The organism is Paenibacillus sp. FSL K6-3182 (genome assembly GCF_037976325.1).
Classification (GTDB): domain Bacteria; phylum Bacillota; class Bacilli; order Paenibacillales; family Paenibacillaceae; genus Pristimantibacillus.
Genome location: NZ_CP150265.1, coordinates 72,672 through 130,342 on the forward strand (window position 1 = coordinate 72,672; position 57,671 = coordinate 130,342).

The 57,671-nt window shown below is 46.1% G+C and carries 52 protein-coding genes, 4 tRNA genes, 3 rRNA genes, 2 pseudogenes and 2 riboswitches (2 of these 63 cut by a window edge); of the genes and pseudogenes, 49 read left to right on the top strand and 12 right to left on the bottom strand.

From position 1 onward, the window contains the following. From MHH56_RS00350 to MHH56_RS00535, 38 genes and pseudogenes are all read left to right on the top strand, one after another. Positions 1-891: the 3' portion of a BMP family protein gene (locus MHH56_RS00350; RefSeq protein WP_339205904.1), read on the top strand. 165 nt of this gene lie to the left of the window's left edge; only the last 891 of its 1,056 coding nucleotides appear in the window; its start codon lies beyond the left edge, outside the window; its stop codon occupies positions 889-891. 162 nt (positions 892-1,053) lie between these two features. Continuing rightward, positions 1,054-2,598: an ABC transporter ATP-binding protein gene (locus tag MHH56_RS00355; protein WP_076271306.1), complete on the top strand. Its 1,545-nt coding sequence runs from the start codon at positions 1,054-1,056 to the stop codon at positions 2,596-2,598. A 5-nt stretch (positions 2,599-2,603) separates the two neighbouring features. Beyond that, positions 2,604-3,686 carry an ABC transporter permease gene (locus tag MHH56_RS00360; protein WP_076271307.1) on the top strand — a complete coding sequence of 361 codons (1,083 nt, stop codon included), beginning with the start codon at positions 2,604-2,606 and terminating at the stop codon, positions 3,684-3,686. A gap of 1 nt (position 3,687) precedes the next feature. Beyond that, the gene (locus tag MHH56_RS00365; protein ID WP_339205905.1) at positions 3,688-4,650 is read left to right on the top strand and encodes an ABC transporter permease; all 963 of its coding nucleotides are present in this window, start codon (positions 3,688-3,690) and stop codon (positions 4,648-4,650) included. 350 nt (positions 4,651-5,000) lie between these two features. Then, positions 5,001-5,939, top strand: a complete 939-nt coding sequence (gene nadA, locus MHH56_RS00370; protein WP_054025832.1) for a quinolinate synthase NadA — start codon at positions 5,001-5,003, stop codon at positions 5,937-5,939. Positions 5,940-5,972: 33 nt separating this feature from the next. Further along, positions 5,973-7,586: an L-aspartate oxidase gene (gene nadB, locus MHH56_RS00375; RefSeq protein WP_339209446.1), complete on the top strand. Its 1,614-nt coding sequence runs from the start codon at positions 5,973-5,975 to the stop codon at positions 7,584-7,586. Continuing rightward, positions 7,579-8,463, top strand: a complete 885-nt coding sequence (gene nadC / locus MHH56_RS00380) for a carboxylating nicotinate-nucleotide diphosphorylase (protein WP_339205906.1) — start codon at positions 7,579-7,581, stop codon at positions 8,461-8,463. Before nadB ends, nadC begins: the two co-directional genes overlap by 8 nt. Next, positions 8,460-9,233 carry a type III pantothenate kinase gene (locus MHH56_RS00385; protein ID WP_076271311.1) on the top strand — a complete coding sequence of 258 codons (774 nt, stop codon included), beginning with the start codon at positions 8,460-8,462 and terminating at the stop codon, positions 9,231-9,233. Before nadC ends, MHH56_RS00385 begins: the two co-directional genes overlap by 4 nt. Next, positions 9,233-10,141, top strand: a complete 909-nt coding sequence (gene hslO, locus MHH56_RS00390; protein ID WP_339205908.1) for an Hsp33 family molecular chaperone HslO — start codon at positions 9,233-9,235, stop codon at positions 10,139-10,141. The genes MHH56_RS00385 and hslO overlap by 1 nt, the downstream gene beginning before the upstream one ends. Positions 10,142-10,158: 17 nt before the next feature. Then, on the top strand, positions 10,159-11,151 hold the full coding sequence (locus tag MHH56_RS00395; RefSeq protein WP_339205909.1) for a peptidylprolyl isomerase: 993 nt from the start codon (positions 10,159-10,161) through the stop codon (positions 11,149-11,151). A gap of 127 nt (positions 11,152-11,278) precedes the next feature. After that, positions 11,279-12,217: a cysteine synthase A gene (gene cysK / locus MHH56_RS00400; RefSeq protein ID WP_054025838.1), complete on the top strand. Its 939-nt coding sequence runs from the start codon at positions 11,279-11,281 to the stop codon at positions 12,215-12,217. A gap of 113 nt (positions 12,218-12,330) precedes the next feature. Then, positions 12,331-13,935 (top strand): anthranilate synthase component I family protein, encoded by a 1,605-nt coding sequence (locus tag MHH56_RS00405; protein ID WP_339205910.1) that lies wholly within the window; start codon positions 12,331-12,333, stop codon positions 13,933-13,935. Next, a complete protein-coding gene (pabA, locus tag MHH56_RS00410; RefSeq protein ID WP_339205911.1) occupies positions 13,932-14,513 on the top strand; it encodes an aminodeoxychorismate/anthranilate synthase component II in 582 nt (193 codons plus the stop codon). Before MHH56_RS00405 ends, pabA begins: the two co-directional genes overlap by 4 nt. Then, positions 14,510-15,400, top strand: coding sequence for an aminodeoxychorismate lyase (gene pabC / locus MHH56_RS00415; RefSeq protein ID WP_339205912.1), 891 nt, complete (start codon positions 14,510-14,512; stop codon positions 15,398-15,400). The genes pabA and pabC overlap by 4 nt, the downstream gene beginning before the upstream one ends. Before the next feature lie 45 nt (positions 15,401-15,445). After that, positions 15,446-16,294, top strand: coding sequence for a dihydropteroate synthase (gene folP / locus MHH56_RS00420; RefSeq protein WP_339205913.1), 849 nt, complete (start codon positions 15,446-15,448; stop codon positions 16,292-16,294). A gap of 61 nt (positions 16,295-16,355) precedes the next feature. After that, a complete protein-coding gene (gene folB / locus MHH56_RS00425; protein ID WP_339205914.1) occupies positions 16,356-16,742 on the top strand; it encodes a dihydroneopterin aldolase in 387 nt (128 codons plus the stop codon). Further along, complete coding sequence (gene folK / locus MHH56_RS00430; RefSeq protein ID WP_339205915.1) at positions 16,717-17,274, top strand: 2-amino-4-hydroxy-6-hydroxymethyldihydropteridine diphosphokinase; 558 nt, start codon at positions 16,717-16,719, stop codon at positions 17,272-17,274. Before folB ends, folK begins: the two co-directional genes overlap by 26 nt. Next, positions 17,226-17,438, top strand: coding sequence for a helix-turn-helix transcriptional regulator (locus tag MHH56_RS00435; RefSeq protein WP_054025845.1), 213 nt, complete (start codon positions 17,226-17,228; stop codon positions 17,436-17,438). The genes folK and MHH56_RS00435 overlap by 49 nt, the downstream gene beginning before the upstream one ends. Positions 17,439-17,496: 58 nt before the next feature. Further along, positions 17,497-17,669, top strand: a pseudogene (locus MHH56_RS00440) (tRNA-dihydrouridine synthase); the annotation flags it as partial. A 529-nt stretch (positions 17,670-18,198) separates the two neighbouring features. Further along, positions 18,199-18,675, top strand: coding sequence for a transcription elongation factor GreA (gene greA, locus MHH56_RS00445; RefSeq protein ID WP_076271320.1), 477 nt, complete (start codon positions 18,199-18,201; stop codon positions 18,673-18,675). 156 nt (positions 18,676-18,831) lie between these two features. Next, entirely contained in the window at positions 18,832-20,364 is a 1,533-nt protein-coding gene (gene lysS / locus MHH56_RS00450) for a lysine--tRNA ligase (protein ID WP_339209447.1), read from the top strand. 169 nt (positions 20,365-20,533) lie between these two features. Continuing rightward, positions 20,534-20,612, top strand: a riboswitch (cyclic di-GMP riboswitch). Between the two features lie 51 nt (positions 20,613-20,663). After that, positions 20,664-20,742: riboswitch (cyclic di-GMP riboswitch) on the top strand. Between the two features lie 12 nt (positions 20,743-20,754). Further along, positions 20,755-21,564, top strand: a complete 810-nt coding sequence (locus tag MHH56_RS00455) for a transglutaminase-like domain-containing protein (protein ID WP_339205916.1) — start codon at positions 20,755-20,757, stop codon at positions 21,562-21,564. 317 nt (positions 21,565-21,881) lie between these two features. Further along, positions 21,882-23,437, top strand: a 16S ribosomal RNA gene (locus tag MHH56_RS00460). Between the two features lie 116 nt (positions 23,438-23,553). Beyond that, a tRNA-Ile gene (locus MHH56_RS00465) sits at positions 23,554-23,630 on the top strand. Positions 23,631-23,667: 37 nt separating this feature from the next. Further along, a tRNA-Ala gene (locus tag MHH56_RS00470) sits at positions 23,668-23,743 on the top strand. Positions 23,744-23,903: 160 nt separating this feature from the next. Further along, positions 23,904-26,836: ribosomal RNA gene (locus tag MHH56_RS00475) — 23S ribosomal RNA — on the top strand. A gap of 100 nt (positions 26,837-26,936) precedes the next feature. Next, a 5S ribosomal RNA gene (gene rrf, locus MHH56_RS00480) occupies positions 26,937-27,053 on the top strand. The 16S, 23S and 5S rRNA genes sit together here with 2 tRNA genes alongside, the layout of an rRNA operon. A gap of 88 nt (positions 27,054-27,141) precedes the next feature. Beyond that, the gene (locus MHH56_RS00485; protein WP_339205918.1) at positions 27,142-28,335 is read left to right on the top strand and encodes a GNAT family N-acetyltransferase; all 1,194 of its coding nucleotides are present in this window, start codon (positions 27,142-27,144) and stop codon (positions 28,333-28,335) included. A gap of 145 nt (positions 28,336-28,480) precedes the next feature. After that, positions 28,481-29,938 (top strand): IMP dehydrogenase, encoded by a 1,458-nt coding sequence (gene guaB / locus MHH56_RS00490; protein WP_339205919.1) that lies wholly within the window; start codon positions 28,481-28,483, stop codon positions 29,936-29,938. Positions 29,939-30,117: 179 nt separating this feature from the next. Then, entirely contained in the window at positions 30,118-31,416 is a 1,299-nt protein-coding gene (locus MHH56_RS00495) for a D-alanyl-D-alanine carboxypeptidase family protein (RefSeq protein WP_339205920.1), read from the top strand. A gap of 127 nt (positions 31,417-31,543) precedes the next feature. Next, positions 31,544-32,425: a pyridoxal 5'-phosphate synthase lyase subunit PdxS gene (gene pdxS, locus MHH56_RS00500; protein WP_076271759.1), complete on the top strand. Its 882-nt coding sequence runs from the start codon at positions 31,544-31,546 to the stop codon at positions 32,423-32,425. A gap of 77 nt (positions 32,426-32,502) precedes the next feature. After that, positions 32,503-33,087, top strand: coding sequence for a pyridoxal 5'-phosphate synthase glutaminase subunit PdxT (gene pdxT, locus MHH56_RS00505; RefSeq protein WP_339205921.1), 585 nt, complete (start codon positions 32,503-32,505; stop codon positions 33,085-33,087). Positions 33,088-33,135: 48 nt separating this feature from the next. Beyond that, complete coding sequence (gene serS, locus MHH56_RS00510) at positions 33,136-34,422, top strand: serine--tRNA ligase (protein ID WP_339205922.1); 1,287 nt, start codon at positions 33,136-33,138, stop codon at positions 34,420-34,422. A gap of 85 nt (positions 34,423-34,507) precedes the next feature. Further along, positions 34,508-34,596: transfer RNA gene (locus MHH56_RS00515), tRNA-Ser, on the top strand. A gap of 123 nt (positions 34,597-34,719) precedes the next feature. Then, positions 34,720-35,067 carry a hypothetical protein gene (locus MHH56_RS00520; RefSeq protein ID WP_083682741.1) on the top strand — a complete coding sequence of 116 codons (348 nt, stop codon included), beginning with the start codon at positions 34,720-34,722 and terminating at the stop codon, positions 35,065-35,067. A gap of 15 nt (positions 35,068-35,082) precedes the next feature. Further along, positions 35,083-35,259 (top strand): hypothetical protein, encoded by a 177-nt coding sequence (locus tag MHH56_RS00525; protein ID WP_339205924.1) that lies wholly within the window; start codon positions 35,083-35,085, stop codon positions 35,257-35,259. A 43-nt stretch (positions 35,260-35,302) separates the two neighbouring features. Continuing rightward, positions 35,303-35,452: a small acid-soluble spore protein P gene (locus MHH56_RS00530; RefSeq protein WP_076271763.1), complete on the top strand. Its 150-nt coding sequence runs from the start codon at positions 35,303-35,305 to the stop codon at positions 35,450-35,452. Between the two features lie 138 nt (positions 35,453-35,590). Beyond that, the gene (locus MHH56_RS00535) at positions 35,591-36,649 is read left to right on the top strand and encodes a hypothetical protein (protein ID WP_339205926.1); all 1,059 of its coding nucleotides are present in this window, start codon (positions 35,591-35,593) and stop codon (positions 36,647-36,649) included. A gap of 49 nt (positions 36,650-36,698) precedes the next feature. On the opposite strand, the gene MHH56_RS00540 is transcribed toward MHH56_RS00535, so the two are convergent. From MHH56_RS00540 to MHH56_RS00555, 4 genes are read right to left on the bottom strand one after another with little or no spacing between them, the layout of a single operon-like run. Then, positions 36,699-37,460 (bottom strand): PHP-associated domain-containing protein, encoded by a 762-nt coding sequence (locus tag MHH56_RS00540; RefSeq protein ID WP_339205927.1) that lies wholly within the window; start codon positions 37,458-37,460, stop codon positions 36,699-36,701. Between the two features lie 31 nt (positions 37,461-37,491). Beyond that, positions 37,492-38,319, bottom strand: coding sequence for an energy-coupling factor transporter transmembrane component T (locus MHH56_RS00545; RefSeq protein WP_339205928.1), 828 nt, complete (start codon positions 38,317-38,319; stop codon positions 37,492-37,494). After that, on the bottom strand, positions 38,306-40,129 hold the full coding sequence (locus MHH56_RS00550) for an ATP-binding cassette domain-containing protein (protein ID WP_339205930.1): 1,824 nt from the start codon (positions 40,127-40,129) through the stop codon (positions 38,306-38,308). Before MHH56_RS00550 ends, MHH56_RS00545 begins: the two co-directional genes overlap by 14 nt. Then, positions 40,126-41,007: a cell division protein FtsQ gene (locus MHH56_RS00555; protein WP_339205931.1), complete on the bottom strand. Its 882-nt coding sequence runs from the start codon at positions 41,005-41,007 to the stop codon at positions 40,126-40,128. The genes MHH56_RS00550 and MHH56_RS00555 overlap by 4 nt, the downstream gene beginning before the upstream one ends. 237 nt (positions 41,008-41,244) lie before the next feature. Here MHH56_RS00555 and MHH56_RS00560 point away from each other — a divergent pair, with 237 nt between their 5' ends. Then, on the top strand, positions 41,245-42,090 hold the full coding sequence (locus MHH56_RS00560) for a MurR/RpiR family transcriptional regulator (RefSeq protein ID WP_339205933.1): 846 nt from the start codon (positions 41,245-41,247) through the stop codon (positions 42,088-42,090). A gap of 41 nt (positions 42,091-42,131) precedes the next feature. Here MHH56_RS00560 and MHH56_RS00565 read toward each other — a convergent pair whose 3' ends face one another. Further along, the gene (locus MHH56_RS00565) at positions 42,132-42,488 is read right to left on the bottom strand and encodes a DUF4870 domain-containing protein (RefSeq protein ID WP_339205934.1); all 357 of its coding nucleotides are present in this window, start codon (positions 42,486-42,488) and stop codon (positions 42,132-42,134) included. Positions 42,489-42,700: 212 nt separating this feature from the next. On the opposite strand from MHH56_RS00565, the gene MHH56_RS00570 reads away from it, so the two are divergent. After that, a complete protein-coding gene (locus tag MHH56_RS00570) occupies positions 42,701-43,033 on the top strand; it encodes a PadR family transcriptional regulator (RefSeq protein WP_339205935.1) in 333 nt (110 codons plus the stop codon). Next, positions 43,030-44,397 carry an FtsW/RodA/SpoVE family cell cycle protein gene (locus tag MHH56_RS00575; protein WP_339205936.1) on the top strand — a complete coding sequence of 456 codons (1,368 nt, stop codon included), beginning with the start codon at positions 43,030-43,032 and terminating at the stop codon, positions 44,395-44,397. The genes MHH56_RS00570 and MHH56_RS00575 overlap by 4 nt, the downstream gene beginning before the upstream one ends. A gap of 50 nt (positions 44,398-44,447) precedes the next feature. On the opposite strand, the gene MHH56_RS00580 is transcribed toward MHH56_RS00575, so the two are convergent. From MHH56_RS00580 to MHH56_RS00600, 5 genes are all read right to left on the bottom strand, one after another. Then, a complete protein-coding gene (locus tag MHH56_RS00580; protein WP_076271770.1) occupies positions 44,448-44,777 on the bottom strand; it encodes a hypothetical protein in 330 nt (109 codons plus the stop codon). 197 nt (positions 44,778-44,974) lie between these two features. Continuing rightward, on the bottom strand, positions 44,975-45,769 hold the full coding sequence (locus MHH56_RS00585) for an AIM24 family protein (RefSeq protein WP_076271771.1): 795 nt from the start codon (positions 45,767-45,769) through the stop codon (positions 44,975-44,977). 63 nt (positions 45,770-45,832) lie between these two features. Continuing rightward, on the bottom strand, positions 45,833-46,396 hold the full coding sequence (locus MHH56_RS00590; protein ID WP_256711106.1) for a TerD family protein: 564 nt from the start codon (positions 46,394-46,396) through the stop codon (positions 45,833-45,835). 410 nt (positions 46,397-46,806) lie between these two features. Further along, the gene (locus MHH56_RS00595; protein WP_339205937.1) at positions 46,807-47,208 is read right to left on the bottom strand and encodes a hypothetical protein; all 402 of its coding nucleotides are present in this window, start codon (positions 47,206-47,208) and stop codon (positions 46,807-46,809) included. Positions 47,209-47,381: 173 nt separating this feature from the next. Next, a tRNA-Arg gene (locus MHH56_RS00600) sits at positions 47,382-47,458 on the bottom strand. A gap of 181 nt (positions 47,459-47,639) precedes the next feature. Between MHH56_RS00600 and MHH56_RS00605 the strand changes: the two genes are divergently transcribed. Next, positions 47,640-48,791: an HD domain-containing phosphohydrolase gene (locus MHH56_RS00605; protein ID WP_339205938.1), complete on the top strand. Its 1,152-nt coding sequence runs from the start codon at positions 47,640-47,642 to the stop codon at positions 48,789-48,791. A gap of 323 nt (positions 48,792-49,114) precedes the next feature. Here the strand turns inward: MHH56_RS00605 and MHH56_RS00610 are convergent, their stop codons facing one another. Then, positions 49,115-49,708 (bottom strand): CGNR zinc finger domain-containing protein, encoded by a 594-nt coding sequence (locus MHH56_RS00610; RefSeq protein WP_327204934.1) that lies wholly within the window; start codon positions 49,706-49,708, stop codon positions 49,115-49,117. Positions 49,709-49,834: 126 nt separating this feature from the next. Between MHH56_RS00610 and MHH56_RS00615 the strand changes: the two genes are divergently transcribed. Together MHH56_RS00615 and MHH56_RS00620 are read left to right on the top strand one after the other, a co-directional pair. Continuing rightward, positions 49,835-50,272, top strand: coding sequence for a VOC family protein (locus MHH56_RS00615; protein WP_339205939.1), 438 nt, complete (start codon positions 49,835-49,837; stop codon positions 50,270-50,272). A gap of 326 nt (positions 50,273-50,598) precedes the next feature. Continuing rightward, positions 50,599-51,183 (top strand): pyridoxamine 5'-phosphate oxidase family protein, encoded by a 585-nt coding sequence (locus tag MHH56_RS00620; RefSeq protein ID WP_339205940.1) that lies wholly within the window; start codon positions 50,599-50,601, stop codon positions 51,181-51,183. Between the two features lie 278 nt (positions 51,184-51,461). Here the strand turns inward: MHH56_RS00620 and MHH56_RS00625 are convergent, their stop codons facing one another. Next, positions 51,462-51,659 (bottom strand): hypothetical protein, encoded by a 198-nt coding sequence (locus MHH56_RS00625; RefSeq protein WP_339205942.1) that lies wholly within the window; start codon positions 51,657-51,659, stop codon positions 51,462-51,464. Positions 51,660-51,752: 93 nt separating this feature from the next. Here MHH56_RS00625 and MHH56_RS00630 point away from each other — a divergent pair, with 93 nt between their 5' ends. From MHH56_RS00630 to MHH56_RS00650, 5 genes and pseudogenes are all read left to right on the top strand, one after another. Further along, entirely contained in the window at positions 51,753-52,622 is an 870-nt protein-coding gene (locus MHH56_RS00630; RefSeq protein ID WP_339205943.1) for a DMT family transporter, read from the top strand. Between the two features lie 188 nt (positions 52,623-52,810). Further along, entirely contained in the window at positions 52,811-53,269 is a 459-nt protein-coding gene (locus MHH56_RS00635) for a RidA family protein (protein WP_339205944.1), read from the top strand. 257 nt (positions 53,270-53,526) lie between these two features. After that, positions 53,527-54,953: pseudogene (locus tag MHH56_RS00640) on the top strand (IS4 family transposase). Between the two features lie 349 nt (positions 54,954-55,302). Beyond that, complete coding sequence (locus MHH56_RS00645) at positions 55,303-55,494, top strand: hypothetical protein (protein ID WP_339205946.1); 192 nt, start codon at positions 55,303-55,305, stop codon at positions 55,492-55,494. Between the two features lie 2 nt (positions 55,495-55,496). Further along, on the top strand, positions 55,497-57,671 hold the 5' portion of the coding sequence (locus MHH56_RS00650) for a collagen-like protein (RefSeq protein WP_339205947.1). It continues 1,953 nt past the right edge of the window; only the first 2,175 of its 4,128 coding nucleotides appear in the window; its start codon is at positions 55,497-55,499; the stop codon falls past the right edge of the window.

The following is a 57,671-nucleotide window of genomic DNA, read 5'->3' on the forward strand; positions in this document are numbered from 1 at the left end:
GTTACTGATGTTGGCGGCGTACACGATAAATCCTTTAACCAAAGCGCATGGGAAGCTCTTCAGAAAGTAACTGCTGAGACTGGTGCGGAAACGAAGTTCTTGGAAAGTAAAGGCGAAGCAGACATGGAGCCGAACCTAAACAGCTTCGTTAAAGAAGGATATGACCTTACTTGGGGTATCGGTTTCTTGTTTAATGATGCACTAAGCAAAGTGGCTAAAGAAAATCCAGATGCTAAGCTAGCAGTAATTGACAGCGTAGTTGAAGCGCCAAACGTTGCTTCTATTACTTTCGCTGAAAACGAAGGATCTTTCCTTGTTGGTGTCGTTGCAGGTTTGATGACAAAAACAAATAAAGTTGGATTCGTTGGCGGTATGGAGATTCCGGTTATCAAGAAATTTGAAGCAGGCTTCAAAGCTGGTGTTGCTGCGGTTAAACCGGATGTTAAAGTTGAAGTTAACTATGCAGGTGACTTTGGTAAACCTGACCTTGGTAAATTGGCTGCATCAACAATGTACGATGGCGGTGCTGATATTATTTTCCACGCTGCTGGCGCTACTGGCAATGGTGTGTTCAATGAAGGTAAAGCGCGTAAAGACAATGGTGAAAACGTTTGGGTTATTGGTGTAGATAAAGACCAATCACTTGAGTTCGGTGATGAAATTACACTAACGTCCATGATGAAGGGCGTTGAAACTGCGGTTCATAAAGTATCCAAAGATCTACTCGCTGGAACATGGGCTGGCGGAACTGTACAAGAGCTAGGTTTGAAAGACGATGCAGTAGGCTTGCCAGAAACATCTAAGAAAAACGTTCCAGCTGATGTTCTTGCTGAAGTAGAGAAATACAAAGCAAAAATCGTTAGCGGCGAAATTAAAGTACCTACTGAATAGTTTTCTCCATTCAATGGTATCCTTTGATTGAGGATCGTTTGTTGATGAATCAGACAAGACCGGCTTCGGCCGGTCTTTGTTCTTTGTTGGGATAAGTAAGTGCTTTTAATGTCAAATTTTTTATGCATATTCAAGCAGTAAAAACCGGGGAGATGATGAGGAATGGACCGGAGCAAGGCGGCTGTACAGTTAAAGGGAATTACAAAGCGGTTTCCCGGATTGGTAGCTAACGATTCCATAAATTTTGAATTGAAGAAAGGTCAGATTCATGCGCTGCTTGGCGAGAATGGCGCAGGGAAATCGACCCTAATGAACATTGTGTTCGGACTATATCAACCGGACGAGGGCGAGATTTGGGTTAATGGTGAGAAGACAGTCATTGAGGGTGCTTCTAAAGCAATTGACCTTGGCATCGGCATGGTTCATCAACATTTTAAACTCGTACAGCCTTTTACCGTTGCAGAAAATATTGTGCTTGGCAATGAGCCTGTTAAAGGTATGAAAATCGACTACAAGCTCGCTAATGAGAAGGTTCGGGCGATATCCGAACGTTATGGTCTGAATGTAGACCCTCAGGCGCGAATTAAAGATATTACAGTAGGCATGCAGCAGCGTGTTGAAATTCTGAAAACGTTGTATCGCGGCGCCGAAATCGTTATTTTTGATGAGCCGACAGCTGTTTTGACGGTGCAGGAAATTGAGGAGCTAATCGAAATCATTCGCAACCTGGCTGCTGAAGGAAAGTCGATTATTATCATTACGCATAAATTGAAAGAAGTAATGGCTCTTGCAGATGCTGTAACCGTTATTCGACGCGGCAAGGTTATCAAGACAGTAACTACAGATGAGACGAATGAGCAGCAGCTTGCGGAATTAATGGTCGGCAGGGACGTATCCTTCGAGGTGAAGAAGACGAAGAACGAGCCTGGCGAAGTTATTTTATCTGTGGATGGATTGCAGATGAAAGGTGATCAAGGCAAGAATGTATTGGATGGTACCAGCTTCAACATTCGTGCAGGAGAGATTTTTGGCATAGCCGGTGTTGATGGCAATGGGCAAAGCGAACTCATTTACGCTATAACAGGTATGCGCAAGCTGGACGGCGGCAGCGTTAAGCTGAATGGCAAGGATATGACGAATCATTCTCCGCGCCAAATATCGGTTGCGGGAGTAGGGCATATACCAGAGGATCGGCATAAGCATGGGCTGGTGCTAGATTTCTCGGTTAGTGAAAATATGATTTTGAATACGTATTTTGAGCCGGAATTCGGCCGTTCTATGTTTATTGATTACAACAGCATGGACAAGCTGTCTGAAAAGCTTGTTAACGAATTTGATGTTCGCTCATCAGGTATTCATACGCATGCTCGTCAGTTGTCTGGAGGAAACCAGCAGAAGGCTATTATCGCACGGGAGCTTCATAAAGATCCTGATTTGTTAATTGCGGTTCAGCCTACACGCGGTCTCGACATCGGTGCGATTGAATTTGTGCACAAGCGGTTGGTACAAGCTCGTAACGAAGGAAAAGCGATTTTACTCGTATCATTTGAGCTTGATGAGCTGTATGCACTGTCCGATCGAATTGCGGTCATGTATGAAGGCAAGCTAATGGGTGAGGTTGATGCTGAGCAAAGAGATGATCAGCAGCTTGGACTTATGATGGCTGGTAACAAAATAGCTGTACCTGCATCAGAGGGGAGAGGATAGCGTATATGGAAACCTTGAAAAAAATATTTAATAAATCGTCTATCCTTATTCCAATTGTGTCAATCATTCTTGGATTTGTGGTTGGCGCCATTGCCATGCTTGCTGGAGGGTACGATCCGATTCTAGCGTATACTTCTTTAATCAATAAGCTGTTTAGCACTCCTTACAATATGGGAGAAGCGGTTCGAGCAATTACACCATTGATCTTTACAGGTTTAGCCGTTTCCTTCGCTTTCCGTACAGGTCTATTCAATATCGGTGTTGAGGGACAATTTGTAATGGGCATGACTGGCGCAACAATCGTAGGCGTGCTGCTCGACCTGCCATGGTATATACATGCGCCTCTAGCTGTAATTACGGGTGCTGTATTCGGCGGCCTATGGGCGGGTATTGCTGGTTACTTGAAAGCGAAGCGTGGAGTAAATGAAGTGATTTCATCCATCATGCTGAATTGGATCGCATTGTTCCTCTCCAATTTTATCATTGCGAAGTTTCTTGTTGAGAAAGGCCAGCAGAAGTCGATGCCGGTTCATGAATCAGCTATGGTGAAAATTGATTGGCTTATTAAATTGACAGACAACGCTCGTATGCACTGGGGTACGGTAGTTGCTCTCATTTGTATCGTTGTGTTTTATTTCGTATTATGGCGTACGAAACAAGGCTACGAGCTTCGTGCTGTTGGACATAATCCGGATGCTGCGTTATATGCAGGTATGAACGTTAACGTAACGATGGTTAAGTCGATGTTTATAAGCGGAGTATTCGCTGGTCTGGGCGGCGTGTTTGAAATTTTAGGCGTGTTCGGCAACCAGACCGTTATGGCCGCTTCTCCAGGCTATGGATTTGATGGTATTGCGGTAGCGCTCCTTGGCGGCAATACGCCGATAGGTGTATTCCTTGGCGCAATTTTATTCGGTGGACTCAGCTACGGTTCAGCAGGCATGAGCTTTGGTGCGGGTGTTCCTCCTGAGGTCGTGCGTATCGTAATCGGCGCCGTTATTTTCTTCGTTGCTTCGCATGGATTGGTGAAGTGGTTCTTAAAGCCTTTTCTAAATAAACGTGCAAGCAAGCGGAAGGAGGCGGTGTAGGATGAACGTGCTAGACATCATTGGACAACTTATTAATACAACGCTCGTGTTCTCCACCGCACTCATTTTTACAGCGCTTGGCGGTATGTACTCAGAGCGCTCAGGTGTTGTGAACATCGGACTAGAGGGCTTGATGGTTTCAGGAGCGTTCGCCGCGGCAGTTGCAACGGAGTATGCGATACAAGCTGGGTTAGGCAGTGCTTCACCGTGGATTGGATTTATAGCTGCAGCTATTTATGGTACGTTATTCGCTTTATTGCATGCGATATCAACGATCACATTCCGTGCGGATCAAACCGTCGTCGGTGTCGTTATTAACATTCTATCGCTTGGCTTAGCGCTTTACCTAACCAAAAGCCTTTATGATGGATCAGGTCAAACGCCGCTTTTGGCTAATGTGTTCCACAAAGTGAAAATACCTTTTTTATCTGATATTCCGTTGCTCGGGAAAGCTATTTTCACCGCGTATCCGACGACGTATATTGTCCTAGCTATCGCAGTAGTCAGTTATTTCGTCTTGTTCCATACGCCGTTTGGCTTGCGTCTACGTGCGGTGGGCGAACATCCGAGCTCTGCGGATACCGTTGGTATCAGCGTAACGAAATACCGTTATATCGGCGTATTGCTTAGCGGCGCGCTTGCAGGTCTTGGCGGTGCGACAATTACGTTGACGACGACAAGCAGCTTTGCGCATAATACGATTTCTGGGCAAGGATTTATTGCGCTCGCAGCACTGATTTTCGGCAAATGGAATCCGCTTGGCGTTGTAGGAGCAGCAATGTTCTTCGGTCTAGCTCAGGCGCTTAGAAGCTTTGCACAGCGCTTTGAATTCTCGCAGCATATTCCAGTTGAATTTTTCTACATGCTGCCATACGTTTTGACATTGATCGTTTTGGCAGGAGCTGTTGGTCGTTCAAATGCGCCATCAGCACTTGGTCAACCTTACGATCCAGCAAAAAGATAATTCAAAATGGTCTCTCTCCATCGCGGAGAGAGACTTTTTTTATTTCGTTGCTAATATAAGTGATGACGGAGGTCGCGATTATATAGTAAAAAAGGTTCATTTACGAAGAATGTGAGTGAGATACAGCGATCAAAATAATTTATTTTAAATTGCTGCCTTAAAAAGGCCTTTAACGCATTGACAGTAGCATCTACCGCGTGTAAATTAAAACTTAATCAAATGAATTTATCCCTTTTGGTTTAAACTATAGGTAAGCGACTTTCTAAGTTTGTGCATCAATTCACAAAGTTCAGCTTGCCGTATAACGGAATGGGTTATCGCCCATCCCTCATAAGAGGAGAGGATCTACTGTGGAAGCACTGGCACTGGAACGCAAGGCGGAGCAAAACCGAGAGCTGCGTGAACGGTTGTTACAGTTGAAGAAAGAACGGAATGCTATCATTTTAGCTCATTATTATCAACGTGATGAAATTCAAGAGGTAGCTGATTTCCGTGGAGATTCCTTCCTGCTTGCGCAGAAGGCTGCACAAACGGATGCTGAAGTTATTGTTTTTTGCGGCGTTCACTTTATGGGTGAGAGCGCAAAAATTTTGGCTCCTAATAAAACCGTTATCATTCCCGACGAGCGTGCGGGCTGTCCGATGGCCGACATGGTAAGTGTTGATGGCTTGCGTAAGCTGAAAGCGCAGCACCCGAATGCAAAAGTCGTTACTTACATTAACTCGTCTGCTGAGATCAAAGCTGAGACTGATATTTGCTGCACATCGGCAAATGCGGTTAAAGTTGTCAATTCGGTTGAAGGCGACGAGATCATCTGGGTACCAGATAAGAACCTAGGCCACTATGTGCAGCAGAATACCGATAAGAAAATGATTATCTGGGAAGGTTACTGCAATACGCACGATATGCTGACGGTTAAAGACGTAGAAGAAATGAAAGCGAAATATCCTAATGCGCAATTCGTTGTGCATCCGGAATGTCGTCCTGAAGTCGTTGAGCTAGGCGACTTTGTAGGCAGTACAACCGCTATTATTAAATATTGTAAAGAATCAGATTGCCAAGAATTTATCGTGGGAACAGAAGATGGCACTGGCTATCAGCTTCGTTTAGACAGCCCAGGTAAAACTTTTCATTTTGCATCTAAATATTTGGTGTGCCCTAACATGAAAGTAAATAATTTGAAGAAGCTAGTGAAATGCTTGGAAACGATGCAGCCTCAAATCTACGTACCGCCACATGTTGCAGATCAAGCCCGTTTATCCTTGGAGCGCATGCTACTCGTGAAGTAGTATGCGCTGCTTCTACGCTTGGAGGAGCCAATGATGATTCCTAGATATTTAGTCGATGTGCAGTTAAGTGAGCTGCCTGTTATAGAAAAAGATGTGATCGTAATTGGGGCCGGCATTGCCGGTCTTTTTACCGCTATACGAGCAAGTGAAAACAATTCTGTCCTCATGATTACGAAAAAATCGCTGCTCGACAGCAATACGCGTTATGCACAGGGCGGTATCGCTGCGGTTATTTCGGATGAGGATTCACCGGCTTACCATAGACAAGATACACTCGTAGCGGGTGCAGGCTTATGTTCTAATGAAGCGGTTGATGTACTCGTTCACGAGGGACCCAAAGGTGTTCGCAGCTTAATAAAGATGGGAACGCAATTCGATCTGGAGAATGGCGAGTTTGCGCTTACGAAGGAAGGAGCGCATAGCCAGCGGCGTATTTTGCATGCTAACGGGGATGCTACGGGTTTCGAGATCGTACGAGCATTGTCCGAAACGGCTATTGCCAATCCTAAGATCGAAGTTTGGGACGACCATTTTGTTATTGATTTGGTTACTCAGGACGGCGAATGCTGTGGTGTCATTGTACAGAAGCCGAGCGGTGCGCGTTTGTTTGTAAGAGGCAAAGCCGTCATCTTAAGCTCAGGCGGGGCTGGGCAGTTGTACCGTTACACGACAAATCCTGAGGTTGCCACAGGAGACGGCATTGCGATGGCTTATCGAGCAGGGGCATACATACAGGATGTCGAGTTTATTCAGTTCCACCCTACCTCTCTATGTTATCCAGGCGCGCCAAGGTTTTTGATATCAGAGGCTGTGCGCGGCGAAGGGGCGTATCTTCGTAATATTAAGGGAGAGCGCTTCATGGAACGCTACCATGAACAGCTGGAGCTGGCACCGCGTGATGTTGTGGCGAGAGCCATCGTCAGTGAAATGGAAGAGACGAAATCGACTTTCGTTTATATTGATATTACACATGAATCACCGGAAATGGTGAAGCACCGTTTTCCTACTATATATGAATATTGCTTAAAATACGGCCTCGACCTGACGTCGGACTGGATTCCGGTTGCGCCAGCTATGCATTATATGATGGGCGGAGTGAAAACCGACCTAAATGGGGAAACGAATATAAAGCGTTTATTCGCTTGCGGCGAAGTATCCTCAACAGGTGTACACGGCGCTAATCGATTAGCGAGCAATTCGCTATCCGAGGCCATTGTATTTGGCAGAAGAATTGTAAAACGAATCGATGAGCTTCCAAGTCTTACGGTTCAGCCTATTATTAGTAATGAGATAGAACGGAGCAGTACATCAATCCAAGCTGTCGTAGAAAGACGGCTTAAGCTGCAAAAGATTATGGTCCGTTACGCTGGCTTGCGCCGCGATGCAAGTGGTCTTATGAAGGGTCTTGAGGAATTGAAACGGCAGTTGCCTATCTATCAATCCGTTCTGACGGGGCGTGAGGAATACGAATTTGCTAATCTGCTCACCTGTGCCCTGCTGACTACGGAAGCTGCACTCTCTCGGGAGGAAAGCCGTGGAGCTCATTTCCGTGAGGATTTCCCGGTACGCGATGATGCAATGTGGAGAAAGCATACGGTGTTACACCGTCTATATGGATTGACGGAGGAGCGAATAGAGGATGTTTGAATGGATGGCAGGCGGTTATAATGCAGCAGTGCGCGAGCAAATTCGCGGATGGCTTGCAGAGGATATAGGCAGTGGGGATATTACGACCGAAACGACGATTCCAAGGGACTCGCGTTCCAAAGCGGTTATCCATGTAAAGGAAAGCGGTATAATTGCAGGGCTTCCGATTGCGAAGCTCGTATTTGAGGTTGTTGATTCGTCACTTGTCTTTGATTCCAAAGTACAGGATGGCGAGTATGTAAACAAGGGTACAATTATCGCCACCGTAGAGGGCAGTACGCATAGCCTATTAACCGGAGAGCGACTTGCGCTTAACTTAATGCAACGGCTGTCGGGCATTGCGACTAAGACACGTTCTTTCATCGATGCGCTTGAAGGATTGCCGGTTCGGCTTGTCGATACTCGCAAGACAACCCCAGGCCATCGGATGCTGGAGAAGTATGCAGTGCGTGTGGGGGGCGGCGCTAACCACCGATTCGGTTTATATGATGCAGTTATGATTAAAGATAACCATATTAAAGGCTCTGGCGGCATTCGTGCTGCGGTTGAAGCTGCGCGCAGTAAAATTCCACACACAATGAAAATTGAAGTAGAGACAGAATCGTTAGTGCAAGTGGACGAAGCGCTTGCTTGTGGCGCAGACATTATTATGCTGGACAATATGTCTACAGATTTGATGAAGGAATGTGTAGCTCGAATTAAAGCAGCTTCTCCTCACGTTATCGTAGAAGCATCTGGCGGTGTCTCTTTAGAAACCGTTAAAGGTATCGCAGCTAGCGGCGTTGATGTCATTTCGGTAGGCGGATTGACTTATTCCTTCCATGCGCTCGATATTAGCTTGGATTTGAATGAGAAGAAGGGTGTGGAGTCGCTTTGATCCTCGTCATTGATGTTGGAAATACGAATATTGTGCTAGGCATCTATAAAGGAAAAGAACTTTTGCACCATTGGCGGCTGAGCACCAATCGTTCTGCTACAGTAGATGAATACGGCATTAACATTCATAATCTGTTTCATTATGCGGGCGTGAAGCTGGAACAAATGGAAGGCGTCATTATTTCATCGGTTGTTCCACCGTTGATGCGGACACTCGAGCAGCTTTGTCTCAAATATTTGCGTAAAGTTCCCCTAGTCGTAGGGCCTGGCGTCAAAACCGGATTAAACATCCGCTATGAGAATCCACGTGAGGTTGGGGCTGATCGGATCGTCAATTCGGTGGCGGGCATCGTAAAATACGGCTCACCGCTTATTGTTGTTGATTTCGGTACAGCAACGACCTTTGACTATATTGATGAAGGCGGCAATTACTTGGGCGGTGCCATTGTTCCGGGGATCGGCATTTCTACCGAAGCGCTTTATCAGCGCGCCGCTAAGCTGCCGCGTATTGAGCTTGTGAAGCCGAAGAGTGTCATTGGACGCAATCCTGTGACATCGATGCAGGCTGGCATTATTTTTGGATACGCAGGACAGGTTGACGGTATTGTTAAACGGATACGCACAGAATTCGGTGTCACACCACGTGTAATCGCAACCGGCGGCTTAGCTGAGTTAATCGCTGCTGAATCGGAAACGATAGAAGAGGTTGATCCGCTGCTCACACTTGAAGGATTGAGAATTATATATGAACGCAATCAGGAGGGATTTTGATGGAAAATCAGCTGAAGGACGTGCTGGTGCGAGGGACGGCATGGAATGGCAAGATTCGAGTGTTCGCGGCTCGCACGACTCAGCTTGTTGAAGAGCTTCGCCAAAGGCATGGTACATATCCAACGGCTACAGCAGCGTTAGGGCGTACATTAACAGCAGGTGCTATTATGGGCGCTATGCTGAAAGGGCAAGAAAAACTGACGATTCAAGTAAAGGGCGACGGTCCAATCGGCCAGATCGTTGTTGATGCCAATGCAGACGGAGAGGTTCGCGGATACGTTGATCATCCTGAAGTGCATTTGGCAAGCAACGCACTGGGTAAGCTTGACGTAGCCGGAGCTGTTGGACGCACTGGTTATCTTCATATTACAAAGGATTTAGGGATGAAGGAACCATACCGTGGCAGTATTCCGATTGTATCGGGTGAACTCGGCGAGGATTTCACATACTATTTCGCGGTCTCCGAACAAACGCCTTCGGCGGTTGGTCTTGGCGTCTTGGTGGATACAGATAACTCGGTGCTGCATGCTGGTGGGTTTATCGTTCAGCTTATGCCTGGTTTGACGGACGATGAGATTACAAAACTGGAGCAAGCGGTTGGATCGATGCCCCCTGTAACGACCTTGCTTGATCAAGGAGAGTCACCGGAGGGGCTGCTGCGCAGGATTGTAGGGGAAGATGGCGACCTTCACATTCACGATACGATGGACTTGAAGTTTCAATGCTTCTGTTCCTCCGAGCGTGTAGAGCAGACACTTCTCAGTTTAGGTGAGCATGAGCTGCAACAAATTATTGATGAAGATGGAAAAGCGGAAGTCGTTTGCCAATTTTGCAACGAAGCGTATACATTTGAACGGGCTCAGCTAAAGCTGCTGCTTGAACAAGCGAAACCAAAGCCGATCCAATAATCGGAGGCATTAGGGCAATGAGGAAATACGAGGTGCTGAAGGCCGTTGTCATCCTTCAAGCCGTATGCATGGTGGTATTATCGGTAGTCGTCGTAATTAGAGTGTGGCCGGGTCATGATCGACAGCTGGATAATCAGCAGCCAACGAATGTCGGCAGTGGGGAAGAAACGGCTGAACCGAGCAAGCCAGGCCAAACACCAACGAATCAATCGGATGGTAGTCGTGTTATCGCTAAAGTGGGCAAGGAAAACATTACGCTTGCAGATTTGGAAGGTGAGCTTCATTCGCAATATGGAGCTGCCGTTCTGCGCACGTTAATGGTTCATAAAGCGATTGATTTAGAAGCTGCAGCCTCTGAGCTTAGCATACTTGCTGAAGAGCAAAGCCGTGAGCTTGATAAAATGATTGAAGGCTACGATAGTGAAGAACGTTTTTTTGAAGTCATGCAAGAGCAATTAGGCATGAGCCGGGAACAGGTGTTGGAGGACTTGCATTACCGCTTGCTTCTGGAGAAAATCGTCGTGCGAAGCATTCATGTTTCAGATGAAGAGGTTGAACGCTATATAACCGATCATCCTGAGGAATTTGATGAGAAAATGCAGCTGCATCTGCAATGGATTATAACGGAGACGATGAAGGAAGCTAACTCCGTGATGGGGCTTTTATCGGATGGCGAGGATTTCGCTGAGATGGCACATTCCTATTCCATTGATTCATTTACGGCAGATACAGGCGGCGATCTCGGCTTGATTGATAAAGATGACCCATTTTATAACCGCGAAATGATGGAAACAGCCAGTCGTTTGCGGGTAGCTGAAATTGCCGGTCCGATTAAGATAGACGGGGGTTATGCGGTTATTCGTCTTATCGAGCGCCAAATGACAACGAATATGTCGGGAGGCAGGCTGCAAGATACTGTACGCAAGCAGCTGGCGCTTGAACGTGCTGACTCATTGACCAAAATTGAGGATAAGCTGCTAGAGAAATATGATGCTGTGAAAACAGAATAGCTTTGCCCGGTGCTGCGTTTTCAGTGGAGCGTTAAAGTCACTATTGACAACGGATGCAAGAGATTGTTAAGATGTAATTAGTGAAAATACCAACTGAATTAGTCGGAATAAGGAGGCAGTTATTTCCATGGCCAAAATTGTACAAAGTGTTCTAGATCTTATCGGTGACACTCCGCTTGTTCGTTTAAACCGTCTCGTGCCTGAGGGCAGTGCAGAAGTTTATGTGAAACTTGAATATCAAAATCCAGGTGCAAGTGTAAAAGACCGTATTGCAATCAGTATGATTGAGGTAGCTGAGCAAGAGGGAATCATAAAACCAGGCGATACTATTATTGAGCCTACTAGCGGAAATACAGGAATTGGACTAGCACTTGTAGCAGCTGCAAAAGGCTATAAGGCTATTCTTGTTATGCCTGAAACGATGAGTATTGAGCGTCGCAACCTGCTTCGCGCTTACGGTGCAGAGCTTGTATTGACGCCAGGTTCTGAAGGTATGAACGGTGCTGTTCGCAAAGCGGAAGAACTAGCTGCTGAGAACACGAACTACTTCCTGCCGCAACAATTCAAAAACCAAGCAAACGTTAAGGTTCACCGCGAAACGACAGGTCCTGAGATCGTCGAAGCGATCAACTCCCTTGATGGTAAGCTTGATGCGTTCGTTGCCGGTATCGGAACTGGCGGAACGATTTCAGGTACTGGTGAAGTGCTTAAGAAAAACTTCGACGGTATTAAAATTTACGCGGTAGAGCCTGCTGCTTCACCTATCCTCTCTGGCGGCAAACCAGGTGCTCACAAAATTCAAGGTATCGGCGCAAACTTTGTTCCTGATATTTTGAACCGTGATATCTACGATGCTGTCATTACAATTGAGAACGAAGATGCGTTTGAATACGCTCGTCGTGCAGCGAAAGAAGAAGGCATTCTTTGCGGAATTTCCTCTGGCGCAGCGATCTATGCGGCATTGCAAGTTGCGAAAGAGCTTGGCGAAGGAAAACGTGTTGTTGCGATTGTTCCAAGCAACGGCGAACGCTACCTTTCCACACCGCTGTTCAACTTCGAAAACTAATTTTTACTGCCTATATCGAACAGCCTTTCATTCCTCGGAATGGAAGGCTTTCTTTTTACTTAGCTATTCTGTATACTGAGCAAAATAAGTCAAGTATTCGGGGGTTGAAGGTGATGATCACCGCGATAGAGCAATGGACTCGGTGGCACGCCGAACAGAAATATACGACGCTGCCATTCGTTAAAGAATTACCCTTTGAGTTCGGTAATCGGGCGAACGTAACGTCATGGGAAGAAGTATGGCAGGACGCTTCGCCGCATGCTTTTGTATTAGAAAGCGGCAAGGACGGACGATATACGTATTTGGGATTGCATCCTGACGGGGTTATCCGTGGAAAAGGGCTGCAAGCAGAGTCTATACAATTCCATTCGCTAGAGGATCAGAGCAAGCGCCGCTGGGAAGGTAAGCCGCTTGAGGTTGTGAGAGAATGGATGAGCGGCTTACTGGGGCCGAAGCTTGAGAATGGGCCTAAGTGGGTTGGCGGCTGTATCGGATTCTGGGGTTACGATGTCATCCGTTCGATCGAACGATTGCCGGTGCTAGCCGAGGATAATCAGGATATTCCCGATTATTTATTCATGCAAATGAATGAGATATGGATAATCGACCACGAGCAATCAAAAGTGTATTGTGCTGTCCATTCAAAAATAGATCAAAATGCGGATCAAGAGGAGCTGCGTGCTGCTTATGATCGTGCTTCATCTAGAGCGGAAGGGATGACCGACTACTGGTTAACCTGGTTTGATGAAGAGCGTGCCCAGGCGAAGGCGATATCGCTTCGAGCAGAACGTCAGCGCTTGTTGACAGATGATTTATTGCAATTGGATGTGGATTCGATTACTGGCATCACATCGCCTTTCTCGAAGCAAGCATACATGGACGCTGTTCGCAGCATTCAGCGATATATTGAGCAGGGTGACGTTTTTCAAGTGAATTTGTCCGTTCGTCAGATCAAGGCGATTGCGGCTGCTCCGGAAGAACTTTATGAATGGATTCGACTAGTTAACCCATCGCCATATATGGGGTTTCTGCGTTGCCCTGATTTTCAGATTGTATCTGCATCCCCTGAGCTTCTCGTTGAGCTCAATGACAACAAGCTGATCACAAGACCGATTGCTGGAACGCGTAGACGCGGGCGAACGGAGGAAGAGGATCGGCGCCTAGCTGACGAACTTCTCACGAATGAGAAGGAGCGGGCGGAGCATATTATGCTCGTTGACTTGGAGCGGAACGATCTTGGGCGGATTTCTACTTATGGTACGGTTAAGGTCGAAGAGTTTATGGTTATTGAACAATACTCACATGTTATGCATCTTGTTTCTCAGGTAGTAGGACAGCTTGCAAACGGCAAAGATGCTTACGATGTTATATCGGCTACCTTCCCCGGAGGAACGATTACAGGTGCTCCAAAAATTCGCACAATGGAAATCATAGAAGAGCTTGAACCGACACGCAGAGGACCGTATACCGGCTCGCTTGGATGGATTGACTACAGCGGGGATATGGAATTTAATATTATTATTAGAACAATGGTGCTTCAGGAAGGCGTTGTTCATATTCAAGCGGGAGCAGGCATCGTTATTGATTCTGAGCCGGAGCGGGAATATAAAGAATCGCTAAACAAGGCGAAGGCATTATGGAAGGCCATTCAGTACAGCGAACGGTTTGCAGCAGTCGATTTGGCAGCGGAAACGGAAAAAGGGGGAGCCTTAACATGATACTTGTCATCGATAATTATGATTCCTTTACGTACAATTTAGTACAGTATTTGGGTGAGCTTGGGGAAGATATTACGGTAAAAAGAAACGACGAAATAGATTTAGCCGGAATCGAAGAATTAGCGCCCGATCATATTCTAATATCACCAGGTCCGTGTTCACCGAATGAAGCGGGCATTAGTTTATCTCTAATCGAGCATTTTAAAGGTAAAATCCCGATTTTTGGCGTATGTCTTGGTCATCAATCGATCGGACAAGCATTTGGCGGGGAAGTGGTACGTGCGGAGAAGCTGATGCACGGCAAAACGTCTGCCATTTATCATCAAGGAAAATCTGTGTTTGAAGGTTTGCCATCACCTTTTACCGCTACTCGCTATCATTCTCTTATCGTACGCCGTGAAACGCTGCCTGATTGCTTGGAAATAACAGCGGAAACCGATGAAGGAGAAATTATGGGTTTGCGTCATAAGGAATATGCGATTGAAGGGGTGCAATTTCACCCTGAGTCCATTATAACGGAGCATGGCTTGACGATGCTTCGTAATTTCTTGCAAAATCGGACGGGCGCAGTGCGATGAAGGTCGAACTGAACGGCTCCGTAATGGATGCGAGCGAAGCCGTGATCTCAGTTTATGATCACGGCTTTTTGTACGGTATAGGTTTGTTCGAGACTTTCCGCACGTATGAGGGGAAACCTTACTTACTAGACAGGCATATGAAGCGATTATGCTCAGGTTGTGATCAGCTAGGAATTCAGTACACGCCTAATATGGAGGAGCTGCGCAGCTCTGTTAACGAGCTTCTTGAGGCGAATGAATTAAAAGATGGCTATATAAGACTAACCGTCAGTGCAGGCGAAGCTGAGCTAGGGTTGCCGACAGGAGATTATGAACAGCCGAATGTGTTAATGCTTGTAAAGGCTTTGCCGCCGGTTAATGATGCGGTTCATATGCGCGGACGGGAGCTGCGGCTTTTGCAGACAAGGAGGAATACGCCTGAGGGCGAGGTTCGCTTTAAGTCTCTCCATTATATGAACAATATTATTGCTAAGCGAGAGCTGCTTGCCAGTGGTGCTGCGCCTGGGGCCGAGGGTCTTATGCTCAGCCGAGAAGGATGGTTGGCGGAGGGAATCGTGAGCAACTTGTTTTTTGCTAAGGACAATGTTGTATATACGCCTGAACTGGCCACCGGCATATTGCCGGGCATAACGCGCGAGCGAGTTCTGGAGCTGGCTGGCAGTGCAGGGTATGAAACCGAAGAGGGCCTTTATAGCTTGGAGAAGCTGCAAACGGCCGACGAGATATGGCTCACTAATTCCATTCAGGAGCTCGTTCCCGTTACTCTGTTATCAGAAGCCGGCGGGGTGAGTAGAGTTATCGGCAACGGTCAAGCAGGGACTATTACGAAGCAATTGCTTACCCTTTACCGACAGACGACAATTGACGGTGATGCTGGAGCTATCTAAGCTCTGTAATCATGTAACATTAAGAAGAAGGATGGCGGTCTAACAATGGATCAACAACCAAATTTCTATAAAAGAGCATATGAGTTTGGCAGCGGAACGAGGCTGGAGCTAGGCGGGCGTACGTTGATTATGGGCATTTTGAATGCGACACCTGATTCTTTCTCGGACGGCGGGAGCTACACGAGTGTGGATGCGGCTCTTGCCCGTGCGAAAGCGATGGTGGAGGAAGGCGCTGATATTATTGATATTGGCGGTGAATCGACACGTCCAGGATTTGAGCCGGTGGGAGTGGAGGAAGAGCTGCGGCGTATCCTCCCTGTTATTCAGGTTTTGCGTAAGGCGCTGCCGCACATTCCTTTATCCATCGATACATACAAAGCTGAGACTGCGCGGCACGCGCTAGAGGCGGGCGCTCATATCATTAATGACATTTGGGGGCTTAAGGGTGACCCTAATATGGCCGCAGTTGCAGCTGAATATGCTTGTCCTGTCATCATCAATCATAACCGCCATGCGAGAGACTATAATGATTTTGTTCCCGATGTACTTACAGATTTGCAGGGCAGTGTAAGCATTGCGCGAACGGCTGGCATCGCTGAAGATCAAATCTGGCTAGATCCGGGTATTGGTTTTGCCAAAACCTATGAGGATAATCTGGAGCTGCTTGGCCGTCTATCCGAGCTGCATGCACTTGGATATCCGGTGCTGCTTGGCACCTCGCGTAAACGTTTCATTAAGCAGACGCTGAATCTGCCTGTTGATGAGCTTGTTGAGGGAACAGCTGCGACGGTTGCTCTTGGCATTGCGCACGGCTGCCAAATCGTACGTGTGCATGATGTGCGTGCAATTAAGCGTACTGCGCTTATGACGGACGCTATTTTATATCGACGTTAATTGTGTTGTTAAATGCCGTTTCTTATTTTGAATAAGGTACATCGTTAGGAGAGTGACTATAATGGATAAAATGCTGATCAAAGGGATGAGGTTTTACGGCTACCACGGCGTATTTCCTGAAGAAAACAAGCTAGGCCAGAAATATTATGTGGATGTTGAACTCAATATGGATTTGGAGCAAGCGGCGTTAACTGATGATTTGAACAGTACGGTGAATTATGCAGAAATCCACGCTCTCACGAAAACGATTGTAGAGGGCCCTCCGTTTAAGCTTATCGAAGCTTTAACAGGTCACATTGCATCGCAAGTACTGGAAGTTTATACTATGGTAAATGAAGTGACGGTTCGAGTAACGAAGCCTAACCCGCCGTTTGATATCCATTTTGACGGAGTAACGGTAGAACTGCGCAGAAAGCGGGACAATGATGGACGAACAATTCCCGCTTGATGGCGCACAGGCAGAGGCATATATCGCTTTAGGATCAAACATGGGAAACCGTGAGCAATTGCTGCTGGAAGCGATTAGCCTCATCGATGCGCACCCAAACATCGTGGTTAGCAGAGTATCGGGCATGTATGAGACTGATCCGGTAGGCTACACAGAGCAACCGCCCTTTATCAATATGGCATTAGCTGTACGAACGACACTATCTCCATTAATGCTTTTGCGTCAGCTTTTGGAGTACGAGCAGCAGCTCGGTAGAGTTCGACAAATTCGTTGGGGACCGAGAACCATTGACCTTGATCTGCTCCTATACGATAATGTCAGAATGGATCAAGAGGAATTAACTTTGCCGCATCCGCGTATGATGGAGCGGTCGTTCGTTCTCGTTCCGCTGCATGATGTTTTGGATCAAACACATCGGCTGCAGTCCGAGGTAAGCGCAGTATCTGAAGCAGCGCTTCTGGATGGAAAGGAAGGCATTACGTTATGGAAAACAATCAATTGGCGCAGCGCGTCAGAGCCTTTCGAAAGCTGAAGGGCTATACTCAGCAGGAGCTGGCCAAGGAGCTTGGCGTATCGGTGGCCGTTCTTGGCTCATTGGAGCGAGGAACAAGGAAGACGGATACGAAGTTATTAAATCATATCGCTAAGACGCTCGGAATCAGCTATGAGGAATTAATGTCTGATAACCGTGAATAGTGCTGTCTGGTACACAAGATATGAACCATAATCAATTAGAAGAGGAGGAAGGAGTGACATGCTGAAAATCGGTGGCATCGAAATGAAGAACAGAGTGGTGCTAGCGCCGATGGCAAGCGTGTGCTATCCTGCCTTTGATTAATTGCCAAGGAGTTTGGAACGGGTCTTGTATGTGCGGAGATGGTAAGCGACAAGGCCATTTTGCATGGTAGTATACGGGTAAGGCAAATTGGGACATTATAAAGGATGTCAAAGTAGCGGCATCGATTCCCGTAATTGGGAATGGCGACGTTTTCTCACCAGAGGATGCAAAAAAGCTGCTCGAACATACCGGCCGTGATCCGATGGTAGCGATTTTGGAAAACTACGTCCACTCGCTTGGAGAGGACGAAGAATTCCAAGCTGTCAGTGCTGTTTCAGCAAAGAAGCGGGTTCTGCAGAAGTAGACGCCTACTAAAATACAAATAGATCGGTTATGCGATTTACCCCGTGACGGGAGCGAGCCGACACCATTCGACAAAAGCCGCTATCATGCGGCTTCTGCTCTACATTTCAGAAATGAAACGGTTTCAATGGGTCGTCTGGCTTTGATTGACATTCAGGGTAACTTTGCAATATAATCGTGCAATATAATCTAACGAAGACATCAAGAGCGCTTCAAACAACAGTTGGTATGAGGAATAAGAAGCGTAATATATTAGGTAACAGTGAATTCATACAAGGTATGAAAAATTAGTCACATGACAGGAGAATCGGAAAGATGAACGATAAGCAAATCATTCTGACTCAAGAAGGGCTGCGAAAGCTCGAAGATGAATTAGAGAACCTAAAGTCGGTCAAGCGTCGTGAAGTAGCTGAACGTATTAAAGTAGCAATTGGCTATGGTGATATAAGCGAAAACTCGGAATATGAAGATGCGAAGAATGAGCAAGCATTTATCGAAGGCCGCGTTCTTACCCTTGAGAAAATGTTGCGCAATGCGCGTATTATAAATAATGACGATATTGATATTGATACCGTGAGCATCGGTTCGATCGTAACGGTTGAGGATATGGAGTATGGCGACACAATGGATTATTCCATTGTTGGTACAGCGGAAGCCGATCCTTTGCAAAACAAGATTTCAAATGAAAGCCCGGTTGGTAAAGCGATTCTAGGCAAGAAAAAAGGCACCGTTGTCGAAGTTAGCGTACCAGTCGGCATTATTCAATACAAAATTCTCGATATCAAAAAATAATGTTTGCTATGAGCGGTTCAAAAAGCTTCCTTGTAGGAAGCTTTTTGAACGTTTAAAATATAAGAACGTATATTACAGGTCTATACATTGCTTATATTTTATTGCGAAACGAGATTTTGCTGCATGAATCCGGTGACAGCTGCTTGCTTTTGCCGAATGATCAAGGAGATGAAAGAAGTGGAACAAGAAAACAATGAACAGCAGGAGCTAAGTGAGCTCTTGCAAATTCGCAGAAACAAATTGGACGAGCTTAGAGGGTTAGGTGTGGATCCATTTGGCCGAAAGTTCGAACGCACTCATAACGCCAAAGATATTGTACAAGCCTATGAAGGGCTCAGCAAAGAAGAAATAGAAGAAAAAGCGGTTGAAGTGCGTATTGCTGGCCGTATTATGCAGAAACGCGGTATGGGCAAAGCGGGTTTTGCTACGATTCAAGATTTGAGCGGCAAGGTTCAAATTTATGTTCGTAAAGATTCCGTTGAAGAGCATAAGTTTGCAGCTTTTGACTTGCTGGATATCGGTGACATCATTGGCGTAGTAGGCGTTGTATTCAAAACGAATACAGGCGAAGTCTCTGTCAAAGCACGTGATATTGAAGTTTTGACAAAGTCGCTTCTTCCATTGCCTGATAAATATCATGGCTTGAAAGACGTAGAGCTTCGTTATCGTCAGCGTTATGTTGACCTTATCGTGAATCCCGACGTCCAACAAACCTTTATTACTCGTTCCAAAATCATTCAATCCATGCGTCGCTACCTAGATTCCCGCGGGTATTTAGAAGTAGAAACACCAACACTGCATTCCATTGCAGGCGGTGCTGCAGCACGCCCTTTCGAAACGCATCATAATGCGCTGGACATGCAGCTCTACATGCGTATTGCAATCGAACTTCATTTGAAGCGACTGATTGTAGGCGGATTGGAGAAAGTATATGAGATCGGCCGTGTATACCGGAATGAGGGGATTTCGACTCGCCACAATCCAGAGTTTACAATGATTGAGCTTTACGAGGCTTATGCTGATTACAAGGATATTATGGCATTGACAGAGAATGTCATCGCACATATTGCGCAAGAGGTTCTTGGAACAACGAAAATCACTTATCAAGGCCAAGAGATTGATTTGACACCTCAGTGGCGTCGCGTCAGCATGGTTGAGCTTGTCAAAGAAACGACTGGCGTAGATTTCGGCGTGGAAATGAGCGACGAGGAAGCCCATCGGTTGGCGAAAGAACACAAAGTTGCCGTTGATCCGCATATGACATTTGGTCATATTCTCAACGCTTTCTTTGAACAGTTCGGTGAGCACACGCTTATTCAGCCAACCTTTGTTACAGGACATCCGGTTGCTATTTCGCCGCTTGCTAAGAAGAGCGAAGCAGATCCACGCTTCACCGATCGTTTTGAGCTATTCATCGTAGCACGTGAGCATGCTAATGCATTTACGGAGCTTAACGATCCGATCGATCAGCGTGAGCGTTTCGAGTCGCAGCTTGTTGAGCGTGAGCATGGAAATGACGAGGCGCATGAGATGGATGAAGACTTTATCCGCGCTCTGGAATACGGCATGCCGCCAACTGGCGGACTAGGAATCGGTATCGACCGATTGATCATGCTTCTAACAGATGCTCCATCTATTCGTGATGTACTGTTGTTCCCTCATATGAGAGATCAGCGTTCTGCTGAATAAGAAAGAGACCAAGGAACCTTATGGCTTTTAGAAGCCATAAGGTTCTTTTTTTTCTAATATCGAGAATTTGCAACAACAATCCTTAAAAACATTCAAATTATGATTGATATTGTAGTACAATCTATTGATTTGCTAGATTCATATGGTAGAATAGAACTAATAAAGCGCTACACGATAACGGCAAACCTATCGAAAGGTAGGGACGCAAAGCTAAAGGGCCTTCCGTAAGATGGCAGCCAGCTACCGAATGAACAGGCTTTTTTTTGTTTGTATAGGGGAAATTCATCACATAGCGCTTCACACGATAATGGCAAACCTATCGAAAGGTAGGGACGCAAAGCTAAAGGGCCTTCCGTAAGATGGCAGCCAGCTACCGAAGGGAGTATATTCATGCGTAAATTTATGTTAGTCATCGCAGCTTTTGTTCTTTTTGCATCCATCCATGTAACGGTCGTTCAGGCAAATGAAGCGGACTCTTCTGATTGGCTCAATACGGGGAATTTAGATAAAGGTGTTGTCTCCGTACAATATACAGTGAGCACTAAAGTGAAAACGAAGCTTATGATCGCAAAAGGCGCATCAAATTATACATATAATCTAACTAGCGGAAAAACAGCTGAGAAGTTTCCATTGCAGCTTGGCAATGGCGAATATACAATATCTGTTCTAGAGAATACAACAGGAAACAAATACAAACTGGCGAAGAAAGAAACCGTGACGCTTGATTTGAAAGACAACAAGGTTTTGTACTTGAATTCCATCCAGAACATTGACTGGTCGAATGCGAGCAGCGCCATCGTCAAGGCAAAAGAATTAGCGAGCAATAAAAAAACGGATATGGAGAAAGTAAAGGCAATCTACGAGTATATTATTACGAATGTAAGTTATGATAATCAATTAGCTGCTAATCTGTCAGTTGATTACCTCCCCAATATTGATCGCACATTTAAATCGAGAAAGGATATCTGCTACGGATACGCTTCATTGTTTGCGGCAATGCTGCGGAGCGTGGATATCCCTACGAAGCTCTTGATGGGACAATCTACTTATGTGGATGTTTATCATGCTTGGAACGAAGTGTACTTGGATGGGAAATGGGTTACGATTGATACGACAGTTGATGCGGGTCTAAAGAAGGGCAAGAAAAAGTATGAGCTTATCAAGGATGCAGCTCAATATACAGTTACAAAAACATATTAGAAGTCATACGAGCTTGCGGAAATCGCAGAGCTCGTTTTTTTATGTCTTTCTTCAATATAGGTGAGGAGGAAGCGAAGCAACGATTACGCAATTAGAAGGCAAATAGGAGTGTTGAAAACTTTCTCGTAAATAATGAAAAAAACACTTGCAATGCTATATACGCCTATGATATATTATCTAGGTCGCCAACGAGATACACGGTCGACAAGAGAGAAAAGATTGCTCTTTGAAAACTGAACAACGAGTAATAACTGCCTCGCAAATCCTTCGGGATAAGCGAAAAAAGCGATAAAAAAGTAATGAGCAAGTCAAACATCAATTTGGAGAGTTTGATCCTGGCTCAGGACGAACGCTGGCGGCGTGCCTAATACATGCAAGTCGAGCGGAGTTGATGAGGTGCTTGCACCTCTGATACTTAGCGGCGGACGGGTGAGTAACACGTGGGTAACCTGCCTATAAGACTGGGATAACATTCGGAAACGAATGCTAATACCGGATACGCGATATGGTCGCATGACTGAATCGGGAAAGATGGAGCAATCTATCACTTACAGATGGACCCGCGGCGCATTAGCTAGTTGGTGAGGTAACGGCTCACCAAGGCGACGATGCGTAGCCGACCTGAGAGGGTGATCGGCCACACTGGGACTGAGACACGGCCCAGACTCCTACGGGAGGCAGCAGTAGGGAATCTTCCGCAATGGACGAAAGTCTGACGGAGCAACGCCGCGTGAGTGATGAAGGTTTTCGGATCGTAAAGCTCTGTTGCCAGGGAAGAATGCTTGGGAGAGTAACTGCTCCCAAGGTGACGGTACCTGAGAAGAAAGCCCCGGCTAACTACGTGCCAGCAGCCGCGGTAATACGTAGGGGGCAAGCGTTGTCCGGAATTATTGGGCGTAAAGCGCGCGCAGGCGGCCTTGTAAGTCTGTTGTTTAAACTTGGGGCTCAACCCCAAGTCGCAAGGGAAACTGCAAAGCTTGAGTACAGAAGAGGAAAGTGGAATTCCACGTGTAGCGGTGAAATGCGTAGAGATGTGGAGGAACACCAGTGGCGAAGGCGACTTTCTGGGCTGTAACTGACGCTGAGGCGCGAAAGCGTGGGGAGCAAACAGGATTAGATACCCTGGTAGTCCACGCCGTAAACGATGAATGCTAGGTGTTAGGGGTTTCAATACCCTTGGTGCCGAAGTTAACACATTAAGCATTCCGCCTGGGGAGTACGGTCGCAAGACTGAAACTCAAAGGAATTGACGGGGACCCGCACAAGCAGTGGAGTATGTGGTTTAATTCGAAGCAACGCGAAGAACCTTACCAGGTCTTGACATCCCTCTGACCGTCCTAGAGATAGGGCTTTCCTTCGGGACAGAGGAGACAGGTGGTGCATGGTTGTCGTCAGCTCGTGTCGTGAGATGTTGGGTTAAGTCCCGCAACGAGCGCAACCCTTGATCTTAGTTGCCAGCACATTATGGTGGGCACTCTAGGATGACTGCCGGTGACAAACCGGAGGAAGGTGGGGATGACGTCAAATCATCATGCCCCTTATGACCTGGGCTACACACGTACTACAATGGCCGATACAACGGGAAGCGAAACCGCGAGGTGGAGCCAATCCTATCAAAGTCGGTCTCAGTTCGGATTGCAGGCTGCAACTCGCCTGCATGAAGTCGGAATTGCTAGTAATCGCGGATCAGCATGCCGCGGTGAATACGTTCCCGGGTCTTGTACACACCGCCCGTCACACCACGAGAGTTTACAACACCCGAAGCCGGTGGGGTAACCCGCAAGGGAGCTAGCCGTCGAAGGTGGGGTAGATGATTGGGGTGAAGTCGTAACAAGGTAGCCGTATCGGAAGGTGCGGCTGGATCACCTCCTTTCTAAGGAAATACCCGAACCCGATGAGGTTCGGATAAACTTGGCAGTTTATCGCTTACTCGTTGTCAGTTTTGAAAGATTAATCATCTTTCAAAGGAAGTCCAAAGGGAATACCTATGGGCCTTTAGCTCAGCTGGTTAGAGCGCACCCCTGATAAGGGTGAGGTCGGTGGTTCGAGTCCACTAAGGCCCACCATTATCGACTCTGAGAAGTCGGTACCCATACTAAATTTGGGGCCATAGCTCAGCTGGGAGAGCGCCTGCCTTGCAAGCAGGAGGTCAGCGGTTCGATCCCGCTTGGCTCCACCAAAAAGAATAATGTACTGTCTTTGCTGAAGATTAACTCTGAAGCAAACTCAGCGCAAAACATTTGCACCTTGAAAACTGGATAACGAAAGAAAAAGAATTGCTGAAACATCCTTTAAAGCTGTTTTTACGTAAGCGAAGGTGAGCGATCACCTGAGCATTTGGTTAAGCTAGTAAGAGCGCACGGAGGATGCCTAGGCACCAGGAGCCGAAGAAGGACGTGGCGAACAACGATACCGCCCCGGGGAGCCGTAAGCAGGCATTGATCCGAGGATTTCCGAATGGGGAAACCCAGCTGTCGTAATGGACAGTTACTCTCAACTGAATACATAGGTTGGGTAGAGGCATACCAGGGGAACTGAAACATCTAAGTACCCTGAGGAAGAGAAAACAATAGTGATTCCGTCAGTAGCGGCGAGCGAACGCGGATTAGCCCAAACCAAGGAGCTTGCTCCTTGGGGTTGTAGGACGTCTCACATGGAGTTACAAAAGTGTTTGGTAGGCGAAGAGGTCTGGAAAGGCCCGCCAGAGCAGGTAAAAGCCCTGTAACCGAAAGCAAGCACTCTCCGAGACGGATCCTGAGTACGGCGGGACACGAGAAACCCCGTCGGAATCCGGCAGGACCATCTGCCAAGGCTAAATACTCCCTGGTGACCGATAGTGAAGCAGTACCGTGAGGGAAAGGTGAAAAGCACCGCGGAAGCGGAGTGAAAAAGAACCTGAAACCGTGCGCTTACAAAAAGTCAGAGCCCGTTAAATGGGTGATGGCGTGCCTTTTGTAGAATGAACCGGCGAGTTACGATCACGTGCAAGGTTAAGTCGGGAAGACGGAGCCGTAGCGAAAGCGAGTCTGAATAGGGCGAATAAGTACGTGGTCGTAGACCCGAAACCGTGTGATCTACCCCTGTCCAGGGTGAAGGTGCGGTAACACGCACTGGAGGCCCGAACCCACGCATGTTGAAAAATGCGGGGATGAGGTGGGGGTAGCGGAGAAATTCCAATCGAACTCGGAGATAGCTGGTTCTCCCCGAAATAGCTTTAGGGCTAGCCTCGAGGAATGAGCGTCGTGGAGGTAGAGCACTGATTGGGTGCGGGGCCCGCCAAGGGTTACCAAGTCCAGTCAAACTCCGAATGCCATAGACGTGCTACTCGGGAGTCAGACAGTGAGTGCTAAGATCCATTGTCAAGAGGGAAACAGCCCAGATCATCAGCTAAGGTCCCCAAGTGTGTGTTAAGTGGGAAAGGATGTGGAGTTGCAAAGACAACCAGGATGTTGGCTTAGAAGCAGCCATCATTTAAAGAGTGCGTAATAGCTCACTGGTCGAGTGACTCTGCGCCGAAAATGTAACGGGGCTAAACACACCACCGAAGCTATGACATGTACCATTAGGTACTTGGGTAGGGGAGCGTTGAATACGGATTGAAGTTGGACCGTGAGGACTGGTGGACTGTATTCAAGTGAGAATGCCGGTATGAGTAACGAAAAGACAAGTGAGAATCTTGTCCGCCGAAAGCCTAAGGGTTCCTGAGGAAGGCTCGTCCTCTCAGGGTAAGTCGGGACCTAACGCGAGGCCGAAAGGCGTAGTGGATGGACAACAGGTTGAAATTCCTGTACCACCGAAGATCGTTTGAGCAATGGGGTGACACAGAAGGGCAGTGACGCGGACTGATGGAATAGTCCGTCCAAGCAGTGAGGCTGATCGATAGGCAAATCCGTCGATCATGAAGGCTGGGCTGTGATGGGGAGCGAAAATTGCAGTAGCGAAGGTCATGTACTCCGGCTGTCAAGAAAAGCCTCTAGTGAGATCTAGGTGCCCGTACCGCAAACCGACACAGGTAGGCGAGCAGAGCATGCTAAGGCGCGCGGAAGAACTCTCGTTAAGGAACTCGGCAAAATGACCCCGTAACTTCGGGAGAAGGGGTGCCTCGGTAGGGTGAATAGCCCGAGGGGGCCGCAGTGAAAAGGCCCAAGCGACTGTTTAGCAAAAACACAGGTCTGTGCGAAGCCGTAAGGCGAAGTATACGGGCTGACGCCTGCCCGGTGCTGGAAGGTTAAGGGGAGCGGTTAGGGGTAACCCGAAGCTGTGAACCGAAGCCCCAGTAAACGGCGGCCGTAACTATAACGGTCCTAAGGTAGCGAAATTCCTTGTCAGGTAAATTCTGACCCGCACGAATGGCGTAACGACTTGGGCGCTGTCTCAACGAGAGATCCGGTGAAATTTTAATACCTGTGAAGATGCAGGTTACCCGCGACAAGACGGAAAGACCCCATGGAGCTTTACTGTAACTTGATATTGAACTTTGGTACGATCTGTACAGGATAGGTGGGAGCCTTTGAAGCATGAGCGCCAGCTTGTGTGGAGGCAACGTTGGGATACCACCCTGATCGTATCGGAGTTCTAACCTAGAACCGTGAAACCGGTTCGGGGACCGTGTCAGGTGGACAGTTTGACTGGGGCGGTCGCCTCCTAAAATGTAACGGAGGCGCCCAAAGGTTCCCTCAGAATGGTTGGAAATCATTCGAAGAGTGCAAAGGCATAAGGGAGCTTGACTGCGAGACCTACAAGTCGAGCAGGTACGAAAGTAGGGCTTAGTGATCCGGTGGTACCGAATGGAAGGGCCATCGCTCAACGGATAAAAGCTACCCTGGGGATAACAGGCTTATCTCCCCCAAGAGTCCACATCGACGGGGAGGTTTGGCACCTCGATGTCGGCTCATCGCATCCTGGGGCTGAAGTAGGTCCCAAGGGTTGGGCTGTTCGCCCATTAAAGCGGTACGCGAGCTGGGTTCAGAACGTCGTGAGACAGTTCGGTCCCTATCTGTCGCGGGCGCAGGAAATTTGAGAGGAGCTGTCCTTAGTACGAGAGGACCGGGATGGACGTACCGCTGGTGTACCAGTTGTTCCGCCAGGAGCACCGCTGGGTAGCCAAGTACGGACGGGATAAGCGCTGAAAGCATCTAAGCGTGAAGCCCCCCTCAAGATGAGATTTCCCAGTATGTAAGACCCCTTGAAGACGACGAGGTTGATAGGTTCGGGGTGGAAGCACAGCAATGTGTGTAGCTGACGAATACTAATCGGTCGAGGGCTTATCCTAAACACGTTTACTGTGACCCATACATCCAGTAGACAGCAGCTAAAAAGGCTTCAGCAAGCCTAATCTTTCGTATCCAGTTTTCAGCGTGCAACACGCTACGTTTGGTGGCGATGGCGGAGGGGAACCACGCGTTCCCATACCGAACACGACCGTTAAGCCCTCCAGCGCCAATGGTACTTAGACCGCAGGGTCTTGGGAGAGTAGGACGTCGCCAAGCACGAAAGACCTATCGCATGTGATGCGATAGGTTTTTTTGTTGTTTATGCGGTATGATAGGGTTATATCAAATTTGGAGGTGCTTCGAATTGGAAACGCGTATCGTTATTAAGCATACCGATGTAGAGCAATTTAACGAGAGTATGGCTTTATCTCAATTTGCATTTCAATATGAACGTTCTGCTGCAGAACTTGAACAAACGAAAGAGCAGTATGAGAGTGAGCCTACTGTAAGGTACGGAGCGTATGTCGATAATCAGTTGGCTGCGCAAGCTGCAGTGCTAAGGCTGAAAACATATATCGGAGGCAAGGTTTTTGATATGGGAGGTGTTGCAGGTGTTGCGACATGGCCAGAGTACAGGAGACAGGGGCTAGTTGCTCAAATACTTGTTCAATCACTGTTAGAGATGAAGGAGAACGGTCAAACAGTTTCTTTTCTTCATCCTTTTTCATTCAGCTTTTACCGTAAATTTGGATGGGAAACCTACACTGAACATAAAACCTATACGATTAAGACGGACATGCTTCCAGCAAGAATAGCATACGAAGGTAGATTTGAGCGCATTACAGGAAACTATGGTTTGCTGAACGATGTCTATCAAGCCTATGCATCTCAATTTAATGGCTCATTGGTGCGTGACGACTTCTGGTGGAAGTATCGGATTAACAGAAGAAAGACAGGACAAACTGCACTGTATTACGATAAGAGCGGAGCAGCACAAGGATACGTCATTTATGAAGTTAAAAACAGCCGGTTAACGGTTCATGAGTTTGTTCATTTAAATGAGCCTGCTAGAGCTGCGATATGGTCATTTCTTGCACAGCATGATTCAATGATCGAAGAGCTGACGATAAAAATGCCATCTAACGATCGCCTTCCCTACTTGCTGAGCAATCCGAGAATAAAACAGGAAATCACACCTTATTTTATGGCTCGAATTGTGGATGCGGAAGCTTTTGTGAGCCAATATGATTTTAAGGCAGCGGATCATGCTGATGACATTCATATTCAATTGATCGACGCTCAGGCTCCATGGAATAATGGTCATTTTTTACTTCATATCGATGCGTCTGGGAAAGCTTCACTTCGTCGTAAGGACGATAGTGAAAAAATAGATGAGGCAATTAAACTGGATATTGGTTCCTTTACGAGTGTGCTATTTGGGTATATTCAGTTAGAGCAATTAGCCCAATTCGCACGCATTGAAGGAGATATAGGATTGGTTAAACGCTTACAATCTCGTATTCCCGAACGAACTACGTATTTACCTGACTTTTTCTAAAGAAATAGCATGTTTTGAGACTTCCAAATCGAGTATAAAACAGGATGAACAAAGGTATTCATCAGCCTTGACAGCCTATACCCCCTCTGCTAATATTGCTAATAATATATGTGAGACGTACTTAAAATAAGGGAGGAACATACTCGTGTGGGAAACGAAATTCGCCAAAGAAGGGCTAACGTTTGACGACGTCCTGCTTATTCCGCGCAAATCAGAAGTGCTGCCTAGGGAAGTTGACATCTCGATTCGATTAAGCGAGGACATTAAGCTAAACATTCCGCTCATTAGCGCTGGTATGGACACCGTTACAGAAGCCGCATTGGCGATTGCAATTGCGCGTGAGGGTGGTATCGGCATTATCCATAAGAACATGTCGATTACACAGCAAGCGGAGGAAGTTGACCGTGTAAAACGTTCGGAGAGCGGTGTAATTACAAATCCGTTTTCGCTTACGCCTGATCACCATGTTTACGACGCAGAAGAATTGATGGGAAAATACCGCATCTCAGGCGTACCGATTGTTGATCAAGATAAGAAGCTTGTAGGTATTTTGACCAACCGTGATTTGCGTTTCGTACATGATTATTCAATTAAGATAAATGAAGTTATGACTCGTAACAACCTTGTAACGGCACCTGTTGGCACAACGCTGCTGGAAGCGGAGGGCCTTCTTCAAAAGCACAAGATTGAGAAGCTGCCGCTGATTGATGAGTCCAATACACTTAAAGGTCTTATTACGATTAAAGATATTGAGAAAGCAATCCAATTCCCTAATGCGGCGAAGGATAAGCATGGTCGCTTGCTTTGCGGAGCAGCGGTTGGTATTTCGAAGGATACAATGGATCGTGCAGAAGCATTGGTTCAATCAGGAATTGATGTTCTTGTTGTAGATTCGGCACATGGTCACCACATTAATATTTTGGATGCAGTTCGTAAGCTTCGTGCTACTTACCCAGACCTTACTATTATTGCAGGTAACGTTGCTACTGGCGATGCTACCCGTGATCTTATCGAAGCAGGCGCTTCCGTAGTTAAAGTAGGGATTGGTCCTGGATCGATCTGTACAACTCGCGTTATCGCTGGTATCGGTGTTCCACAAATTACAGCGATTTATGATTGCGCGTCAGTTGCTCGTGAATACAATATTCCTGTTATTGCAGACGGCGGTATTAAGTACTCCGGTGACATTACGAAAGCAATCGCATCTGGAGCAAGCGCGATTATGATCGGAAGCTTGTTCGCAGGTACAGCTGAAAGCCCTGGCGAAACTGAAATTTTCCAAGGACGCAGCTTTAAAGTCTACCGTGGTATGGGCTCCCTTGGCGCTATGAAGGAAGGAAGCAAGGATCGTTACTTCCAAGAGAACGAGAACAAGCTTGTTCCGGAAGGTATCGAAGGACGCGTTCCTTACAAAGGGCCGCTTGCTGACACTGTGCATCAATTGCTCGGCGGCTTGCGTTCAGGTATGGGCTATTGCGGTACAGCTTCTTTGGACGAGCTTAAGAACGATACACAATTCGTTCGCATTACAGGCTCTGGTCTTCGTGAAAGCCATCCGCATGATGTGCAAATTACGAAGGAAGCTCCTAACTACTCCCTATAGGTTATACTTTCTAGATCCAATAATAACAGACAAGGTAAGGCGACAGAGTCGCTCGCCCTTGTCTGTTTTTTTTATGAAGGATTACTCATTCTTATTAGGGCTTGAAGAGGTTTAATTGTTAGGCTTCGATATGTTACAATTAACAACGGACAAACCAAGTGGGAAAAGGGGAGACGACGTTGAAGGAAAAGGTAAGGCCGGTTCGAATAAAGACGGTCATCGCTGCAAGTTTGGCGGTTTGGATGGTAATGCTGTCGCTTGGTTCTGCGGTAGCAATGGCGAATGGATATCAAGGAAGAGAAAGTACGAAAAACGATTTAGGTTTACAAGTGAAAGCTGCTATTCTAATTGATGCGGATTCAGGACAAGTTTTGTATGAAGTTAATTCAGAGGAGCCGCTCCCTGCAGCAAGTATGACGAAGTTAATGACGGAATATATCGTTCTTGAGGAAATTACGAATGAACGCCTGTCCTGGGATGAGGTTATTACCACTAGTGCGGAAGCGGCCTCAACGCCATCGGATGGATCATCTGTATTTTTAGCTCAAGGAGATCAACATACGGTTAGAGATTTGTACAAAGCAATGGCAGTTGGTTCTGCGAATGATGCAACGATTGCATTAGCATCGCAAATAGCTGGAAGTGAGCAAGGGTTTGTTAAGAAGATGAATGAGGTAGCTGCGGAGTTGGGTCTTAAAACAGCTATTTTTACAAGTGCGACTGGTCTATCGGAGACAACTGTTATTTCTGCGACGGACATGGCAAGGCTAGCACAAATTATTTTGAGCAAGCACCCTGAATTTTTGGATTATTCTAAGCTGCAGGAATATAAATTCCGTGAACGCGACAAGGATCCAATCATCAACATTAACTGGATGCTCGGCACAAACGTGAATCAAAAGGGCCTTAAGCACTTAGCTTATGAAGGCGTTGACGGCATGAAAACAGGCTTCATTAATGCTGCTGGCTACAACTTCACGGGTACTGTAAAAAGAGGCGAGCAGCGTTTTATTAGCGTCGTTATGGATACTGCTACAAAGTCTGCTCGTTTCAATGAAACGGCTAAGATGTACAACTACGGTTTCAGCACTTTTGAGAAAAAGACGGTGCTTGCGCCAAAATCTGTGGTAGAAACAGCGAAAACGGTTAAGATTAAAAAGGGTAAAAAGAAAACCTTGCCGATCGTAACGGAAAAAGATATTACGTTTATGGTTAAGAAGGGCGTAGAGCCTAAAATCGAGGTTGTATCCAGCGATGTTAAGTCAGAAGCTGAGCTGGTAGCTCCGATTCCAGCAGGCACGGTTGTAGGTACAGTAACTTACAAGTACACGGATGCCGAAACGAAACAAGAGCTCAAAAAAACGGTTAACCTCGTTACAACAGAGGATGGAACGAAAGCAGGCTGGTTCCGCTTGATGTTCCGTGGAATTGGAGATTTTTTCTCAGGTTTATTTAATGGAATCGTCAATTTGTTCTAATCCGAGTAGAAAACAGGGGAATAAAGCAAATCAAGGCTTGTCGATTATTCTTGCATCCTGTAAAATCAATGGTTAGAACAACTGCGGTAATATACAAATTAATGGATGAAAATAGGAGGATTTTAGCATGGAAACAGGTACATCGCGCGTAAAACGCGGCATGGCAGAAATGCAAAAAGGCGGCGTCATTATGGACGTTATGAGCGCCGAGCAAGCGAAAGTAGCAGAAGCAGCAGGAGCAACAGCGGTAATGGCGCTTGAGCGCGTCCCTTCCGAAATTCGTGCAGCGGGCGGAGTAGCTCGTATGGCTGATCCGACAATCGTAGAAGAAGTAATGAAAGTTGTATCGATTCCAGTTATGGCAAAGGCTCGTATCGGGCATTATGTAGAAGCTAAAGTGCTCGAATCCATGGGCGTTGACTATATCGATGAGAGTGAAGTACTTACACCAGCTGATGAAGTATTCCACATCAGCAAGCATGAGTTTACAATTCCATTCGTATGCGGAGCAAAAGATCTTGGAGAAGCGTTGCGCCGTATTCAAGAGGGAGCAGCAATGCTTCGTACGAAAGGTGAGCCGGGAACAGGCAATATCGTAGAGGCTGTTCGTCACCTTCGCTTGATCAACGGACAAATTCGTAAGATTCAAGGTTTGTCGAAGGACGAGCTTTATCATGAAGCTAAGGTTCTTGGCGTAGCTTACGACTTGCTTCTTAACGTACATGAAACGGGTAAGCTTCCTGTCGTTAACTTCGCAGCAGGTGGAGTAGCTACACCATCCGATGCAGCTTTGATGATGCATCTTGGAGCAGACGGCGTATTCGTAGGTTCTGGTATTTTCACATCAGAAAACCCAGAGAAATTCGCTCGTGCAATCGTTGAAGCAACGACACATTACCAAGATTACAAGCTAATTGCTGAAGTGTCGAAAAACTTGGGAGCAGCTATGAAGGGAATCGAAATTTCCAAGCTTAACTCCTCCGAGCGTATGCAAGACCGCGGTATCTAATAGTTGTAATATACAGGTGCCGGCTTAGCGCGAATAGTGCTGCCGGCTCTTGCCCGTAAAGGAAGGCGAGTAGAACGATGAAGATAGGCGTACTAGCGCTTCAAGGCGCAGTGGCAGAGCATATAAGAAGCTTAGAAGCGGCGGGCGCAGAGGCGGTCGCTGTTAAGCGGGTGGAGCAGCTTGAAGAGCTGCAAGGGCTTGTTATACCTGGCGGCGAAAGCACGACGATTGGCAAGCTGATGCGCAATTATGGCTTCATGGAAGCTATTAAGGATTTCTCTGCACAAGGCAAACCATTGTTTGGCACTTGCGCTGGTCTTATCGTTTTGGCTGATGAAATAGAAGGCCAAGAGGATGCGCATTTGCGCCTTATGGATATGACCGTTGCAAGAAACGCATTCGGGCGTCAACAAGAAAGCTTTGAGACGGATTTGGATGTCAAAGGTATTGACGAACCGGTTCGCGCTGTATTTATCCGAGCTCCATTGATCAAAAAAGTTGGAGCAGGCGTAGACGTATTGTCTACATACCGAGATGAAATTGTAACAGCAAGACAGGGACATCTTCTAGCTGTATCGTATCATCCGGAGCTAACGGACGATTATAGGCTGCATGCATACTTCGTTGATATGGTGAAGGAAGCAGCTGCAAGCAAGGAATAAACGTTTACAATAATAAAATTACTCCCTTCAGAGAGGGGCTTTTGGATCGTGCTGGATGTAAAATTGTTAAGAAATGAATTTGAGAAGGTTGAGAAAGCGCTGCTTGATCGCGGAGCTTCCCTTGATCTTATTGCTAATTTTCCTGCGCTCGACACTAGGCGCCGTGATCTTATTCAAGAGACGGAGCAGCTGAAGAGCAGACGCAATACGGTTTCGCAGGATGTAGCTAAACTCAAACGCACAGGCGGCGACGCAGAATCGCTTATCCTTGAGATGAGAGAGGTTGGCGACCGCATTAAAGAGCTTGACGATGAACTTCGTGAGCTGGATGTACAAGTGATTGAGCTGACTCAAGCGATTCCGAACATTCCTAGCGATAGCGTGCCAGTCGGCAAGTCGGAGGAAGATAATGTAGAGCTGCGCAAAAATGGCGAGGTTCCAACCTTTGATTTTGAGCCCAAGCCACATTGGGAGCTTGCGCAATCACTCGGCATATTGGATTTCGAGCGTGCAGCGAAGGTAACGGGATCACGTTTCACATTCTACCGCGGCCTCGGAGCTCGTCTTGAGCGTGCGCTTATCAGCTTTATGATGGATCTTCACAGCGATAAGCACGGATATGAGGAAGTATTGCCTCCTTATATTGTTAATCGTGACAGCTTGATCGGTACTGGTCAGCTTCCGAAGTTTGAAGAGGATTTATTCAAAATTTCGGATTCGGATTATTTCCTCATTCCGACTGCAGAGGTACCAGTTACGAACCTGCACCGCGAAGAGATTTTGCCGATTGAAGAGCTTCCGAAATATTTTGTAGCTTACAGCTCGTGCTTCCGTTCAGAAGCAGGTTCTGCTGGGCGCGATACACGTGGTTTGATTCGTCAGCATCAGTTCAACAAGGTTGAATTGATCAAATTGACGAAACCGGAGGATTCATACGAAGAGCTGGAGAAAATGACCGCTAACGCGGAGAAGGTTTTGCAGCTACTAGGACTTCCTTACCGCGTTCTAACGCTTTGTACGGGAGATATGGGCTTCACAGCGGCTAAAACATATGACCTTGAAGTGTGGCTGCCAAGTGCAGGCACGTATCGTGAAATTTCGTCCTGCTCAAATGTAGAGGATTTCCAAGCTCGCCGTGCGGGTATTCGTTTCCGCAGAGATACGAAGAGCAAGCCGGAATTCGTTCATACACTGAATGGTTCGGGACTTGCTGTAGGTCGTACTTTTGCGGCAATCATCGAGAACTTCCAGCAAGCGGACGGTTCTGTGACGATTCCAGAAATACTGCGTCCGTATATGGGCGGCATTAGTTCGATCGATTCAACAAAGCTTTAAAAAATTTTTTTTGCCACATGGTCAAAATACACTTGCATTTTTATTTTGACCTGTGGTATTATATTTCTTGTGACAAATGAACGATGGAGAGATACCGAAGCGGTCATAACGGGGCAGTCTTGAAAACTGTTAGGGCGCAAGCCCACGTGGGTTCGAGTCCCACTCTCTCCTCCATATTTTTAAAAATGTACATGACAAGCCCAGACGCTAAGCGTTTGGGCTTTTTTTTCATTCTATCCCCTCGTATAAAATAATGCCGCATTTCGCATGTTATACGATGTGGAGGTGCTTCATTTAATGGGTAAATCAGATGAACTGCAAATGAATCAAGAAAACTTGGCAGATGCTTGGCGTCAAACCTTGCCAGAGACGCTAAAAGACGCTGACCGCAGCAGAGTGCTGCCTGATGAGTCAGATTCCAAAGCGCTGCGCGTAACGATCGATACAGCCGGACATCAAATGTATTCGTTTGATTTTAAAGTTACTTATGTAGATAGCCGTGAAGTGAAGGTTGAGCTTATCGATGTGGAGAAAGACAAGGTATCCATCGATGAGCGTGGAGACATCATTCAAGAGCTGATCCAAAATTACACTAGACATCTGCATGAATGTGCTCAAGCGCTCCAACGCTTGACGCATGCTTAGAGGAGAGAGCTGCTTATGACGAAGGCACAAGGAACGGCTGATAAAAACTTATCTAATGTGGTAGAAGCTTTGGAGGTTGAGGCGGTTAACAGCCATCAAGCTCAGCAATTGCAGCAGGATAAGAACGATCGAAGCAATCAGGATGACATGAACCATGATCATCCAACAGATTTAGAACATCAAAAAAATTAACGCTTCCCTCGAAGCCGATGAGATCTAAATAGGAGGAATCCAAATGTCGAAGCCAGACAGCATTCCGGTGCCGGAAAGCAATCCGCAAAATAATCGGAAGCGTAATGACGGGGGCGGGCAGCAAGAGCCGCTTTCTGGATCTAAGAAAACAAAGCAGCGTAATCATGTGGATCATCATAACCCGCAAGGATAGATCAATGTGCTGTTAAAAGCTAGTTCAAACGTCCCGTTTCAGTACGCTGAAACGGGATTTTTTGGATATAACTTCTAAATGAAGTTATTTTAGTATAGAATGGAGGTGCTCACAAAAAGATAGGGAGGAACATACTACATGAAGAATGTTCAAAAAATAGCGGTTCTTATGTTAGCCGTTATTTTGGTTGTTATCGCAGGCTGCAGCTCGGCAAAACCACCGAAGGAAGCTTTGCAGGCGGCTATGACGAAAATTAATGAAGCGGACTCATATGCAGTAAAAATGTCATTTGGCTTGGATGAATTGGAAGTTCCACAAACGGCAACTTTGGAAGGCAACGCAGCTGCTACAGCAGCAATCGTAGGCATGATTAAAGATGCAACCATTACAGTTGATGCTGTATATAAGAAAAAACCGATGCGTACCGATATGAATATGCAAATCGTAGTCCCAGGCGACATGGAGATGAAGTTAACGGTACCCATGATTATGACTGAGGAAGCGCTGTATGTGAAAATACCGCAAGTTCCGATGCTGCCATTGCCGGAGACGATTACAAGTAAATTTATTAAAATTGATCTAAAGGAGCTTGCTGAGAAAGAAGGCACGGCTAAGCTGGATCTTGCTGCACAACAAAAGTTAGGCAAGGAACTCGGAGAAGTAATGCTTAAGCATTTTGACGAGAAAACATACTTCAGCCAGCCTAAGGCTGAGGCAGCTGGCCTGCCTGCTGATATGAAAGCAGATCAAATCATCGCCTTTGAGATTAATGAAAGCAACTATCCAAAAACAGTAGAAACCATCGTTAACCAAGTGCTGCCTGAGGTGCTAAATGTATTGCTTGCTAATGAAGCATCATTAAAGACTCTTCAGCTTGATAAGGCGGACATCGAGAAGATGAAGTCGGATCTTGAGACGAATAAAGCAGAGATTCTAACCACATTTAAAAATGATGTTAAAGTGAATACTCTGAAAGTAACGGGCGCCATCACAGATGGGTATCTTGCTTACCAATCGGGTAAGGTAAGCATTGAAGGCTCTGACAAAGAGAGCGGCCAGAAGATGAAGCTTGGCCTTCATTATGATGTTACTTACTCCGAGATTAATAAAGATGCGAAGTTCGAAGGTGAAATTCCGACGGATGCGATTACACTGGACGAACTGACACAGATGTTCCAATTGCCAGTTGGTATGTAATAGATTGAAAATGAAGCAGCTCCTGAGTGTCAGGAGCTGCTTTTTTATCTTATAAAGCGACAACCATCGATTTTTTTAGAAGCTCTTTCATCATTTGAGCAGCTTTTACTTTAACATTCAAGCAAGCGGAAATTTCAAGCTGATAATTGCCACTCAGCAGCTCGCTGCGCAGTTGTTCGGCTGTTTCGCAAACGTTATCTACATGATTAACAACGCTGCCGAACTGCAGAGGCTGATGTGAGTCGCTTCCTGCAATGACCTTTAAGCCAAGATGATCTGCGAACTGTCGAACCTGATCAGCCATGCCGAAACCATATTGGAATAAATCTTTTGCATTTATATCAAGCGCATCGAGGCGTCTGAGTGTGTCAGCATCATGGTGAGTGAGCGGCGTGCTTTCTCTCATGGGATGAGCACCAATTCGAAGCAAGGGATAGCCGTCGGTGCGGTTCATCAGCTCTTCTAAAGCGATAAAGCTATCTTTTGCGGTATGGGGTTCAAGCTGCTGCCTCAGATCACGAATATGGCTGCGGTTTCCAATGATTAGAATATGGCCTTTATTCGCTACATCAACCTCCATGCCAGAGAAAACCTTCAAGCCCTCCACGACATAATAATCACCTTTATATTCAAAATGATGATCCAGCTGATCCATCATGTCGGCAAAGTGAAGCGTGTTAAAATGCTCGGTCAACGCCACCGCGTGCAGACCGTTTTCTTTGGCTTCGCGAGCCATGGAAAGGAAGTAGTCGAGTGAAAAATGTGTTTTCTTTGACAGTTTGCCATGTGTATGCAAATCGATGCTCATCATTAGTGTGTTATCTCCATTCAATTATGTAGTTTTAAAAGGAAATGAATTGTCCAAAAGCAACCAGCCCGATCATATAGAACAGGGAGCAGCTTAAGAAAATAAAATCATGCGGTCGAACCTGCATATGCGCAAGCTTAAGCTTCTTCGTCTCAGGGCTGACAAGCGAATAGGTAAAGCCGCGCACCTCCAATGCTTCGACCGTCGTTCTCGTTCGCTTAGCTGTATTCAGAATGAGCGGATAAAAGGCATAAACGCTAATCTTCGCCATGTATATAATTGAACGCCAGTGAAGAAAACCCTTATTGCGGGGAGCGCGGCCGCGCAATCGGAATGAGTGAATAAGGTTATGGTACTCCTCAATTAGAATCGGAAGCATCCTATAGCCGTAGGACACACCAAAGCTGAATTGTCCAGGCATCCCCATACTAAGCAGGGCGTCACTCAGCTTCTCGGGATCCATGCTGGAGAACACGGCAATGCTGGCCAGCGAGATGATTAGTATTTTTAATGTTAAGGTCAATAACGGCCATACGCCCGCTAGACTTTCTCCGAAGAAGATGGAGCCGAAAAAAATATAACTAATCTCACTTACCAGGCCGACGCCCATAATAAGTAGAACAAGTGGACTTACCTTTGAAGATAAAGTAAGGACAAGCATTGGAATAAGCAAGCCAAGCAGAATGGCTTTATTATGAAAGAACCAAGGCGCTATGGCGAAAAAAGAATACCAAATCAGGAGGATACGCGGATCAAAGCGCGACAGAAAGGTCGATTGTCTGCCGAAAGCGGTACGCATCAGCTCAATTTTAATTTGTTCTACGCTTAGCTTGTCGAGCATGCTTTGTTTAATTGCTTCCAACCGTAATCTCCTCCTGCTCAAATGGGTTTGACGGATTTATATTTTTGATAAGCCGCGTGGTGAATTCATTGACAGATAGGCAAGGCGGCTCGAAACCCAGTCTTTGACTAAGCAAAGCGATTTGCGGCGCAATGAGACCTGTTTGTTTGAGAATGGCAACATGGCTGAATAACGAGCGTTCATCTGTATCAAGTGCGACGCAGCCATCATGCATAACGATAACGCGGTTTGCCCATTCGGCAACCAGCTGCATATCATGTGTCGCTATGATGGTCGTTTTTACATGATCCTGTAGCTGCGCCAGCATTTCAGTCATTTCACGGCGGCTCGCTGCATCAAGGCTGGCTGTCGGTTCATCCAGCAGCATGACAGTGGGACGCATGGCGAGTCCGATCGCTAATGTCGCTCTGCGCTGCTGTCCGCCGCTGAGCAGTCTGCCATCTCGATCTTGCAGGGCGGTTAGCCGCAGCCTCTCCAGAATTTCATCAACAAAAGGGTGATAATCAGCAATTGCACGGGCTTTTAGAAAATATTCAACATCCTTGCGGACGGAATCTTCAATAAACATCTCCTCTGGATTTTGATAAATATAGGAGACAAAATCAGACAGCAGTTCAGGTGAAGATTGCTTCGTAATATGCCCGCATACGGTTAAGTGTCCTTCTGTAGGGCGCCGAATGCCCGAAAGGAGCTTGAGCAGCGTTGATTTGCCAGCGCCATTATTGCCGACAAGAGCAATACGATCGCCTTCATAAAAGCTGATGCTCATGTTCCGAATGACGGGATGCATCGTTCTTGCAATTGTTTTGTAGCTATAGGAGACATTGGCAAACGTAGCAAGGGGCTGCTTAGTATGTTCATTATTAGAAATAAGCTTATCCGTAAGGTCAGCTGAAAGCGTGAATGACGGTTTAAGCATCTTCTCAAAATAAGCGACTGCTTCATCGATGGTGATCGGGTATTGTGATGAAGACCGACTACTTGCTTTTCCTGTAGCAGCTTCCAATTCACAAACAGCAAGCGTAACCTGCGGCGGTAATATATGCAGTTCAGCAAGCTCATCAACCGCAGATAACGCCTCATGGACAGGCTTCACCCAGCGTATTGTGCCGCTATCCATAAGTACGACCCTATTGCAATAGTCTGCAATAAACTCGGTATGGTGCTCAATGACGATGATTGTTTTGTCATGCTTTTCATTCAGCAGCTTAAGTTTGTCGTAGATGAGTCTAGCATGAAAGGGATCTAGCTGCGCGACAGGCTCATCGATAATAATAATTTCTGGATCGAGGGATAAAGCGCCAGCCAGCGCCGTAAGATGCTTTTGTCCACCGCTTAACTGCCAAATCCACTGATCCTTCAAATGATCAATGCCAAGCATGGACAAAGCTCGAAGTCCGCGTTCACGGTAATCGCTAAAGCCATAATTAAGTGGAGCAAAGCAGGTTTCGTCATAGACGGTCGGCCGAACGAGCTGGTTCTCAAAATCCTGAAACACATAAGCGACTTTGCGTGACAAAGAGGATACCGTTTCCTCGGCAGCTATTAGCCCTGCAACTTCAATGGAGCCGTCTAAATCGCCAACATAATAGTTTGGAATTAGGCCGTTTAAACATTTGCAAAGCGTTGACTTGCCACTGCCATTCGTTCCTGCTATAGCGATGAACTCGCCGGGTTGGACAAGAAGCTGAATGTTATGGAGTGCCTTATTTTCCGCTCCTGGATATTGAAATTGAATGTCCTGCAGCTTAATGATGGGAACCGCCTGCTGCGGCCCCTGCTGGTTGGTTTGGAAGGCTGAAGGTCTCAAAGCTTAACATCCTCCGTCTTGCGCGCAGATTTGGATTTGGCACGAAATGCTGCAATGAGTGTCAATATGAGCACTAATGCGGCTGCAGCAGCACTAATCCAGATGAACCCACTGCCATATTGCTCAATAAATTCTGGCTCCCATACAGCAAAGTTAATATCAGACTCAGACAAAAATTCTGCAACGATCCCAATAAAAACAAATATAATAGCGGTAATGAGCAGCCGCGGTGTTATTAGCTGTCCGAATGATATAGAAACTCTGCTGTCGCGTGGTTTTATGCCGAGAAGCGGTTCGATTTTTCCATATAGACGCGGTACGAGAAATAAAGTAGGCAGCAGGGAGAAAAAGATGCCGGTTATGAGCATGGCGTTAAGGAAACCTACGCCTTCGATAAGCAATATGCTTTCGGGAATGCCTGGAACAGCTTCGAGCTCTTCGATCCCAAACCAAACCTTGCTGATGTCGACAATCGCCCCAAGCATCTGGTCAATACCTACTGCAACGAACGAAGCGAGTGCGAGTTGTTTACGATTTCGTGGATCGCTTACGAGCAGGCCAGCTATGTACATGGCAATCGTAAATTCTATGAATTTTTCCAATTCTCCGAGTCCGCCGAATTGTCCAAGCAGCAGTTCCCCGAATATAACCTCGCCGAAGGATGCGCCAAGTGCAGCATAAAGCGGATTAAATAGAATACAGAGCGTTAATGGGATAAAAGCGAAGTATTCGACCTTCAGCTCAATGGGACCAAGCTTTAGCTCAGGAATAAGCTCGGAGAACATATTGGAAATACCGTACAAGGACATCGATAAAATGAATACCATAAGCTTCTGTGATTGCGTTAGCTCATAACGGCGCTTAGGCGCTGTAACCATTGTGATTCCTCCTAATTTGTTTTTGAGGCGGAATGCGTCTCGAATGCCTCGATTCAAAACGAATTCTTCTACAATATAGAGATCGAATGTTATCAGATCATCAACAAATTATTTCGATTACGTAAAATAAATTACATAAAAATAAAAATGAAATAAAATTATCATTTTTGATCAAAAGGTGATATACTTCGTTTAGAAAATATGCTGCTATGTTGGTACATGCAGGAGGAATCAAAGATGACGGCTTTTCATTTGGATATGGACTTGGATAATATGTCAAAAAGCCACCAATCCATTGCTAATTACGTGGTGGGCGCACTGCAGCAGATTCCTTATTGTACAGAGGAAGATATTGCGATGGCTGTAGGTGTCAGTACGGCGACGGTATCGCGGTTTTGGCGGACGATTGGGTTTGCTAATTTGAAGGCATTTAAGAAAACGCTGCTGCAAAGCGAGCATGCGACGCCTGCCCATAAGATGAAGAAAATATTGAATAAGGTAGATCATGAAGAGGCTGATATTGTAAGTGAAATGCTGGAGATTGCAGCAGCTAACGTAGAGGTTACTTCAAAGCGTGTAGACCGTGAGCAGTTTCATCAAGCGGTGGAGGCCATTCATAAGGCTAGAAAAGTGTATGTATTTGGAACGGGAGCAACAGCTAGCTTGAACGAGCTCATCCGATTTCGTCTGAACCGAGTAAATGTGCAAATCGAAGGTATGGCGGGGAGTGGCAGCGAGCTGCTTGAAACGCTTGTTCATGCTGATTCCAGCGATGTGCTGCTTATGTTCGGCTTTGTCAGGCGCTCACCTGAATTAACGGTGCTGCTTGAGCATGCCAAAGAGGCAGGCTACACTACAATACTGATTACGGATCTGTTCGTATCCGATATGCTGGAGCAGAGCGATCTCGTGCTGCAGGTTGATCGGGGGGAACTGGAGGGCTTTCATTCGATGGCAGCGCCAGTTGCGCTTCTTGATGCATTGTCAGTAGCTGTTACAAAGCGGCGCGGGCAGCAGGCGTTTGACCAATTGGACCGCTTGCATGTGATGAGGAAAAAATATAGCTCGCAGCTTCCTAAATAATAGAACCGCCGGAACGTTTTGCGTCCCGGCGGTTCTATGTTTTATTTGAAGAAACGAATGGTTAGAGGATAGCGATAGCCATTGCCCTCTGAAGCACGCATAGACCCGATGATAGTAAATGCAATCCAGAAAATAAACAATAGCGGTGTAGTAATAAATCCGATGAGAACAAAAATGAGCAAACCGGAAATAATGGAATAAATCATATTGCTGATCTGAAAATTGAGTGATTCCTTGCCATGCATATCCACATAGCTGGATTGATCCTTCTTCAGAAGCCAAATGATGAGTGGTCCAAGAATGTTGCCGAGCGGAATAATTACACCGCTAAAAGCAAGCAGATGGCAAAGCATGCCGTACGTTTTTTCTTCCTTATGAAGTCCGAAAGATTGATTCATTGTGTATTGCCTCCCTTAAATTGAAAACCGCCGATTAATGTGACTTATGTACTTATACGTTAACGCAGCGATAAGATATGCATAAATATATCACCGATTAGCTATTATGGGAATCCATTCCTAAAATGATGTTGTAATCGGTGATGGTCAACTATATACTTATACATAGATAATCGATGCATAGAAATGCGATACATAAACAGGAGGACGTTATGAAAATTAATAAAGAGCTTATGAAAGGCAGTACCGTTATTCTTATTTTGACACTGCTTGACCGTAAGGAAATGTATGGCTATGAAATGACCAAAGAAATTGAAAAAAGCTCTAGCGGTGTGTTTACTTTTAAAGAAGGGACGCTATATCCGATCTTACATACGCTTGAGGTGGAGCAGTTGGTTGAATCGTACTGGAATGAGGATGGTAGCCGCAAACGGAAATATTATCGCATCACAGCGCGTGGAAGAGGGCAGCTGGAGGAGAAGAAGCAGGAGTGGACGTTGTTTCGGACGACGGTAGACCGTGTAATCGGGGAGGGCCATGCATGAATAACAAGCCTGTTCAGTATGAGTCGATTCAGGAATACTTAGTGCAGGTTTGCAGACATGTAAAAGCAAGAGATGTGCATCGTGATATCAAGGTTGAAATGCAGAACCATCTGGACGAGCTGGTGGAGGATAAGCTAAACGAAGGGTTATCAGAGGATGAGGCGGTTCGTGCTGCTCTCGTCCAGATGGGTGATCCTGATCAGATCGGCAAGCAGCTTCATGCAGCACATAAGCCGGTTATGGAATGGGGATTAGCCGCACTTGTCGCAATAATGGTAGGTATTGGCCTGCTTGCTATGTATGCAATGGAATTCGCTTATAGTGATCTAAATGTTTATAACGGGTTTCAATTTTTTCTTAAGAAGGCAGTTTTCACAGCGATTGGCATTATGTTCATCATTGGTATTTATTTTTTGGACTATCGAAAATGGGAAAAGTATTCGTGGTACATTTATAGCGGTACGATTTTTCTAATGGTAGTCTGCCTTTTTTATGCAGTCGAAGTCAATGGTTCGAAAAGCTGGCTCACAATCGGGTCTTTTACCTTTGATGTATACGGCACTTCTCCTTATTTATTTATGATTGCTTTTGCAGGGACGCTGCTTGTTAAGCGTAAGGAGAAGCAGGGACTATTCAGAAATTCACTTTACTTCGGAAAAATGGCGCTTTTATATGCGATCGTGCCCGCTATACTGTATTACACAGCAAACTCCAATCTTAATTTTATTATATATTTATTTGGACTGACCGTATTAATGCTGTTTGTTGCAAAAACGTACAAGCTGTTTATAACCAGTGTGGGTTCAATCCTAACAGCAGGAACGGTGTTTATTATAAAAATAAATGATCCAGTTCGCTATAGATCCATATGGGAACGATACACCGCATTTCTAAATCCTACTGCTTCCCCTGATGATAAAAACTATTATCTCCAGAAATCCTTGGAATCTATTCGATTGGGAGGGATGTGGGGACAAGGATTTGGCGTTGAGAACCGAATGTTTCGCTATATTTATAGTGAAATGGTCTTTACTTATTTGATCTACAGTCTTGGTTTGGTTTTTGGTATTGCTATAGTGCTGCTAGCCTTATTACTGATTGTTAAAGTGATTGGCATGGCAATAACACTCAAGGATATATATGCTAGAGGTTTGGTCGTTGGCTCATTTTCAATTATTGGTTTTCATTTCGTCTGGAACATTCTGATGTCGTTTGGGCTGCTGCCTATAAATAGCATGACGTTGCCATTCATATCGTATGGAGGTACAACAGCCATTATCGAATTAATGGTCATGGGATTGCTGCTAAGCGTCAATCGGAGAAAAAATATGATCAGCTTACTAAATCGCGAGCCATCAAGATAAAAAAAGGGCTACCCAATTGTAGAATATCTACAGTAGGATAGCCCTCTTGATTAGAAGCTGCCTGGAGCGGGTGGACGGGTAGGGTAATTCTGCTGATTGTTTTTGGAAACGCCAATGAACAGGAATAGGGCTGTAGTAAGATGCATGATCATGCCGAGAATAGGTATCCATGCTAATACAGATGTAATGATCCCCAAAATGCTGCCTACGACTGGCTTATTATGCTGCGAGCAAAGAACAAGCGTTACAATATGAAGAATGAGCGTTGCAAATAATAGCGTGTATCCAGATAACATGACTAGGGTGCCACCCAGCAAGGGGATTCCTAAGATGCCTTCAATAATAGCAGTGACTAGTAAAAGTGTACCTGCAGCTTTCATTTTATTTTCCTCCTATTTCTATATTTAAATTATTCTATGGGGCAGTTTTTGTTTTCTGTTTATCCTTGTACGCAGCAAAAGCGATCCCGGTTACATGCTTTCAAGCAAAAAGGCATCTATCCATGGGAGAGCAGCTGGTTTTCAAAGAAAACAGCCCTGCCGAACGATACGGCAAGGCTTATATCATTATACGATGTTTATTTCAGAAACTTGCCGATAATTCCACCAAGCCCACTGTTGCTGTCATGTCCTCCTTGGCTGCCGCCAAAGGTGTTGTTGAATGCGCTGCTCTGCGTTTGCGGTTGGTAACGGTTGTCATCCATACCGAATTTCACGCCGCTCTCACGTTCAAATGGCTGTATAATAACAACCTGATTAGGGTCACTGAATTCGTACATATAAGATTCCCCGGAGGTTTGGCCAATAAGCGTTTTCCAGTTGACATCGATCTTCACACTTGGGGAAGGACCTGTCCAAGCAACGATGGCATCAGGATCTACACGGCAAGGGCCTTGCAAAACCAGTGGATTGCCTTTGGTTTTTACGGCAACCTGTGCGCCCTGTCCGTTGTAAGTAAGTTTGGATGTAAACAAGCCGCGCTGGGAGAGGACACCCGTTCCAATGATGGTAACGCCATAATGACAAGTGTCCGTAAATGCGAGCAGATCTTCACTCTCAACACTTACGCTTTGCCATGGTCCGCCTTGCTCTAAATTAATGATTGTAACATGAGAGTTCTCATCCGCGAGATATACGATGCCTTGTCCTTCGACTTCCATAATCTCTAAGTTTTCTCCCGTTACTTTACGCATACCATGGTTGATCACTTGTCCGATAACATTTCCGGAATTCGTTCCTAACAACCGCTTAGAATATTTGAATTTCTTGTTATAGGCTTGATCAGCAACCATCGATCCTTTTTTGGCAAAAAACTGGCCTTGTCCTTCTGCTTTCAAAAATAATTCCCGTTCGACCTGGAATTGAAACGGCATGCGGGGTAACCTCCATATAATATATAAAATGAAATTATAGCTGCTTCATTAACAAGTAAGCTGTTACATTGCCCCGTAATGCGCACATATGCCCGCTAGATCAAGCGACAAGCCTGTTCCAACAGCATTAAATTTCCATTCATTGCCGTGGCGATATACTTCGCCAGCTAGGATGGAGATTGAGGTGGAATAGTCCTCGGATAGATCAAATCGGCAGATCTCGGCTCCGTTTGCTTGGTTCACGACACGGATATATGCATTGGAAACTTGTCCAAAGTTTTGGTTTTTGCGAATAGCTTCATCAATTGTAACGGTAAATACGATTTTTTGGATATCCAAAGCTACTCTGGATAATTGAATTTCAACCGTCTCATCGTCACCGCTGCCTTGTCCGTCACGGTTATCACCCTTATAGCGTGTTGATCCATCGGGGCTCACGAGATTGTTGTAGAAAACGATATGACTAGTGGAAGAAACCGTGTTTGTCTGATTCAGCATAAACACCTCTGCATCTAGGTCATAGCTCTGGCCTTGCAGGTTATTTGTGTCCCATCCAAGTCCGATTTTCAATAAATCAAGCCCTGCATTATTTTTGGTCAAATCCAGCTTCTGTCCTTTGGTAAGGATAAGCCCACCATTAGGACTGGCCTGAGGAGCGGGAGCTGCGCCAAAAGCGTTATTTGTTGATCCGCCCTGAATACCCCCTTGTTGGATACCGCCTTGCTGAATACCGCCCTGTTGAATGCCGCCTTGGCCTCCAAGAATGTTGGATGGTCTTCCTGGCGGATTTAAATTAATTCCCATATGAACTGCCTCCTCAATGCATAATAAAAAGCTGTTTTTTCGACAATATCTTTTGGTTAAAACTGTATGTTTTGTAGAACGATATGAAACTATTTGTAGTATAGCAGATTGGAATGGAAGATTATAGCGTTGTATGACGAAATTACGAGTAGAGAAAAGAGCCTCACTTCAATAGTGAGACTTCTTAAGAAGCTTTAAGAGAATCGTCTGTTTTTTTGATCATCGAGGGATACTTATTTAGTGAAAATCTCAGCACTATAAGTTGAAATACACTTATTTATCTCATTACGTATGTAGGCATGCGAATAAGCAATCTGGTCTTCAAAACCGCGGCAATTATAGCAATAGCTGATCTGTTCAGCAGTGTTTTTATACATGCACAGAGTAATGCTTTTCTGAAGGAGCTGCTGTGTATTTGTTGTTAAATCTGTTTTCATTTTTGCAATCATAATGTCTGCTGCCCTAGTAAAAATAGATCGTAAAGTTCGCGCTTTTCTCTCAAGCTCGCGTCTATTTCGTTCAACAATAACGAGAGCTAGAGGAAGGATAATAGCTTTGTGAAGAAGCTGTATCTCATCGTGAGCAGGTGGATGGTACAGGTATGAATTGTTTACTTTGGACAACGGCATGGCCATTTGTAAATCACCTCATGCACATTATATGCGAACAAACGTTCCGTAGTCAATGTATCGTGATCAGGTGTCTTATAAAAATTATTCGACACTAGTCTAATTGGTGCGGTGTAGATGAAAACAAAAAAAGCTTATTGCTGGCATTAGCAATAAGCTTTATATATTCGTGAAAGAAATGGCGCGCCCGAGAGGGCTCGAACCTCCCACCTAACGTTTAGGAAACGTTTGCTCTATCCGGATGAGCTACGGACGCGCAGCAACATTGATTATAGCATGGGTGCTTTAGGTGAAGCAAGATTAACCATTTTAGTGTAAGACTATTGTATTTTTTTGTCGAATAACTGCGCTTTTATTGTGGAAACAAGAGGATAAAAAGCTTGTAAAGGCGAATAGAGGTAAGGATAACGAGTTTGATCGGCTGGAGGATTGTTCGAATGCTTGAATTCCAAAATGAACCGCAATCGTTTCGATTGGATTTGTCGCCTGAACAAATGCTTAAGGTGATTTTTGAATATACAGCTAAAATAGCGAATGAAAAGAAGCTGGATGCTGTCCTTATCTTAATGGCCAATATGGGTAGAGAGATGGTCGTTGCAGATCGGTGCACCGTCTGGTTGATTGATGCTGCTCGCAATGAGCTTTTTACAGCGGTAGCTCACGGGGCTTGCGAGATACGGATTCCTTACGGCAGCGGGCTGGTAGGAAGTGCTATAAGCACGGGACAATCTATTTTTATAGATGACGCCTATGAAGATCCAAGGCATAACCCGGATAACGACTTAAAGACCGGTTATCGGACGAAATCGATTATGACGATCCCTTTTCACAATAATCAAGGAGAAGTAATCGGTGCCTATCAAGCCATAAACAAATTAACAGAGAAGCAGATATTCTCGGTGAAAGATATGGAATACTTATCGCTTGCTGCATCTTACTCAGGCAAGTCGCTTGAGTCCATCATGCTGTATGAGGAAATAATAGAGACGCAAAAAGAGATTATTTTGGCAATGGGAAAAATCGGTGAAGGTCGCTCGCAAGAAACGGGCAATCATGTAAAACGGGTTGCTCAATATTCATATGTTTTGGCAAAAGGACTAGGCATGAGTGATTCTGAAGCAGACATGCTGCGCAGCGCATCTCCAATGCATGATATCGGCAAAGTAGCTATTCCGGATGCTGTGTTGAAAAAACCAGGAAAGCTAACGGCAGAAGAGTATGAGCAGATTAAGGAGCATGCCATTATCGGTTACCGATTATTGCACAACTCCAAGAGACCGCTGCTGCAGGCTGCGGCGATCGTGGCTTGGCAGCATCATGAAAAGTGGGACGGTACCGGATATCCGCAAGGACTAAAGGGTGAGGCTATTCATCTGTATGGGCGAATTACTGCGCTGGCAGATGTATTTGATGCTTTAAGCAGCGCAAGGATGTATAAAGAGGCTTGGGGGATGGATCGCATTTTGGGACTGATCAAAGAAGAACGGGGACGGCATTTTGACCCTCAGGTGGTAGATGCTTTTTTTGAACAGCTGCCGCTTCTTTTGGAAATAAGAGATCGTGATGCTGATTGGCTTGAGAAGGAATAGAAGCTGTTTGCAGACCTTGTTGGGGTGAGCCCACATAGCCACAAAGCTAAGAAATTAATACACCCCCAAAACGAAAAAAAGCTATTTTTCTTAAATAAAGGATAGCTTTTTTCGTATTGGGGTAGTCCCTATCACATTAGCAGATTGGCTAACGTTCCTTGAGACTCAACATGCAAAAAGGAATACCATTCTATTTGTATGAAGCCCGGTAAAGACGGCGAATCTTCGGTCCAGAAGCTGCGGAGGAAATTTACGGATTGTAACGGTGGAGAGGGGATGTCTTGGAAGTAGGTTCTTCTACTTTTAAGTCATTCCCTCTTTTTTTATTCCTGGTTTTTCTTGCGGTGGTAGTGCTGATTTACTTTGACGCGATTCCCGCACTTGTCCATGCTGCACCAGCGGCGCTGCTGATTGCGGCTGCTATCGTAGAAGAACAGGATGCAGGCATGATTCTCACACTTCTTGAGATTAGCCAGTTTGAATGTCGTGAAGAAGAGGCAGGCTTCTTCCAGGAACAAGGCGGGCAGCTGCGTGATCTCGTAGTTTCTGACAGTGGTGAATGGACGTTCCTGATCGCCTGCCTCGATTTGATAATAACTGCGGTAACGCGCCAACTCTTGATTGAGAAAAGTGACGATCGAGGCCGGAATGGATTGTTCCTGAATGATTTGGGTAAATGCCTGTTCAATCCGGCTGCGGATGATCAGGATCTTTTGAATGATGGTGTCCTGCTCGTCAGGGGTAAGCTCCTCTCGATCACTTATCACCCATTTACGTCTGTCGGCCTGCTCCAGCCAGCTCATCAGATGACCCCAAGACTCGATGAGCTCTGTCCGGATTCCTTTGACATTCTTGCGGGTGTTCACAAAATCAGTTGTAAAGTGATTGCCTACAAAAACAAATGCGGGCTTATCTATGGTTGATTCAACTCCTTCTCTGTGCTCCTGTTTTAATTCTAACCGCTAAATTAGCTATTTACAAGTTATATAATATCGTATATTGTAATGCCTGTAATATATTTTTGGTGGTTAGGGGATGGGGGAATGAGATTGGGACACATTGGTTTGAATGTATCGGAAATAGGGAGATCGGTTCGATTCTATACGGAGGTATTCGGCTTTACACTGCGGAATCTATCGGAGGAACCCGGAAGAAAATTCGCACTGCTAGGCGATGATCAGAAGAATCTGGTCACCTTATGGCAGCAAAGCGAAGGAAGCTTCTCCCCACGGCTGCCGGGTCTGCATCATCTGGCCTTTGAAGTGGATTCGGTTGATACCATTAAAGGATATGAGGAAAAATTGAGAGCGAATGGAGTTCCCTTCATCTATGATGGGATGGTTGCTCATACGGAGGGCGGAGACTCCGGCGGGATCTTCTTCGAAGACCCGGACGGGATCCGGTTGGAGATTTATGCGCTGCAGGGTGTGGGCTGCCACGCGCACACGGCGACGGAAGGGAAAGCTTGCGGTTTCTTCTGATGCACTATCATCCGGGCGAAATTCAGGTTCAGGAACGGGCGGGTGTAAGGGACATCGCAGCATGCAAAAATAACATTTACAGTGAGATTCCGCTAGCGGCGAAGACGTTCCTCGAAAGCCAGCCTTTTCTGATACTTGGCGCAGCAGATGACGATGGGGCAGTTTGGGCTTCTGTATGGTGCGGAACCCCCGGATTCATCAAGGTAGAAGACTCTCATCATGCCATTATTAACGGTCTTCCTGATTCCCAGGACCCCATCTCACTCTGCCTGTACCCCTCCAATCCGATCGCAGCCATTGCAGTCGACTTCGCCACCCGGCGCCGCATGCGCTTGAATGGCCGAATTGGGGAGATCCAACCGAACGGGTTTCAAGTTAGGGCAGAGCAAGTCTACTCCAACTGTCCGAAGTACATCCAAGCGCGTGAATGGACCCTAAGAGAAGGACCGAGCGTTGAACCGGTAGCTCAGGCACTGGAGACGCTCTCTGAAGAAGTGGTGACCCTGGTGAATAAAGCGGATACCTTCTTCATTGCAACTCAACATCTTCAGTATGGTACGGATGTATCCCACCGCGGGGGTATGCCGGGATTCGTAAGAGCCGAGGATGACCGGACTTTGGTGTTTCCGGATTACAGAGGCAATGCGATGTTTAATACGCTTGGGAATGCAGTCTGTTACCCGCAGGCAGGGCTGTTATTCATGGATTTTGACTCGGGCAGCATTGTTCAATTGACGGGAACGGTCGAGATTCTATGGGATGTGACTCCATTCGCCCACTGGTTCCAGGGTGCCCAGCGGATCATCCGATTTCATCTGGAACGGGGAATTATTACGAGTCATGCGATGTCTCTAAGCTGGAGAACCGTGCAGTACTCCCCTGCTAATCCGATCGTAGTTGTGGAGTCCTAGTTGATCGGCATGAACTTCCACACTCAATTCTGCAGCGTCGCCTTACCTTCCACGCTTATCTTTTCCTTGTTCCTCTAAATAGTTCAAATCAAGTAACCGATCCATTAGGTCTACACCAATCCTACCAGCCAAGTGATCATAGCAAGTCCGAGCATGACGCAAAGTATTAAGTTCATCAGATTCGCGGAGTGAACTTACGGATTTGGGTGGTGAAATAGCCAGGGGCAAGTGCTACCTCAGGGCTGACAAGCCGAAAGTACTTATGCCGACCGTAAGAATCATGAATCAGCAGGCCTCCTTCTACCATCTTGGATAGATGTGAAGAGGAAGTCTGTGGAGAAATTCGGGCAGCATGCGCTAAATAAGAAGCGGGGGATAGCGTTTCCTCCAAGCAAAGCAATTAGCATCGCAAGACGTGACGGATCACCAATTAGATTAGCTGCCTGTACGATATTCGGCCTCAATTTTGTACTCATTTCAGTCTATTCTCCTTACATGTTTGGTTCGATGACCACCGAAGTATTCTCATGCTACCATAACCTTACAAAATGTAGAAAGAGGAGAATATCATGAACCGTTATGTATTTGGACTGCTAGTTGTGCTTGCCACCTCGCTCATGGGCACTTCATTTGCGGTTGGAAAGATCGGTTTATCCTATATCTCGCCCTTGCTGCTTGTGGGGATTCGATTTACGCTTGCGGGATTCATCATGGTCTTATTTGTCAGGATGAAACGGCTGCCTATATCCTATCAGGATGGGTCTAAATTGTTCGTAATAGGACTATTTCAGACGACGGGAGTTATGGGATGTATCTTCCTGAGCATGCGTACCCTTCCGTCGGGGGAGACCTCTATACTGACCTTTGTTAATCCGCTCCTGGTCGTAATTTTGGGGAGATGGTTCTTCGGCTTGAAATACCGAATATCCCAGTGGCTTGGGGTATGTATAGGATGTGCAGGGGTATTCTTATCCCTAGGATCCCATTTGCAATTAACAACGGGTACCTGGTTGGGGCTGGGAGCTGCGCTTTCGTGGGCTGTAGCCACTATTTTGGTGAAAAAATGGGGGACGCAATTCAATACATGGGTGATGTCGGCTTATCAAATGTTATTCGGCGGTCTCCTTCTGTTATTGCTGAGTGCCGTTATGGAAACGCCGCAGCTTACGATCAATCTAACTTCTGTGTCGGTTGTATTGTACTTGGCCATTATGGGTTCCATTGTGCAATTTGCAGCATGGTATTACTTGCTAAGTCATGGCGATCCTGGGAAAACAAGCGCCTATCTGTTCTTAGCCCCGTTCTTTGGTGTACTCTCGGGGTTCATCATCCATAACGAGACTATACATACGTATGTTTATTTAGGGGGATTTTGCATTGGCATCGGAATATTTCTTGTGAACTGGACTGCATTCGGCAAAAAGCATTCGCATGAATAGGAAGGATAAAGCGAGTTGAATAACCAGAGAGCAGACTTCGTGGCAGCTGCTCCTGTTCGAAGGAAATTAAGTTGTAGATTGAATATAAAGTGAGACAATCATGGTTAAAACCGGCATGCAGCCTATTCTTAGTCCCGCCGCTCACGTTATAGTGTAATTTTTCCATTCCGAAGAGGGGAGGTATTTGAATGACTGAACAAACAATAGCAAGCAGATTAGAAGTGTTAGGAATCGTTTTACCAAGTGCAAGCGAACCAGCGGCTAATTATGCAAACTTCGTAAAAGTAAACGGATTATTGTTCGTATCAGGTAAAGGGCCCACTGGAAACCCGAAAGGTAAGTTAGGTCAGGACTATACTACAGAAGAAGGTTATCAGTTTGCACGACAAACTGGGATTGAAATTTTAGCTGTACTGAAATCAGCTTTAAACTCGCTGGATCATGTGAAAAGGGTGGTTAAAATTCAGGGTTTTGTTAATGCCGACGCTAAGTTTGAAGAACATCATAAAGTGTTAAATGGTTGTACTGATCTTATGCTGGACGTGTTCGGAGATAAGGGCATTCATGCACGTTCAGTGTTTGGAGCTGTTTCCGTTAGAGACAATCTTCCAATCATAATTGACTCAATATTTGAAGTTGATGAATAGAAAGGTGTTTTAAGACGGGAGTTCAATAAACCGCCTTTTCAGTTAAGGCGGTTTTCTTATGGTAAAATATCAATATTAGAATTTAACAAAGCCATGAAAATAGAAGAATTCCTCACTTGATTCCAACATGAAAATCCTCCACTTGATGGGCATGTGGCCGTGCCCCATGCCTATCAAGTGGAGGAAAATACTACCTCCCCGAAACAAAAAACGTTATTTTTTCAGTAGACCAACTAATGAAAGGATAGCATTTTATGATACATCTTGGTATTTCAGATGATCTTCATTTGTTTTCACAGGAACTGGAACGACATTTATCTCCTCTTGCACTCACCCAACTAGCCAAAGAAGCAGGATTCGTCACACGAACCAGTAAATATCGTGCACAAGATTTAGTCGCCTTGTGTGTATGGGTAAGTCAACGAATAGCTACGACTTCTCTCAATCAGCTTTGCAGTACATTAGAAGCAACAACAGGGATTCTCATGAGTCCCGAAGGACTGAATCAGCGTTTTAACGCAGCTGCTGTGCGTTTACTGCAGCGGATCGTTTCGCTTTTACTCAAGCAAACACGCTATACGTCCGGAACGATACCAAGCGAGTATTCTGGCTATTTTTCCCGCATTCGAATTCTCGATTCTACGACCTTTCAGCTCCCGGACAGCTTCGCTGCGTCTTATAAGGGTACAGGCGTATGTAGTCATACCGCTGGCGTTAAAATCCAACTGGAATATGATCTGCAGAGTGGGTAGTTCATTCATCTGCATACGAGTCACGGAAAGGAAAATGACAAAACCTACGGTTCCGCATGTTTACAGGACATTCAACAGAAGGATGTATTCATTCGGGACTTAGGATATTTCTGCTTAGAAGATTTACATACCATCCATGAGAAAGAGGCCTATAACATATCACGCTTAAAACTCAACATACGGGTATATCAAAAGAACGAGAATCCAGAGTATTTTCGGGACGGCACGCTCATGAAGAAATCGGAATACCTCCCCTTGTAGATGGAAGACATCATGGAAGGTCTACAAGCAGGGGAAACGTTAGAAATTCCTGATGTCTACATCGGCATGTATGAAAAATTACCTGCGCGGCTTGTCGTCTATCGCTTAACGGAAACCCCGATCAAAAAAAGAGACAAAGACCAGGAAATTCGGGAGAAAAAGAAAGGAATTACGTACTCCGAACGCAGCAAGAAACTCAGTGCGTTGAACTTTTATATAACAAATATTCCAATGGAATGGGTACCTGGGATACACCTGCATGACCTGTATTCCTTACGCTGGCAAATTGAGATTCTCTTTAAAACATGGAAGTCATTCTTCCAGATCCACCACTGTAAAGAGATCAAACTTGAACGCTTGCAATGTCATCTTTATGGTCAGTTGATCGGTATCTTGCTTTGTTCCTCAATGATGTTTCAGATGCAGCAACTTCTATGGCGGAAGAAAAGAGAGCTCAGTGAATACAAAGCCTTTTATATGATCAAGGATTACTTGCCCATCCTGCATCAAGCCATACAAAAGAATGCCCAAGCCATATCGAAAAACCTGTCTCGTTTGTTTCTTCTGTTAGAAAAAAACGGGCGAAGGTCCCACCGCTATGAGAAAAAACAGTCTTTGATATCTTAGGTGTTGTTTACGAGTATGCCACGTCTACCAAGAAGGTTGCATAGTTAACGTTTTAAAAACAGCCTCGTCGTTTAGGCTTAATTTGGCATGTTTATTTTTAAGGAAACAATACGACTACTTATAAAAATAGGAGAATGCCTCACTTGAATCCAAACTGAAGGTTCTCAGCTTGATGGGCATGGGGTGAGCCCAAAGAGGTCTTTTTTTAAAAAAATTCGGAGTCGTCCAAGCCTTGATTTAATAAATATAGGGCGCTTGCTTGTACTTTGCTTGAAAGGCTAGGTATTTACCGTGTTCGAAAATCATTTTGGACATAGACTGATTTAGTTATTATAAACACTTTATAAGCTAGAGCGGATTACAAGCTATATAGCGGAGGGTGATAAAACGTCTATGAACAAAAGGCTTCAAGGGCAGAAAATAAATGAAGCGATTTACAAATTGGAATCAGCGAGAAATTTAATTAAAACGAAACACTTAAAACACGCTGAGCAGCAAATACATGAAGCAGTCGCTTCAATGGGCAGCATTGTTCATAAAAAACGGAAGAAAAATGCAAAATCTGATCTTAATGGAGGTGTATAGAGTTGGCGCATAAACGGTCGAAATGCTTAAGAAAACTAAACTTAGCGATTGTTGAGCTGCGGAAGGCCAGAAGGCTTACACGTAGAGATAAAGTTAGAAGAGCTAAAGTTGATGTGAAGGACTCTATCATAATCCTCAATAGTGCTTTGAAATGCCTTGGCGGCCATTCTTCAAAACCGAGTAAAAGGGGGAAAAGGTGCGTAAGAGGTCCGAGAGGGTATAGAGGGCCGAAGGGAGACAGAGGATCTAGAGGTTTTAGAGGGCATAGAGGTATTCGTGGAACGGATGGAGAAACAGGCGCAAAAGGAGCAACTGGGGCAACGGGAGCTGCGGGCAGTCCTGGGGCGGCAGGCGCGGTTGGACCATCAGGTGCACAAGGCGCTGCCGGTCCTAGCGGCGGCACGGGTGCCACGGGAGCTACAGGAGCAGGCTTAAATGGTATTATTGCATTTAATCCACTCGCAGCACCTGGCTATCAAGCAGGCCAAGTGGTTACCTTTAATGGGAGCGCGTATGTTGTAAATACGTCTTCTCCAGTAGGAACACCCGGTGTTTCGCCAGGCTATACGCTGCTTGCAGCAAGCGGAGTAACTGGTGCAACAGGAGCGGGAGTAGCAGGTGCAACCGGTCCGACAGGAGCAACGGGAGTAGGTCTAGACGGCGTCGTGAATTATGATCCACTCGCAGTAACAGGGTATCCAGTAGGTCAGGTCGTAACGTTTAACGGAAGCACCTATGTGGTGAATACGGCGACGCCAACAGGCACACCAGGTACTTCGCCAGATTATACGCTGCTTGCAGCGAGTGGTGCTACAGGTGGGACGGGTGCAACAGGAGCGGGATTAACAGGAGCAACAGGAATAACGGGGTCTACCGGTGCAACAGGAGTAGGTCTAGGCGGAGCAGTAGTATTTGATTCACTCGCAGCGACGGGATATCCTCTTGGTCAAGTCGTGACGTTTAACGGAAGCACTTATATCGTAAATACAGTTCCGCCAACAGGCACACCGGGAACTTCGCCAGATTATACACTGCTTGCGGCGAGTGGAACTAAAGGTGCAACTGGCGCGATTGGAGCAGGAGTAACGGGTGCAACGGGAACAGATGGAGCAACGGGTGTAACAGGCTCCACAGGAGCGACTGGAGCCGTCGGTGCAACAGGAGTAGGAGTAACAGGAGCGACAGGAACGCCGGGATCTACCGGAGCTACAGGAGTCGGACTAAGCGGAATCGTGGTATTTGATCCACTCGCAGCGCCAGGCTATCCATTAGGTCAGGTCGTAACGTTTAATGGAAGCACGTATATCGTAAACACGGCACCGCCAACAGGCACACCGGGAACATCGCCGGATTACACGCTGCTTGCGGCGAGTGGAATTAAAGGTGCAACTGGCGCGACTGGAGCAGGAGAAACAGGTGCAACGGGAACAGATGGAGCAACGGGTGTAACAGGCTCCACAGGAGCGACTGGAGCCGTCGGTGCAACAGGAGTAGGAGTAACAGGTGCGACAGGAACGCCGGGAACGCCGGGATCTACCGGAGCTACAGGAGTCGGACTAAGCGGAATCGTGGTATTTGATCCACTCGCAGCGCCAGGCTATCCATTAAGTCAGGTCGTAACGTTTAATGGAAGCACGTATATCGTAAACACGGCACCGCCAACAGGCACACCGGGAACATCGCCGGATTACACGCTGCTTGCGGCGAGTGGTGCTACAGGAGCAACGGGTGCTACGGGAGCAGGAGAAACAGGTGCAACGGGAACAGATGGAGCAACGGGTGTAACAGGCTCCACAGGAGCGACTGGAGCCGTCGGTGCAACAGGAGTAGGAGTAACAGGTGCGACAGGAACGCCGGGAACGCCGGGATCTACCGGAGCTACAGGAGTCGGACTAAGCGGAATCGTGGTATTTGATCCACTCGCAGCGCCAGGCTATCCATTAAGTCAGGTCGTAACGTTTAATGGAAGCACGTATATCGTAAACACGGCACCGCCAACAGGCACACCGGGAACATCGCCGGATTACACGCTGCTTGCGGCGAGTGGTGCTACAGGAGCAACGGGTGCTACGGGAGCAGGAGAAACAGGTGCAACGGGAACAGATGGAGCAACGGGTGTAACAGGCTCCACAGGAGCGACTGGAGCCGTCGGTGCAACAGGAGTAGGAGTAACAGGT

Coding starts and splice junctions, on each gene's coding strand:
- MHH56_RS00355 (WP_076271306.1), top strand. CDS start 1,054: ATGGACCGGAGCAAGGCGGCTGTACAGTTAAAGGGAATTACAAAGCGG.
- MHH56_RS00360 (WP_076271307.1), top strand. CDS start 2,604: ATGGAAACCTTGAAAAAAATATTTAATAAATCGTCTATCCTTATTCCA.
- MHH56_RS00365 (WP_339205905.1), top strand. CDS start 3,688: ATGAACGTGCTAGACATCATTGGACAACTTATTAATACAACGCTCGTG.
- nadB (WP_339209446.1), top strand. CDS start 5,973: ATGATTCCTAGATATTTAGTCGATGTGCAGTTAAGTGAGCTGCCTGTT.
- nadC (WP_339205906.1), top strand. CDS start 7,579: ATGTTTGAATGGATGGCAGGCGGTTATAATGCAGCAGTGCGCGAGCAA.
- hslO (WP_339205908.1), top strand. CDS start 9,233: ATGGAAAATCAGCTGAAGGACGTGCTGGTGCGAGGGACGGCATGGAAT.
- MHH56_RS00395 (WP_339205909.1), top strand. CDS start 10,159: ATGAGGAAATACGAGGTGCTGAAGGCCGTTGTCATCCTTCAAGCCGTA.
- cysK (WP_054025838.1), top strand. CDS start 11,279: ATGGCCAAAATTGTACAAAGTGTTCTAGATCTTATCGGTGACACTCCG.
- MHH56_RS00405 (WP_339205910.1), top strand. CDS start 12,331: ATGATCACCGCGATAGAGCAATGGACTCGGTGGCACGCCGAACAGAAA.
- pabA (WP_339205911.1), top strand. CDS start 13,932: ATGATACTTGTCATCGATAATTATGATTCCTTTACGTACAATTTAGTA.
- pabC (WP_339205912.1), top strand. CDS start 14,510: ATGAAGGTCGAACTGAACGGCTCCGTAATGGATGCGAGCGAAGCCGTG.
- folP (WP_339205913.1), top strand. CDS start 15,446: ATGGATCAACAACCAAATTTCTATAAAAGAGCATATGAGTTTGGCAGC.
- folB (WP_339205914.1), top strand. CDS start 16,356: ATGGATAAAATGCTGATCAAAGGGATGAGGTTTTACGGCTACCACGGC.
- folK (WP_339205915.1), top strand. CDS start 16,717: ATGATGGACGAACAATTCCCGCTTGATGGCGCACAGGCAGAGGCATAT.
- MHH56_RS00435 (WP_054025845.1), top strand. CDS start 17,226: ATGGAAAACAATCAATTGGCGCAGCGCGTCAGAGCCTTTCGAAAGCTG.
- greA (WP_076271320.1), top strand. CDS start 18,199: ATGAACGATAAGCAAATCATTCTGACTCAAGAAGGGCTGCGAAAGCTC.
- lysS (WP_339209447.1), top strand. CDS start 18,832: ATGATCAAGGAGATGAAAGAAGTGGAACAAGAAAACAATGAACAGCAG.
- MHH56_RS00455 (WP_339205916.1), top strand. CDS start 20,755: ATGCGTAAATTTATGTTAGTCATCGCAGCTTTTGTTCTTTTTGCATCC.
- pdxS (WP_076271759.1), top strand. CDS start 31,544: ATGGAAACAGGTACATCGCGCGTAAAACGCGGCATGGCAGAAATGCAA.
- pdxT (WP_339205921.1), top strand. CDS start 32,503: ATGAAGATAGGCGTACTAGCGCTTCAAGGCGCAGTGGCAGAGCATATA.
- MHH56_RS00520 (WP_083682741.1), top strand. CDS start 34,720: ATGGGTAAATCAGATGAACTGCAAATGAATCAAGAAAACTTGGCAGAT.
- MHH56_RS00525 (WP_339205924.1), top strand. CDS start 35,083: ATGACGAAGGCACAAGGAACGGCTGATAAAAACTTATCTAATGTGGTA.
- MHH56_RS00530 (WP_076271763.1), top strand. CDS start 35,303: ATGTCGAAGCCAGACAGCATTCCGGTGCCGGAAAGCAATCCGCAAAAT.
- MHH56_RS00535 (WP_339205926.1), top strand. CDS start 35,591: ATGAAGAATGTTCAAAAAATAGCGGTTCTTATGTTAGCCGTTATTTTG.
- MHH56_RS00540 (WP_339205927.1), bottom strand. CDS start 37,460: ATGATGAGCATCGATTTGCATACACATGGCAAACTGTCAAAGAAAACA.
- MHH56_RS00555 (WP_339205931.1), bottom strand. CDS start 41,007: ATGGTTACAGCGCCTAAGCGCCGTTATGAGCTAACGCAATCACAGAAG.
- MHH56_RS00560 (WP_339205933.1), top strand. CDS start 41,245: ATGACGGCTTTTCATTTGGATATGGACTTGGATAATATGTCAAAAAGC.
- MHH56_RS00565 (WP_339205934.1), bottom strand. CDS start 42,488: ATGAATCAATCTTTCGGACTTCATAAGGAAGAAAAAACGTACGGCATG.
- MHH56_RS00570 (WP_339205935.1), top strand. CDS start 42,701: ATGAAAATTAATAAAGAGCTTATGAAAGGCAGTACCGTTATTCTTATT.
- MHH56_RS00575 (WP_339205936.1), top strand. CDS start 43,030: ATGAATAACAAGCCTGTTCAGTATGAGTCGATTCAGGAATACTTAGTG.
- MHH56_RS00580 (WP_076271770.1), bottom strand. CDS start 44,777: ATGAAAGCTGCAGGTACACTTTTACTAGTCACTGCTATTATTGAAGGC.
- MHH56_RS00585 (WP_076271771.1), bottom strand. CDS start 45,769: ATGCCGTTTCAATTCCAGGTCGAACGGGAATTATTTTTGAAAGCAGAA.
- MHH56_RS00595 (WP_339205937.1), bottom strand. CDS start 47,208: ATGGCCATGCCGTTGTCCAAAGTAAACAATTCATACCTGTACCATCCA.
- MHH56_RS00605 (WP_339205938.1), top strand. CDS start 47,640: ATGCTTGAATTCCAAAATGAACCGCAATCGTTTCGATTGGATTTGTCG.
- MHH56_RS00615 (WP_339205939.1), top strand. CDS start 49,835: ATGAGATTGGGACACATTGGTTTGAATGTATCGGAAATAGGGAGATCG.
- MHH56_RS00620 (WP_339205940.1), top strand. CDS start 50,599: ATGCGCTTGAATGGCCGAATTGGGGAGATCCAACCGAACGGGTTTCAA.
- MHH56_RS00625 (WP_339205942.1), bottom strand. CDS start 51,659: ATGAGTACAAAATTGAGGCCGAATATCGTACAGGCAGCTAATCTAATT.
- MHH56_RS00630 (WP_339205943.1), top strand. CDS start 51,753: ATGAACCGTTATGTATTTGGACTGCTAGTTGTGCTTGCCACCTCGCTC.
- MHH56_RS00635 (WP_339205944.1), top strand. CDS start 52,811: ATGACTGAACAAACAATAGCAAGCAGATTAGAAGTGTTAGGAATCGTT.
- MHH56_RS00645 (WP_339205946.1), top strand. CDS start 55,303: ATGAACAAAAGGCTTCAAGGGCAGAAAATAAATGAAGCGATTTACAAA.